General features: G+C 73.1%; 44 protein-coding genes and 1 tRNA gene (2 of these 45 only partly in view). 12 read left to right on the top strand and 33 right to left on the bottom strand.

Annotated features, from left to right (window positions below):
* Both EWV39_RS09480 and EWV39_RS09485 read left to right on the top strand, forming a co-directional pair.
* Positions 1–87, top strand: partial view of a FecCD family ABC transporter permease gene (locus EWV39_RS09480; RefSeq protein ID WP_129658938.1) — the end only. 951 nt of this gene lie to the left of the window's left edge; only the last 87 of its 1,038 coding nucleotides appear in the window; the start codon falls outside the window, past its left edge; its stop codon occupies positions 85–87.
* Complete coding sequence (locus tag EWV39_RS09485) at positions 81–899, top strand: ABC transporter ATP-binding protein (RefSeq protein WP_193554697.1); 819 nt, start codon at positions 81–83, stop codon at positions 897–899. Before EWV39_RS09480 ends, EWV39_RS09485 begins: the two co-directional genes overlap by 7 nt.
* A gap of 118 nt (positions 900–1,017) precedes the next feature.
* Here the strand turns inward: EWV39_RS09485 and EWV39_RS09490 are convergent, their stop codons facing one another.
* The 5 genes from EWV39_RS09490 to EWV39_RS09510 all read right to left on the bottom strand — a co-directional run bounded on the left by EWV39_RS09490 (position 1,018) and on the right by EWV39_RS09510 (position 6,642).
* Complete coding sequence (locus EWV39_RS09490; RefSeq protein WP_420329959.1) at positions 1,018–1,737, bottom strand: ABC transporter ATP-binding protein; 720 nt, start codon at positions 1,735–1,737, stop codon at positions 1,018–1,020.
* A gap of 75 nt (positions 1,738–1,812) precedes the next feature.
* Positions 1,813–2,676 (bottom strand): ABC transporter permease, encoded by an 864-nt coding sequence (locus tag EWV39_RS09495; RefSeq protein ID WP_129658940.1) that lies wholly within the window; start codon positions 2,674–2,676, stop codon positions 1,813–1,815.
* Positions 2,673–4,670: a glycosyltransferase gene (locus EWV39_RS09500; protein ID WP_129659303.1), complete on the bottom strand. Its 1,998-nt coding sequence runs from the start codon at positions 4,668–4,670 to the stop codon at positions 2,673–2,675. The genes EWV39_RS09495 and EWV39_RS09500 overlap by 4 nt, the downstream gene beginning before the upstream one ends.
* A gap of 32 nt (positions 4,671–4,702) precedes the next feature.
* Positions 4,703–5,890 (bottom strand): UDP-galactopyranose mutase, encoded by a 1,188-nt coding sequence (glf, locus tag EWV39_RS09505; protein ID WP_129658941.1) that lies wholly within the window; start codon positions 5,888–5,890, stop codon positions 4,703–4,705.
* A 227-nt stretch (positions 5,891–6,117) separates the two neighbouring features.
* Positions 6,118–6,642 (bottom strand): hypothetical protein, encoded by a 525-nt coding sequence (locus EWV39_RS09510; RefSeq protein WP_129658943.1) that lies wholly within the window; start codon positions 6,640–6,642, stop codon positions 6,118–6,120.
* Between the two features lie 329 nt (positions 6,643–6,971).
* On the opposite strand from EWV39_RS09510, the gene EWV39_RS09515 reads away from it, so the two are divergent.
* Entirely contained in the window at positions 6,972–7,220 is a 249-nt protein-coding gene (locus EWV39_RS09515) for a WhiB family transcriptional regulator (protein WP_129658945.1), read from the top strand.
* A gap of 138 nt (positions 7,221–7,358) precedes the next feature.
* On the opposite strand, the gene EWV39_RS09520 is transcribed toward EWV39_RS09515, so the two are convergent.
* Positions 7,359–8,933, bottom strand: a complete 1,575-nt coding sequence (locus tag EWV39_RS09520; RefSeq protein ID WP_129658947.1) for a sensor histidine kinase — start codon at positions 8,931–8,933, stop codon at positions 7,359–7,361.
* Between the two features lie 308 nt (positions 8,934–9,241).
* Here EWV39_RS09520 and EWV39_RS09525 point away from each other — a divergent pair, with 308 nt between their 5' ends.
* The gene (locus tag EWV39_RS09525) at positions 9,242–9,844 is read left to right on the top strand and encodes an Rv3235 family protein (protein WP_129658949.1); all 603 of its coding nucleotides are present in this window, start codon (positions 9,242–9,244) and stop codon (positions 9,842–9,844) included.
* Positions 9,845–10,019: 175 nt separating this feature from the next.
* Here the strand turns inward: EWV39_RS09525 and secA are convergent, their stop codons facing one another.
* The 10 genes from secA to EWV39_RS09575 form a co-directional block, all read right to left on the bottom strand.
* Positions 10,020–12,821, bottom strand: coding sequence for a preprotein translocase subunit SecA (gene secA, locus EWV39_RS09530; RefSeq protein WP_129658950.1), 2,802 nt, complete (start codon positions 12,819–12,821; stop codon positions 10,020–10,022).
* A gap of 259 nt (positions 12,822–13,080) precedes the next feature.
* Complete coding sequence (gene hpf, locus EWV39_RS09535; RefSeq protein ID WP_129658952.1) at positions 13,081–13,767, bottom strand: ribosome hibernation-promoting factor, HPF/YfiA family; 687 nt, start codon at positions 13,765–13,767, stop codon at positions 13,081–13,083.
* Positions 13,768–13,782: 15 nt separating this feature from the next.
* On the bottom strand, positions 13,783–14,799 hold the full coding sequence (locus tag EWV39_RS09540) for a ComF family protein (protein WP_129658954.1): 1,017 nt from the start codon (positions 14,797–14,799) through the stop codon (positions 13,783–13,785).
* A gap of 154 nt (positions 14,800–14,953) precedes the next feature.
* Positions 14,954–16,669, bottom strand: a complete 1,716-nt coding sequence (locus tag EWV39_RS09545; RefSeq protein WP_129658956.1) for an LpqB family beta-propeller domain-containing protein — start codon at positions 16,667–16,669, stop codon at positions 14,954–14,956.
* Positions 16,666–18,357 carry an MtrAB system histidine kinase MtrB gene (gene mtrB / locus EWV39_RS09550; RefSeq protein ID WP_129658957.1) on the bottom strand — a complete coding sequence of 564 codons (1,692 nt, stop codon included), beginning with the start codon at positions 18,355–18,357 and terminating at the stop codon, positions 16,666–16,668. The genes EWV39_RS09545 and mtrB overlap by 4 nt, the downstream gene beginning before the upstream one ends.
* 6 nt (positions 18,358–18,363) lie before the next feature.
* Positions 18,364–19,053, bottom strand: a complete 690-nt coding sequence (gene mtrA / locus EWV39_RS09555; RefSeq protein ID WP_129658959.1) for an MtrAB system response regulator MtrA — start codon at positions 19,051–19,053, stop codon at positions 18,364–18,366.
* 150 nt (positions 19,054–19,203) lie between these two features.
* The gene (locus tag EWV39_RS09560; protein ID WP_129658961.1) at positions 19,204–20,220 is read right to left on the bottom strand and encodes a hypothetical protein; all 1,017 of its coding nucleotides are present in this window, start codon (positions 20,218–20,220) and stop codon (positions 19,204–19,206) included.
* Positions 20,213–20,629 carry a chorismate mutase gene (locus tag EWV39_RS09565; RefSeq protein WP_129658963.1) on the bottom strand — a complete coding sequence of 139 codons (417 nt, stop codon included), beginning with the start codon at positions 20,627–20,629 and terminating at the stop codon, positions 20,213–20,215. The genes EWV39_RS09560 and EWV39_RS09565 overlap by 8 nt, the downstream gene beginning before the upstream one ends.
* 44 nt (positions 20,630–20,673) lie before the next feature.
* Entirely contained in the window at positions 20,674–21,861 is a 1,188-nt protein-coding gene (mnmA, locus tag EWV39_RS09570; RefSeq protein WP_129658965.1) for a tRNA 2-thiouridine(34) synthase MnmA, read from the bottom strand.
* Between the two features lie 171 nt (positions 21,862–22,032).
* Positions 22,033–23,241, bottom strand: coding sequence for a cysteine desulfurase family protein (locus EWV39_RS09575; protein WP_272947838.1), 1,209 nt, complete (start codon positions 23,239–23,241; stop codon positions 22,033–22,035).
* 212 nt (positions 23,242–23,453) lie between these two features.
* On the opposite strand from EWV39_RS09575, the gene EWV39_RS09580 reads away from it, so the two are divergent.
* Positions 23,454–23,918: a tRNA (cytidine(34)-2'-O)-methyltransferase gene (locus EWV39_RS09580; protein WP_129658967.1), complete on the top strand. Its 465-nt coding sequence runs from the start codon at positions 23,454–23,456 to the stop codon at positions 23,916–23,918.
* 82 nt (positions 23,919–24,000) lie between these two features.
* Here the strand turns inward: EWV39_RS09580 and EWV39_RS09585 are convergent, their stop codons facing one another.
* Positions 24,001–25,572 (bottom strand): S1C family serine protease, encoded by a 1,572-nt coding sequence (locus EWV39_RS09585; protein WP_129658969.1) that lies wholly within the window; start codon positions 25,570–25,572, stop codon positions 24,001–24,003.
* A gap of 227 nt (positions 25,573–25,799) precedes the next feature.
* On the opposite strand from EWV39_RS09585, the gene EWV39_RS09590 reads away from it, so the two are divergent.
* The 3 genes from EWV39_RS09590 to EWV39_RS09600 all read left to right on the top strand — a co-directional run bounded on the left by EWV39_RS09590 (position 25,800) and on the right by EWV39_RS09600 (position 28,742).
* Positions 25,800–27,374, top strand: a complete 1,575-nt coding sequence (locus tag EWV39_RS09590; protein ID WP_129658971.1) for a coiled-coil domain-containing protein — start codon at positions 25,800–25,802, stop codon at positions 27,372–27,374.
* A gap of 124 nt (positions 27,375–27,498) precedes the next feature.
* The gene (locus EWV39_RS09595; protein ID WP_129658973.1) at positions 27,499–28,215 is read left to right on the top strand and encodes a PspA/IM30 family protein; all 717 of its coding nucleotides are present in this window, start codon (positions 27,499–27,501) and stop codon (positions 28,213–28,215) included.
* 128 nt (positions 28,216–28,343) lie between these two features.
* Entirely contained in the window at positions 28,344–28,742 is a 399-nt protein-coding gene (locus EWV39_RS09600; protein ID WP_238148217.1) for an ArsR/SmtB family transcription factor, read from the top strand.
* Between the two features lie 308 nt (positions 28,743–29,050).
* Here EWV39_RS09600 and EWV39_RS09605 read toward each other — a convergent pair.
* The 3 genes from EWV39_RS09605 to EWV39_RS09615 form a co-directional block, all read right to left on the bottom strand.
* Positions 29,051–29,124: transfer RNA gene (locus EWV39_RS09605), tRNA-Met, on the bottom strand.
* 342 nt (positions 29,125–29,466) lie between these two features.
* Positions 29,467–32,514 carry a UPF0182 family membrane protein gene (locus tag EWV39_RS09610; RefSeq protein ID WP_129658975.1) on the bottom strand — a complete coding sequence of 1,016 codons (3,048 nt, stop codon included), beginning with the start codon at positions 32,512–32,514 and terminating at the stop codon, positions 29,467–29,469.
* Positions 32,515–32,683: 169 nt separating this feature from the next.
* The gene (locus EWV39_RS09615) at positions 32,684–33,778 is read right to left on the bottom strand and encodes a YlbL family protein (RefSeq protein ID WP_129658977.1); all 1,095 of its coding nucleotides are present in this window, start codon (positions 33,776–33,778) and stop codon (positions 32,684–32,686) included.
* A gap of 197 nt (positions 33,779–33,975) precedes the next feature.
* Here EWV39_RS09615 and EWV39_RS09620 point away from each other — a divergent pair, with 197 nt between their 5' ends.
* A complete protein-coding gene (locus EWV39_RS09620) occupies positions 33,976–35,355 on the top strand; it encodes a zinc-dependent metalloprotease (RefSeq protein ID WP_129658979.1) in 1,380 nt (459 codons plus the stop codon).
* Here EWV39_RS09620 and EWV39_RS09625 read toward each other — a convergent pair.
* Positions 35,298–35,915 (bottom strand): M48 metallopeptidase family protein, encoded by a 618-nt coding sequence (locus tag EWV39_RS09625; RefSeq protein WP_129658980.1) that lies wholly within the window; start codon positions 35,913–35,915, stop codon positions 35,298–35,300. The two genes, EWV39_RS09620 and EWV39_RS09625, sit on opposite strands and share 58 nt — an antisense overlap.
* A 222-nt stretch (positions 35,916–36,137) precedes the next feature.
* Between EWV39_RS09625 and EWV39_RS09630 the strand changes: the two genes are divergently transcribed.
* The gene (locus EWV39_RS09630; protein WP_129658982.1) at positions 36,138–36,848 is read left to right on the top strand and encodes a hypothetical protein; all 711 of its coding nucleotides are present in this window, start codon (positions 36,138–36,140) and stop codon (positions 36,846–36,848) included.
* 39 nt (positions 36,849–36,887) lie between these two features.
* On the opposite strand, the gene EWV39_RS09635 is transcribed toward EWV39_RS09630, so the two are convergent.
* Positions 36,888–38,660 carry an ATP-dependent helicase gene (locus EWV39_RS09635; protein WP_129658984.1) on the bottom strand — a complete coding sequence of 591 codons (1,773 nt, stop codon included), beginning with the start codon at positions 38,658–38,660 and terminating at the stop codon, positions 36,888–36,890.
* Positions 38,661–38,665: 5 nt separating this feature from the next.
* Positions 38,666–39,700 (bottom strand): NAD(+) diphosphatase, encoded by a 1,035-nt coding sequence (nudC, locus tag EWV39_RS09640; protein WP_129658986.1) that lies wholly within the window; start codon positions 39,698–39,700, stop codon positions 38,666–38,668.
* 106 nt (positions 39,701–39,806) lie between these two features.
* On the opposite strand from nudC, the gene EWV39_RS09645 reads away from it, so the two are divergent.
* Positions 39,807–40,694: a phosphotransferase gene (locus EWV39_RS09645; protein WP_165313256.1), complete on the top strand. Its 888-nt coding sequence runs from the start codon at positions 39,807–39,809 to the stop codon at positions 40,692–40,694.
* Here EWV39_RS09645 and EWV39_RS14135 read toward each other — a convergent pair.
* Both EWV39_RS14135 and EWV39_RS09655 read right to left on the bottom strand, forming a co-directional pair.
* On the bottom strand, positions 40,689–44,492 hold the full coding sequence (locus EWV39_RS14135) for an ATP-dependent DNA helicase (RefSeq protein WP_238148220.1): 3,804 nt from the start codon (positions 44,490–44,492) through the stop codon (positions 40,689–40,691). The two genes, EWV39_RS09645 and EWV39_RS14135, sit on opposite strands and share 6 nt — an antisense overlap.
* Complete coding sequence (locus EWV39_RS09655; protein WP_129658992.1) at positions 44,489–47,794, bottom strand: ATP-dependent helicase; 3,306 nt, start codon at positions 47,792–47,794, stop codon at positions 44,489–44,491. The genes EWV39_RS14135 and EWV39_RS09655 overlap by 4 nt, the downstream gene beginning before the upstream one ends.
* Before the next feature lie 90 nt (positions 47,795–47,884).
* Here EWV39_RS09655 and EWV39_RS09660 point away from each other — a divergent pair, with 90 nt between their 5' ends.
* On the top strand, positions 47,885–48,592 hold the full coding sequence (locus EWV39_RS09660) for a 3'-5' exonuclease (protein ID WP_129658994.1): 708 nt from the start codon (positions 47,885–47,887) through the stop codon (positions 48,590–48,592).
* Between the two features lie 72 nt (positions 48,593–48,664).
* Here the strand turns inward: EWV39_RS09660 and hemL are convergent, their stop codons facing one another.
* From hemL to hemE, 8 genes are all read right to left on the bottom strand, one after another.
* The gene (gene hemL / locus EWV39_RS09665; protein ID WP_129658997.1) at positions 48,665–50,002 is read right to left on the bottom strand and encodes a glutamate-1-semialdehyde 2,1-aminomutase; all 1,338 of its coding nucleotides are present in this window, start codon (positions 50,000–50,002) and stop codon (positions 48,665–48,667) included.
* A 73-nt stretch (positions 50,003–50,075) separates the two neighbouring features.
* On the bottom strand, positions 50,076–51,110 hold the full coding sequence (hemB, locus tag EWV39_RS09670) for a porphobilinogen synthase (RefSeq protein ID WP_202864913.1): 1,035 nt from the start codon (positions 51,108–51,110) through the stop codon (positions 50,076–50,078).
* Positions 51,111–51,112: 2 nt separating this feature from the next.
* Positions 51,113–52,036: a uroporphyrinogen-III synthase gene (locus EWV39_RS09675; RefSeq protein WP_129659000.1), complete on the bottom strand. Its 924-nt coding sequence runs from the start codon at positions 52,034–52,036 to the stop codon at positions 51,113–51,115.
* A complete protein-coding gene (hemC, locus tag EWV39_RS09680; RefSeq protein WP_129659002.1) occupies positions 52,036–53,010 on the bottom strand; it encodes a hydroxymethylbilane synthase in 975 nt (324 codons plus the stop codon). The genes EWV39_RS09675 and hemC overlap by 1 nt, the downstream gene beginning before the upstream one ends.
* Entirely contained in the window at positions 53,007–54,305 is a 1,299-nt protein-coding gene (locus tag EWV39_RS09685) for a ferrochelatase (RefSeq protein ID WP_129659004.1), read from the bottom strand. Before EWV39_RS09685 ends, hemC begins: the two co-directional genes overlap by 4 nt.
* The gene (gene hemQ, locus EWV39_RS09690) at positions 54,302–55,018 is read right to left on the bottom strand and encodes a hydrogen peroxide-dependent heme synthase (protein ID WP_129659006.1); all 717 of its coding nucleotides are present in this window, start codon (positions 55,016–55,018) and stop codon (positions 54,302–54,304) included. Before hemQ ends, EWV39_RS09685 begins: the two co-directional genes overlap by 4 nt.
* Positions 55,019–55,137: 119 nt before the next feature.
* Entirely contained in the window at positions 55,138–56,688 is a 1,551-nt protein-coding gene (gene hemG / locus EWV39_RS09695) for a protoporphyrinogen oxidase (RefSeq protein ID WP_129659008.1), read from the bottom strand.
* Positions 56,672–57,671, bottom strand: partial view of a uroporphyrinogen decarboxylase gene (gene hemE / locus EWV39_RS09700; protein WP_129659011.1) — the 3' portion only. The gene runs 131 nt beyond the window's last position; only the last 1,000 of its 1,131 coding nucleotides appear in the window; its start codon lies off the right edge, out of view; the stop codon is at positions 56,672–56,674. Before hemE ends, hemG begins: the two co-directional genes overlap by 17 nt.

The raw sequence follows: 57,671 nt of genomic DNA on the forward strand, positions 1-57,671 counted from the left end.
GGGGTGCCGGTGGGGACGGTCACCACCGTCCTGGGCGGCGTATACCTGGTGACACTCCTGATCCGAGAGGCGAGGAAGACATGGTGAACGAGATGCGGGGCACGACGACGGCCCCCGCCCACTACACGCTCGAGGACCTCCGGCTCGGCTACGGCGAGCGCCCCGTGATCGAGGGGCTGAGCACGCAGATCCCGGCCGGCTCCTTCACCGCGGTGATCGGAGCCAACGGCTGCGGCAAGTCCACCCTGCTGCGCGGGCTGGCCCGGCTGCTGAAGCCCTCCGCCGGCAGGGTCCTGCTGGACGGCGAGCCCCTGGAGGAGATGGCGCCGAAGCAGGTCGCCCGCCGGGTCGGCCTGCTCCCGCAGTCAGCCAGCGCCCCGGACGGCATCGCCGTGCGGGAGCTGGTGGGGCGCGGGCGCTTCCCCCACCAGAACGCCTGGCACATGAACAGCCGGGAGGACGAGGAGGCCATCGAGGCGGCGCTGCGCCGCACCTCGACCCTGGAGCTGGCCGGGCGCCGGGTCTCCGAGCTGTCCGGCGGGCAGCGGCAGCGGGTCTGGGCCGCGATGCTCCTGGCCCAGCAGACCCGGATCCTGCTGCTGGACGAGCCGACCACCTTCCTGGACATGGCCCACCAGATCGACTTCCTGGACCTCTTCGCAGAGCTCAACGCCGCCGGGGCCACCGTGGTCGCGGTGCTCCACGACCTCAACCAGGCGGCCCGCTACGCCGACCGCCTGATCGCCCTGCGGGAGGGCACCATCGTGGCGGAGGGCTCCCCGCGCGAGGTCATCACCCCGGAGAACCTGCGGGAGATCTTCGGGCTGCGGGCCGTGGTCGTGGAGGATCCCGAGACCGGCGGCCCGCTCGTGGTGCCCGCCGCCTCCCGCCCCCGCTGAGCCGCGCAAGGCCCCTCGACCCGGAGGATCCGCTCCCCCCGGGGGGGGCGAAGGACCCCACGCACGGAAGAGGCCCTCCTCCCGCGTACGGGAGGAGGGCCTCTGCCATCCGGCGGGCTCAGCCGCGCAGGCGGGTCACCGCGTCGCGGATGTCGCCGTCCTGCACCACGCGGCCCCTCTCCAGCACGACGCCGCGCTCGCACAGCTTCGCGACCATGTCCAGGTCGTGGCTGACCACCACCAGGGTCTTGCCCCGGTCGGAGAGCTCCTTGATCTTGCGGATGCACTTCTTCTGGAAGGGCTCGTCGCCCACCGCGAGGATCTCGTCCACCAGGAAGATCTCCGGATCCGTGTGCACCGCGACCGCGAAGGCCAGGCGGAGGTACATGCCGGAGGAGTAGAACTTCACCTCGGTGTCGATGAACTGCTCGATCTCCGAGAAGTCGACGATCGACTGGAAGTTGGCGTCGATCTCCTCCTTGGTCATCCCGAGGATCGCGCCGTTCAGGTACACGTTGTCCCGGCCGGTCAGGTCCGGGTGGAAGCCAGCGCCGACCTCGATCAGGCCCGCGATCCGGCCGCGGGTCTTGATGTCGCCGCCGTCGGGGTGCATGACCCCGGAGATGAGCTTGAGCAGCGTCGACTTCCCGGAGCCGTTGAGGCCCAGCAGCGCGACCCGCTCCCCCTCCCGGATCTGGAGGTCGACGCCGTCGAGCGCGTTGAACTTCTCGGACAGGTCCCCCTTGCGGCCCTTGATGAGCCACACGAAGGCCTCCTTCATGGACCGGGTGTGCCGCAGGACGAAGCGCTTGGCCACTTCCTGGATGCGGATCACCACGGGCTCGGTCGACGGCACGTAGGGCCGCGGTTCCCCGCCGAGTTCGGGGTCGTCGTCAATCCACGACACAGGTCATCAGAGCTCCTGGGCGAAACTGCCCTCGAATTTTTTGAACAGCAGGTCGCCGACGAAGAGGAACAGCAGCGCGAGGACGATCGCCACCGGCACCCACAGCGTCAGCAGGTTCGGCGGGACGTGCCACTCCATGCCGGTCGTGGGCGCCCAGAAGGCGTAGTGGAACAGCTCGACGGCGACCGTGATGGGGTTGCACAGGTACAGGTGCAGCCCCCACTCCGGGACGGCGCCGGCCACCCGCTCCCACGGGTACATGACCGGGGAGAGCCAGGTCGCGACCATCACCAGCAGGTCCACGATGTTCTCCGCGTCGCGGAAGAACACGTTGGCCACGCCGAAGATCAGCCCCAGCCCGAAGGAGAAGATGACCATGATCATCATCCCCACCACGGCCGCGGCCAGCTGCATCGGCCCCGGATGCCATCCGACGACGAAGCAGGCGATCAGCAGGACCAGCAGCTGCGGGAGGAAGTGCACCAGGGCGACCCAGATGGTCGAGACCGAGAACAGCTCCCTCGGCAGGTAGATCTTCTTGATCAGCGCCCCGTTGCCCACCATGCAGCGGGCTCCGTTGCCGAAGGCCTCGCCGAAGAAGTTCAGCAGGATGATCCCCGAGAACAGGTAGACGGCGTAGTTCTCCAGCCCCTTGTTCAGCTCCAGGAAGACGCCCAGGGCGATGTAGAAGACGATGAACTGCACGCCTGGCTTGACGTAGGACCACAGGATGCCGAGGACGGATCCCCGGTATCGGACCTGCAGGTCCTTGTCGACGAGCAGCCGCAGGAGGTATCGGTTCTTCAGGGCGTCCACCAGGCCCCGACCGCGGCCGGGGCTCTGGAACGCGCGTTCGCTGATATCGGTCATCGCGTGAGTTGTGAGTCCGTATGCTTCTCGAAGGTCTTCTGCCACGCCTCGAAGGACGTGATCCGCTCGGCGGCCTCGCGGTACTGCTCGCGCAGCTTCGGCCAGTCCCTGAGGATCCGCGCGTGCAGGCGGGTCGCCTCCACGAGCTTGTTCCGCAGCTGGTCCGGCTCGCGCTGGTACCAGGAGACCGCGGTCCCCTCGGCGTTGGAGACCAGCGCCGAGTCGAACTGGGACATCCGCCACCAGCGGTTGTCCTGGTGGGCGATGTGCGCCTGCGGGTGGTCCTTCAGCGCGGGGTCCACCGGGCGGACCAGCTGCTTCGTCACGGTCTTCAGGGCCCACGGCACCAGGGTCCGGTACGAGGGCGCGCTGAATCCGCGGCCGTTGCGCGGAGGCTTGTCCATGCGCGGCTCGGGGAAGGACTCGATGTCCTCGGCGAACTGCGCGTCCGGGTACTGCTTCATCAGGGCCCGGATCTCCGGCAGCCGCTGGGGCTGGATCTCGTGCAGCTGGTCCGGTCCGGCCAGCACGTCGCGCAGGGCCATGATGCGCCCCGCCTCGGTGAAGTACTGCATCGAGATCAGGTGCTTGACGTCCGCGTAGGAGGACTCGCGCAGGAGCCTGCCGCCGCGGTCGTACGGTGAGTGCAGCAGCGCCGCGATGATGCGGTTGCGGATGTGGAAGTAGGCCTGCCAGCCCACCAGGTCGTCCTTGTCGATCCAGGAGACGTGCCACACGGCCGCGCCCGGCAGGGAGACCGTGTGGTAGCCGGCGCGCTTGGCGCGCAGCCCGTACTCGGCGTCGTCCCACTTGATGAACACGGGCAGGGAGAGCCCGATGTCCTTGATGACCTTGGTGGGGATGAGGTCCATCCACCAGCCGTTGTAGTCCACGTCCACGCGGCGGTGCAGCCAGGGGGTGCTGCGCAGGTTCGACTTCAGGAAGTCGTGGCCCAGCACCTGCTCCTGGTGCGGCTGGTCCGGCTGGAAGCGGTAGGTGTTGACGATCTCGCCGAAGGTGTGCAGCACCGAGCGGTTGTAGAGGTCGAACATGTGCCCGCCCACGATGGTGGGCTTGCGGCACATGTCGGCGAAGGTCAGCAGCCGGATGATGGACTCCGGCTCGACGACGACGTCGTCGTCCAGCAGCAGGGCGTAGTCGCTGCCGTTCTCCACGGCCTCGTACATGCCGCGGGCGAAGCCGCCCGAGCCGCCCAGGTTGGACTGGTTGATGATCCGCAGCTTGCCGTCCAGGCGGGCCGCGACCTCCTCGAAGTCCTCCTCGTCCTGGACCTTCTTGGTCCCCTGGTCGACGATGAGGATCTCCTGCAGGTGCTCCAGCACCTCGGGGTTCTCGGCGAAGGAGCGCAGGTTGTTCAGGCAGAAGTCCGGCTTGTTCAGCGTCGTGATCTCCAGCGTGATGCGGCCGGGCTCGCGCCCGTCGTCCGCGCCCTGCCACTCGGCCTGCTCGAGGACGAGCGACTCCGTGCCGGCCACCAGCTCGAACCAGTACCAGCCGCCGTCGCCGAAGGGCTTCAGCGGCAGGTCGAAGGCCGTGCTCTGCTTCCCGGAGACCTGGCGGGAGTCCACCCGCTGCAGGGAGCCGCGGGGGTTGGACTTGTAGACGATCACCGTGCCGGAACCGTGCGTCTGGATCGAGAGGCGGACCTCCTCGAGGGTGGTCCAGCGCTTCCAGTAGGAGGCCGCGAACGCGTTGAAGTAGGTCGCGAAGGAGAGCCGGGAGCCGGCGCGGATCAGCGTCGAGCGCCGACCGATGAAGTCCTCGGCGTGCGCGTCGGAGGATCCGGAGGCCGACGACGCCGCCGCACCCTGGGAGGACTCGCCGCGCTTCTCGCTCGTCAGCGAGTCGTTGCTGCCCAGCGACCCGTTCATGGTCGACAGCTGCACGCCGGTGGCCAGGCCGGAGTCGACGTAGAGCGGGATCGTGTCCATCTGCTGGGCGGAGGGGAAGATGACCCGCTGGAGGGTCTTCATCGGCTGCTCGGCCGTGGTGTCCTGGTCATTGCTCACGCGTCGACTCCTCCGCTCACGAGCTTCTGACTGCCCTCGAAGTGCGGGCGCAGCTTGTTGTCGAACATCGTCAGGGCGGACCCGATGGCCATGTGCATGTCGAGGTACTTGTAGGTGCCGAGGCGGCCGCCGAACAGGACCGACTCCTCGCCCCGGGCGAGGTCGCGGTACTTCAGCAGCTTGGAGCGGTCGACCTCGGTGTTCACCGGGTAGTAGGGCTCGTCGCCCTTCTCGGCGAAGCGGGAGAACTCGCGCATGATCACGGTCGCGTCCTTGGTGTAGTCCCGCTCCGGGTGGAAGTGGCGGAACTCGTGGATGCGGGTGAAGGGGACGTCCTCGTCCGGGTAGTTCATCACCGAGCAGCCCTGGAAGTCCTCGACCGGCAGGACCTCCTCCTCGAGGTCGATCGTGCGCCAGGAGAGGTCGCCCTCGGCGAAGTCGAAGTAGCGATCCACGGGGCCGGTGTAGACCACCGGGACCTGGCCCAGCACGTTGGAGCGGGAGAGCTCGTGATCCCCGTCGAAGAAGTCGGTGTCCAAGCGGACCTCGATGTTCGGGTGGTCCGCCATGCGCTCGAGCCACGCGGTGTAGCCGTCCACGGGCAGGCCCTCGTGGGCGTCGTTGAAGTAGCGGTTGTCGTAGGTGTAGCGCACCGGGAGGCGGCTGATGATGGAGGCGGGCAGGTCCTTGGGATCCGTCTGCCACTGCTTGCCGGTGTAGTGCTTGATGAACGCCTCGTACAGGGGGCGGCCGATGAGCTGGATGCCCTTGTCGTTGAGGTTCTCCGGATCGGTCCCGGCGAGCTCGCCGGCCTGCTCCTGGATCAGGGCCTTCGCCTCGGCCGGGCCGTAGGCGGAGCGGAAGAACTGGTTGATCGTGCCGAGGTTGATCGGCATCGGGAAGACCTCGTCCTGATGGCGAGTGTAGACCCGGTGGACGTAGTTGGTGAAGGCGGTGAAGCGGTTGACGTACTCCCACACGCGCTCGTTGGAGGTGTGGAACAGGTGGGCGCCGTAGCGGTGCACCTCGATGCCCGTGCGCTCCTCCTTCTCGCTGTACGCGTTGCCGCCGATGTGCGAGCGCCGGTCGATCAGAGCGACCTTGAGCCCCAGCTCGGTGGCAGCCCGTTCGGCGATGGTCAGCCCGAAGAGGCCAGATCCGACGACCACTAGATCCGCGTTCACGCAAACTCCTGATGTTGTTGGGCCCGGCCGCGGCTCGCGCGGCCGGACGGTGCTACCCCGGGGCCGACGCCGTCGCCGTCCCGGGCCTTCTGTTCGAGAATCCTAGTAGACATGGCCTGACCGAAACCTGAATGCGGCGCGCGACGCACCGGCGGAGGCGATCCTCGAGACCCCAACCTACCCCATGGCTTCCGGGGTCGGGGCTTCCGGCGGGCCCGCCGCCGGCCTCACTCCGCCGGGCGGCGGGCCTCGCGCAGCAGGTGGGTCTGCACGGGGCGGCTGAAGAGGATCAGGGCGACGAGCACCCCGTAGAGGATCGGCAGGATCGCGATCAGCCATCCCCATACGGGCGCCGACTGCACGGAGATGACGATGAGGAAGACCTGGGCCAGCACGATCAGCGCCCGGGGCCACATCCGCCCGCGGTAGGCGGAGCGGGCCGCCAGCCCCAGCCAGAGGCCGAATCCGATGTAGATGAGGGCCATCAGCAGGATCGCCCCGAGGGGCATGGTCCGCTCCAGGAAGAAGCTCTCGGCGATCTGCACCAGCCCCAGGAGCATCAGCCCGAGCGCCTCGAGACCGACGAGGACGCTGAGGAGGGTCACCGCCCGCGGGGGCCTCGGGCTCGGGCCGGGGGTCTGCGGGATCGATTCCGCATCCAGCGGATCCTCCGCGCCACCGCCGGCGGGGATCCGCTCGTCGGGGCTCCGGTCATCAGGGCTCTGGCCGTCGGGGGTCGCGGAAGAGGTCATGATGAACATTCTAGGGATGAACCGCAAGTCGCCGAAGTCAGCGTCCGGTGGCCTCCAGAGGCGCATTCGAGGTTCTCGGGGTCCCCGCAGAGGGCCCGCCTGTGTCGGGAGCCCCGTGATGTCAAGGAAGTGGGCGTGTGATAAGAAACAACCACCATATCGATGCTCCCCCGTGCGGAAACCCTTGTTCACGGGTTGTTTACATGGGAACCTAATAAAAGTTCACAAGGAGGCCCCCGCACTGTTCCCTGGGGGCTTTTTGCTTGTCCCCCGCGATCGCAGCGCATTGACGCTGGCGGGGTTCCACATCACACGAGGAGCGTGCAACGATGGATTGGCGCAGTCGCGCAGCCTGTCTCGAAAAGGATCCCGAACTCTTCTTCCCGGTCGGCAACACCGGCCCGGCTCTGCTGCAGATCGAAGAGGCCAAGACCGTGTGCCGCAGCTGCACCGTCATGGAGACCTGCCTGCAGTGGGCGCTCGAGACCGGGCAGGACTCCGGTGTCTGGGGCGGCATGAGCGAGGACGAGCGGCGCGCGATGAAGCGCCGCGCGGCCCGCGCCCGCCGCGCCTCCTGACAGCGCTCGCCCACCACGGCTCCCGAGGCCCGACGGTCCCCACCGGCCCGTCCGAGCCCGGCCCGCATTCCACGAAGGCCGCCACCGCGTGTGGCGGCCTTCGTGCGTCCCGGGCTCGGCCCGCGGCGTCCCCGGGACTCATCCTGAGGCCTCATCGGGGATGAAGGCCCGGATGACCACCTCGGTCCCGCCGCCGGCGCGGGGCTGCCATCGGATCGAGCCCTTGAGCTCGCTCGCCACCAGGGTCCGCACGATCTGCATGCCCAGTCCCTCCCCCTCCGAGGGCGGCCGGTAGGCCGAGACGCCGGACTCCTCGATGTAGTAGTCCCCCATCCCGACGCCGTCGTCGGAGATCGTGACCACCAACATCGGCTCGCCCTGCTCGGACTCGGTGCGGCGCCCGTCCAGCCCGACCGTCCCCGAGGACCCGTCGAGCCCGTGCTCGACGGCGTTGGCGACGATCTCGTTGACGATGAGCGCCAGCGGCGTCGCGAGCTCGCTGGGCAGCTGCCCGAAGTGCCCCGTCAGCTCGGTGCTGACCGCCTGGCCGGGCGAGGCCACCTCCGCCGCCAGGTGGAACTGACGGCCGATGAGGTCGTCGAAGTCGACGTTCTGGGTCAGCCCCTGCGAGAGCGCCTCGTGGACCATCGCGATGGTCGCCACCCGCCGCATCGCCTGCTCGAGCCCCTCCTTGGCCTCCTGGGAGGTCATCCTGCGGGCCTGCAGCCTCAGCAGCGCCGAGACGGTCTGCAGGTTGTTCTTCACGCGGTGGTGGATCTCGCGGATCGTCGCGTCCTTGGTCATCAGCTCGAGCTCCCGGCGCCGCAGCTCGGTCACGTCCCGGCACAGCAGGATCGCGCCGAAGCGCTCCTCCCCCCGGCGGGTCTGGCGACGGAGCGGGATCGCCCGGAAGGTCACGCTGGCCCGGCTCGTGCCGATCTCGCTGCGCCACGGCATCCGTCCGGTGAGCACGAGCGGGAGGGTCTCGTCGGCCTTCTCCGTGGAGGGCAGCAGGTCGCGGGTCAGCTCCGCGAGGTACTGCCCGGTCAGCGAGTCCGTGAAGCCCAGGCGGCGGTAGACCGAGACGGCGTTGGGGCTGGCGAAGGTCACGCGTCCCTCCGCGTCCAGCCGGATCACGCCGTCGCTGACCCGGGGGTTGCCGCGCGAGGTCCCCGCCGGCGCGGAGAAGTCCGGCCAGGCCCCGCGCGCGACCATGCTCAGCAGCTCGCGCGCCGTCTCCCGGAAGACCGTGTCGAGCCGCCCCTGCATCCGGGCCGAGAGGATGCCGTTGTGCACGGTCAGCAGGGCGAGGGTGCGGCCGTTGCGCACCAGGGGGTAGACGACGACGCGCATGCTCGACTCGCTGTTCCAGTCCACCCGGTCCAGCGGGCGGACCGTCTGCTCGAACCAGCACTCCCGCGCGCCCGCCGCGACCGCGGAGGTCATCGGCTGGCCCACCATGTCCCGGTGGAACACGGTCTGGGCGGTGGAGGGGCGGACGTGCGCCAGGCCCACGAAGCCCGTGCCCTCGGCCGGGCCGCCCTGGGACCGGTCCCCCAGCTCCGCCGCCACGAACTCCTCGGGGAACCAGAGCACCAGGTCCCCCTGGGCGAGGTCGGAGACCAGCTGCCAGTCGCCGACCAGCAGGTGCAGCCATTCCGAGTCTCCGGGACCGAACTCCCCGGTCTTGAGCAGAGGGTCGGCGAGCGTCATGGGGCTCCTCGGGGGTCGGCGTCGGGTGCTGCTCCCATCCTATGACGCCGCCCGCGCCCGCGCCGGGTGACTGATCGCCGCACGATCTGACCGGCTGTGGCGCCGCAATGCTTTACCGCCCCGGTTCCCCGCGGGTATGCATGGTCTCGTACCGACCGCCAGGCCGGTGCGCTGGGGGATCGCGCACCGCGGCGGCCGGAGGGACGGCGCAGGGGATCCGAGGCCGCGCCCTCCCGCCTCCCGTCCGCTCCCCTCGGGGCCGCACGCCGCAAGGGCTCGACGTCGAGCCGAAGGAGGAGCACCAGAGTATGAGCACCGTTCCCGAAGACCCCCGCGTCCGCCTCAGGAGGGGGACCGTCCTGTCCATCGAGAGCATCCCCGCCGCGCCCGGCACGCATCCGGCCGGCCCGCCGCCCTACTACCGGTGGCGACGCCGCAGCACCGATCCCGAGGAGCAGCTGCGGAGGGTCCACGCCATCGCCGCGACCATGGGGGTCGCGCTGGTGGAGGTGGTGACGGGCGGGCGCTCGGCGGACCAGCTGGCCCGTTGGGTGCATCCGAGGGCGCTGGCGCGCCTGCGTCTGCGGGCGGGGATCGAGGGGGCCCGCGAGGGGGCCCGCGCCGGACGGCCCCCGGGGACGCCGGCGACCGGGAGAGGGCCCGGGCGGCGGGACCTCGGCGCCCCGGGGCCGGGCCGGAGCGGAGCAGGCGTTCCGGGTCCGGCCTCGCCTGCGCCGGGACGGTTCGGCCCCCGCGACGCCCGGCTGCGACGGGTCCGGGCGATCCTCGTCGCGCCCGACGAGTACGAGGCCAGCGTCGCCGTCGACGACGGAGAGCGCACGCGGGCTATCGCGCTGCGCATCCACAAGCCGCGCGGTCAATGGCAGGTCGTGGAGGCCGAGATCGGGTGAGCCCGGCGGGCCGGGCGCCGGGCCGGCCCGCCGCGTCGGCCGCACTCCCCCGGGTGTGCGGGACGACAGCTAGGCGGCACGACGCCGCGGAGCGGGCCCGGGAGCCGCAGAGCGCCCCGCCCCGCCGCCGGCCTCAGGGGCGGCTGCGGGGCGGGGCGCTCTGCGGCGGGCGGGATCAGCGCTTGCGCGAGCCCTTCTGGGCGGCACGCTTGGCCTTGCGGTTGGCCGGGGCGGGGGCGCCCTTCCGCTCCCCGGCGTCGGCCTTCGTCTTCGTCGCGACGGCGGACCGGGCGGTCTCCTCCCCCGCGGCGGAGGACGCCGGGGCGGCCGCGTCCCGGTCTCCCCCGGCCGCCCCGGCGTCGGGCTCCTCCCCCTCGGAGACCTCGACGCGGCTCTGCTCTCCCCCGTCCTCGCTGGGCGAGGTGTACCGGAGGAAGGAGGGCTGCGCGGGGACCTTGAGGGCCTGCGAGGACATCTGCGTGCGCTGCTTGGACAGGTCCAGCTTGAACAGGTAGGAGACCGTCTCCTCGCGGATCGTGTCCATCATCGACTGGAACATCGCGTAGCCCTCGCGCTGGTACTCGATCAGCGGGTCGCGCTGGGCCATCGCGCGCAGGCCGATGCCCTCCTTGAGGTAGTCCATCTCGTAGAGGTGCTCGGGCCAGTGGCGGCCGATCACGGAGAGGATCACGCGGCGCTCGATGTTGCGCATCGCCTCGGAGCCGACCTCCTCCTCGCGCGCCTCGTAGACCAGCCGCGCGTCGGAGAGGATCTCCTCGGTGATCTTCTCCTGGGTCAGCTTCGAGGCGCCGCCGGCGGACTCCTCGAGGTCCTCGATCGAGACGCTGACCGGGTAGATCGTCTCCAGGACGCTCCACAGCTTGGGCAGGTCCCAGTCCTCGGCGTGGCCCTGGCTCGTCTTGTCCGCGATCGCGGAGGTGATGACCTCGGTGATGAACCGCTGGATGTGCTCGGCGATCTCGTCGCCCTCCAGGATCTTCGCCCGGTCGGCGTACATCGCCTCGCGCTGGCGGTTCAGGACGTCGTCGTACTTGAGGATGTTCTTGCGCTGCTCCGCGTTGCGCGACTCGACCTGGTTCTGGGCCGAGGCGATCACGCGGGTCACGATGCGGTGCTCCAGGGCGGCGTCGTCGGGGGCGCCGGCCATCAGCCGGGCCGCGGCGGCGCCGTTGAACAGGCGCATCAGGTCGTCGGAGAGCGAGAGGTAGAAGCGCGACTCGCCCGGGTCCCCCTGGCGGCCGGAGCGGCCGCGCAACTGGTTGTCGATGCGGCGGGACTCGTGCCGCTCGGTGCCCAGCACGTAGAGGCCGCCGAGCTCGGTGACCTCCTCGTGGGCCTTCCTGGTGGCCTCCTCCTCGGCCTTGAGGACCTCGGGCCAGCGGGCCTCGTACTCCTCGGGGCGCTCTGCCGGGTCCAGCCCCAGCTCGCGCATCCGCTCGACGGCGTTGAACTCGGCGTTGCCGCCGAGCATGATGTCGGTGCCGCGGCCGGCCATGTTGGTCGCGACCGTCACGGCGCCCCTGCGGCCGGCCTGGGCGATGATCGCCGCCTCCCGGGCGTGGTTCTTGGCGTTCAGGACCTCGTGCCTGACCCCGGCCTTGGCCAGGAGCTTCGAGAGGTACTCGCTCTTCTCCACGCTCGTGGTGCCGACCAGCACCGGCTGGCCCTTCTCGTAGCGCTGGGCGATGTCCTTGACGACGGCGGCGAACTTCGCGACCTCGTTCTTGTAGACCAGGTCGGGCTTGTCCATGCGCTGCATCGGCTTGTTCGGGTCGATGACGGCGATGCCGAGGTCGTAGGTGTTGACGAACTCCGCGGCCTCGGTCTCGGCGGTGCCTGTCATGCCCGAGAGCTTGTCGTAGAGGCGGAAGTAGTTCTGCAGGGTCACGGTGGCCATGGTCTGGTTCTCGGCCTTGACCTCCACGCCCTCCTTGGCCTCGATCGACTGGTGGACGCCCTCGTTGTAACGGCGGCCGGGAAGGATGCGGCCGGTGTGCTCGTCGACGATGAGCACCTCGCCCTTGAGCACCACGTAGTCCTTGTTGGCGGTGAACAGCTCCTTGGCCTTGATCGAGTTGTTGAGGAACCCGATCAGCGGGGTGTTCGCCGACTCGTACAGGTTGTCGATCCCCAGGTGGTCCTCGACCTTCTCGATGCCCGGCTCGAGCACCCCCACGGTCTTCTTCTTCTCGTCGACCTCGTAGTCGGTCTCCCGTTCCAGGCTCTTGGCGATCCGGGCGAACTCGCCGTACCAGCGGTTGGCCTGGCCCGAGGCCGGCCCGGAGATGATCAGGGGGGTCCTGGCCTCGTCGATGAGGATCGAGTCCACCTCGTCCACGATCGCGAAGTGGTGGCCGCGCTGCACCCGGTCGTCCACCGACCAGGCCATGTTGTCGCGCAGGTAGTCGAAGCCGAACTCGTTGTTGGTCCCGTAGGTGATGTCCGCCTCGTACTGCTTGCGGCGCACCTCGGGAGTCTGCTGGGAGACGATCACGCCCGCCTCCATGCCGAGGAAGCGGTAGACGCGGCCCATCAGGTTGGCCTGGTACTCGGCGAGGTAGTCGTTGACGGTCACCACGTGGACGCCCTTGCCGGTGAGCGCGTTGAGGTAGGCGGGCGCGGTCGCGACCAGGGTCTTGCCCTCGCCGGTCTTCATCTCGGCGATGTTGCCCAGGTGCAGGGCGGCGCCGCCCATGAGCTGGACGTCGTAGTGCCGCTGGCCCAGCGTGCGGGCGGAGGCCTCGCGCACCACCGCGAAGGCCTCGGGCAGGAGCACGTCGAGGCTCTCGCCGTCGGCGAGACGCTGCTTGAAGACGTCCGTCTCGGCGCGCAGCTCGGCGTCGGAGTACTGCTTGAAGTCCTCCTCGAGCGAGTTGATCGCCTCGGCGTAGACCCTCAACCGCTTGAGCAGCCTCTTGTCCCCGGTGCGGAGGATCTTTTCCAGGAAAGATGCCACGAGCGCTAACTCCTAGTGATTCACGAGATTCGGTGGTGGCCCGCGGACGGCGGGTCGAGGCGCTGACTCGACACGGTCTCGCCCAACAGGACATTCTACGTGACTCTAACGGCACCGCCTGGGCGTTCGCTAGAGACTCACCCCGCATCAGGGACCGGAGACTCGTCACGTGGCGGAGCGCACGGGCAGGGCCCGCCCCGCGGTGCGGGACGGGCCCTGCCCGACCGCCGGCGCCTTCCGGCCCCGGCGGCGATCCGGCTTAGAGCGCCTTGTAGACGCGGGTCTCGCTGCGGCCCTCGGCGGGCGCGTCGTCGCCGAGGGTGATGACGCCGTAGCTCCAGCCCTTGCGCCGGTAGACCGCCGCCGGGCGGTCGACCTCCACGTCGACGAAGAGGTAGAAGTCGTGGCCGACGAGCTCCATGCGGTCCACCGCCTGGTCCACCGTGAGCTTCTCGGTGGGGAAGGTCTTGCGGCGGATCTCCACCGGGGTGATCTGGGCGGAGAGCGGGTACTCGTCGTCGAAGGCCGCCTCCTCGACGGGGACGTCCTGGTGGGATCCCTCCACGATCCCGTTCTGCTCGGCGTCCAGCTCGCTCACCACCGGCAGGGCGCCGGTGGCCTCGGACACGGAGAGGGGACGGTGGTTGCCGCGGTGGATCTTGCGGCGGTCGCGGGCCCGGCGCAGCCGCTCCAGCAGCTTGCCGTACGCGTCGTCGAAGACCGCGAACTTGTCCGGGCCGCTCGCCTCGGCGCGCAGGACGGGGCCGGGGCTGTTGACGGTGATCTCCACCGTGATCGCGTTGGGGCCGCTGCCCACCTTGGTGATCTTGACCTCGATCACATCGACGCGGTCGTTCAGCTTCTCGAACTTCTCGACCTTCTCCTCGATGTAATCCCGCATCCGATCGGGCACCTTGATGTTTCGACCGTAGACGTTGAGTTCCACGATGACCTCACCTCGCTAGTGGGTGGGTGCGGCTACCGACCCCGGTCTTCGACCTCCGCGTCGATAACCAGCACGGGGAGAGGGTCTGACCGTCTCCTTACCCCCACGGTAGTGGACCGGCCCGCTTTCGTCATCGTCGTGTCCCGGCGACACACCGGGCGGCGCACCGTGTTCACTCACAGCATGGCGGGGCTCCTGCGGCGCTCCCGCCGGGGGCCGGACGGTGGCGAGGACCGCCGCCCCGGCGACCTCCCCTCCCCAGGCCTCCAACGCGCGGAGGGCCTCGCACAGGGTGGCGCCGGTGGTCAGCACGTCGTCGACGATCAGCAGGCGCGGGGCCGCCTCCCGGCCCGAGGGGCGGGGCACCGGCGCCCACCGGCCCACCGACAGGGAGCCGCGGATCCGCTGGGATCGCTGCCGCGCCCCGAGGGCCTTCTGAGCGCGTCCCGCCGCCGGGCGGAGGGCGGCGGGCAGCAGCTCCCAGGGGTCGCGGCGCCGACGCAGCAGGGGCACGACCCTCACCCGGGCCCCGGAGCGCACGCCGCGCAGCGCGCGGCGGGCCAGCAGCTCGGCCGGGACGAATCCCCGGCGCCGGAACGCCGCGGCGGAGGAGGGCACCGGCACCAGCCAGACGGGGCCGGGGGCGCTCAGCGCCGGGCTCTCCCCGAGGGCGCGGGCCAGGGCCGCGGCCAGCACCGGGACGACGTCGAGCCGCTGCCCCTCCTTGAAGGCCAGGACGAGGCGGGCGACCTCGTGCCGGTAGACCCCCGCCGCCACGCAGGAGAGACCCTCCGGCCAGCGCGGGGCCGCGGATCCCGCCGCGAGGGGCCGGGCGCTCGCGCGGTGGAAGAGCCGGCGGCAGGTCCAGCACACGGCCGCGCCGCCGGCCCCGCAGGAGGCGCAGGTCTGGGGCAGGAGGAGCTCCGCCGCGGCGGCGAGGGCCGCCCAGCACGCCGCCGCGACCCGGTCCGCGCGCCGCGCGGCTCCCGCCATGCCGCGCCCGCTCCCCGTCCGTGCCCGATCTGCGTCCATGCCGCCATCCTCCCCCGCGGCCGCGCGGCGAGGCTCCCGCGCCGAGGATCTGTGGAGGGGTCGGAGCGGGGTCCCGGGCGGAGGCCGCCTGGGGACGTCGTGTCCCTGGCGGGGCGGCCGCCCGGACCGCTCGCGGACGCCCCCGCCCGCTCCCTCAGCCGGAGAACGCGAGGTCCCGGACGTCGGTGCTGACCCGCGTCCAGGAGGTGCCGCCGAGCTCGAAGACGCCGCTCTCGGTCTGCGCGTACACCGCCTCCTGCCCGTTGCCGGCCGAGAGGTGCTCGATCCCCGAGAGCCCGTTGAGGCCGGTGATCTCGCCGGAGAGCGAGACGATCTGGACCGAGTCCCCGCCGGTGTCGGCCACGACCATCGAGGAGTCCGAGATCCAGTGCGCCTCGGTGGCCTGGATGTCGGTGCCCACCCGCAGCGGCTCGCCGAGGCGCTGCGGGGCGCCCGCGTCGTCGCGCTCGATGCCGGCGACCCACACCCGCGCCGCGTCCGCCTCCCCGGTCACCACCAGGGCCCGGGTCCCGTCGCGGGAGACCTGCAGGGACTGGATGCTCTGGCCGGCGAGCCAGGCGGCGCCGACCCGATCGGGCTCCGCCCCCGGGCCGGCGCCGAGCGCGTCGGGGCTGAGCGCGAGCACCTCGCCCGCCGAGGTCCCGGCCCACGTCCAGCCGCGGCGGTCGACGCCGGGGGCGCTCAGCTCGGCGTCGAACTCCGCGTCGTACGTCTGCCCGTCGGTGGTGCGCACGCCGAGCCTGCGGCGGTCCCGGTCCAGGTAAGCGTAGGTGTCCCGTCCCGCGTTCATCGCCGGCAGCGCCGGCTCGAAGGCCGGGGGATCGATCCCGGAGATCGTCGTGTTCCGGCCGTCCAGGTAGCTCACCAGGGCGCCGTCGAGCACGCCGACCTGCTGCTCGGGGACCGAGGGGTCCACCGAGGGCGGCGTGTAGTCGTCGATCCGGCCGTCCTCGACCCGCCGGTCGTCGACCGAGACCGTGATGTCCGTGACCGCGCTGACCGACTGCAGGGTCTGCTCGAACTGGGAGTACATGCGCTCGATCCCGGTTTGGTCCATCTCGGAGAGCTGGTCGCCGGACAGGGCGATCTCGGCGGTCTCCCCGCTCAGGGGCACCGAGGAGCGCTGCAGCGTCGTCCCCTCCGGCACGGCCGTGCTCACCGCGCTCTCGAGGTACGGCGCCGGCCCGCGCAGCAGGACGCTGATGAGCGAGGTGACGACGGCGGGCCGGCTCGCGAACCAGCGGACGTCCGGCACCGCGTAGCTGAAGGTCGGATCGTAGAAGTACAGCGAGTAGCTCTGGAACAGCTGCTCGAACTCGGTGCGCGAGAGCATGGTCCCGTGGGGGACCGCGGAGATCCGCCACTGGCCGTCGACCCGCTCGAACTCGACGTCCATGGACTGCTCGTCGGGCTCCTGGTACGACGTCGCGATGCCCCGGTCGTCGATCGAGGTGCCGACGCTGATCTCCAGCGTCGCCTGCTCCTCGGAGTCGCCGGGCTCGATGCTCACCTCGTCCCGGTAGACCCAGGTGTGCTCCTCGGGGCTCCAGGTGGAGGCCAGCTCGGGGGTCAGGTACTCGCGCGCCACCGAGTAGTCGTCCTCGACGCCGGTGCCGGCCGCGATGAACCCGCGCAGCAGCTCCTGCGGCTCCGCGCCGTCCGCCGGCGCCTCGGGGGAGTAGCGCGGCTCCGGGCTCTCGGTGCCCGTGCCGTCCTCGGCGTAGTGGTACACCGGGCCGTCGGTGGGGATCTGGCCGCAGCCGGTCAGCGCCACGAGCGCGGCGCAGCCGGCCGCCGCCGCCCTGAGCCAGGCCCGGCGGGTCCTCGTGCGGGGCTCGCGTGCGCTCATGGTCCGCCCTCCTCGTCCTCGTCCGGTCCTTCCCCGGCGGCGTCCGGCCCGATCCGGGGCATCGACGCCGGCGTGTCCGGCACGCCCTCCGGCGGCAGCCCGAGCGGGGAGTCCCCCGAGCTGCGCCCCTGCTCGCGGGGCAGGGTCAGCCGGAAGCAGGCCCCGTGCCCGGGCTCGCCCCACGCGTCCAGGCGCCCGGAGTGCAGCCGGACGTCCTCGGCGGCGATGGACAGGCCGAGGCCCGTCCCGCCGAGCGTGCGCTTGCGCGAGGGGTCCGCGCGCCAGAACCGGTCGAAGACCTGCCGGGACTCCTCCGCCGTCATGCCGACGCCGTGGTCCCTGACGGCGACCGCGACGTCGGTCTCGTTGCTGCCGATGTAGACGTCGATCGGGCGCCCCTCCGAGTGCTCGATCGCGTTGACCAGCAGGTTCCGCAGCACCCGGTCGATCCGCCGCGGGTCCATCTGCACCGTGCACCGCTCCCCCGCCTCGTGGGTCCTGATCTCGAGGCCGCGCTTGTCCAGGTGGGGCCGGACCGCCTCGATCGCGTCCTCGACGAAGTCCGCGACGTCGACCGTGCTGAGGTTCAGCGTCGCCGAGCCGGCGTCGAAGCGGGAGATCTCCAGCAGGTCGGCGAGCATCGACTCGAACCGGTCCACCTGGTGGTACATCAGCTCGGTCGAGCGCTGGAAGGAGGTGTCCATCTTCTCGCGGCCGCTGTAGAGCAGCTCGGCCGCCATCTTGACCGTGGTCAGCGGGGTGCGCAGCTCGTGGGAGACGTCGGAGACGAAGCGCTGCTGCATCTTGGACAGCGTCTCCAGCTGGACGATCTGCCGCTGGATGCTGTCGGCCATGTCGTTGAAGGAGGAGCCCAGCACGGCGGCCTCGTTCTCCCCGCGGACGACGACGCGCTCGTCGAGGTCCCCGCCCGCCAGCCGGACGGCGGTGCGCGCCGTCTGGGAGATCGGCCGGATCACGCTGCGGGTCACCCACCACACGATGGTGGCCACGAAGATCAGCAGGATCACGAAGCCCACCGTGATCACGAACTGGATGTAGTTGAGCGTCTCCTGCGAGGAGGAGAAGTCGTAGACCAGGTACAGGCCGAACTCGCTGCCCTGGTTCAGGTGCACCTTGGAGCCGACGATCACCACCGGGACCGGCTCCCCGGTCCCGTCCACCGGCATCGACGAGGACTGCCAGTAGACGCCGTCCTGCGCCGCGACCTCCGCCTGGAGGTCACGCGGCACCGAGGCCGCGGTCATCCGCTGGTTCTGGCTCTGCGGGCCCACATATCCCTGCCCGCCCTGGTAGGAGACGGGGATCAGGATCCACTCGCGCTTGGCGTCGGCGCCGTGGGTCTCGAGGATCGTCAGCGTCTCGCGGACCAGGGCCTGGACCTCGGTCTGGTCCGAGGCCACGGCGTTGTCGAAGATCCGCTGGACGTCCTGGAAGCCGCTCGAGGACTCCTCAAGCGCCTGCTCCTGCCGCTCGCGGAAGAGGCTGTTGGCGATCTGCGTGGACAGGAAGTTCCCCGCCACGAGGAAGCCCACCAGGGACAGGGCGGTGGCCACGACCACCGCCGAGAACTGCAGGGACCGCCGCCACGTCTCGCGCAGGGCGCGGAAGGCCGCGGGGACGACGCCCAGGGCGTTGCGCACCGCCCCGCGCGATCTGTGCGTGACCATCGGGCCTCAGCGCCGGACCAGGTGCGCGTTGGCCTTGTAGCCGACTCCGCGGACGGTCTGGATCAGCTGCGGCTTCTCGGGGTCCTTCTCGATCTTGGCGCGCAGGCGCTGGACGTGGACGTTGACCAGGCGGCGGTCGGCGTCGGTGTCGTATCCCCAGATGCGCTGCAGCAGCGTGTCGCGGGAGAGCACCTGCCCCGGCTCCTGGGCGAGGTTGACCAGCAGGTCGTACTCGAGCGGCGTGAGGCGCACGGGCTCGCCGTCCCGCGTCACGGCGCGGCCGGCGAGGTCCACGTGCAGGTCCCCGATCTCGAGCCGCTCGGCCGGGCGGGAGTCCCCGGTGCGCAGCCGGGTCCTGATGCGGGCCAGCAGCTCGGCCGGCTTGAAGGGCTTGGCGATGTAGTCGTCCGCCCCCGCCTCCAGGCCCCTGACCACGTCCTCCGTGTCGGACTTGGCGGTCAGCATGATCACCGGGACGTCGGAGCTCTCGCGGATGCGCTCGCACACCTCGATGCCGTTGATGCCGGGGAGCATGAGGTCCAGCAGCACCAGATCCGGGTCGTAGCTGTCGAAGGCGGCCAGGGCGCGGTCCCCCGTCTCGCAGAACGTGGGCTCGAAGCCCTCGTTGGACAGGACGATCCCCACCATCTCGGCCAGGGCCTCGTCGTCGTCCACCACCAGAATGCGCGCTTTCACTCGCCCTCCCCTCCGGGTCCTCCCGCCGCAGCCGGCCGGGCCCGCGGGGGCGCCGGGCGAGCGTGCGCAGGTCGTCTCGTACGATTCTCTTCCAGTCAAGAGTACGCGAAAAGCGGGCCCGACGCGGCGGGACGGGCCGGGCCCGGCGCGCTACTCGCGGGACAGCTCGTGCAGCCCCTCGGCGATTGCGGCGCTGCGGGCGAGCACGCTCGTCGCCCGGGCCGGGGAGATGCCGGTGAGCGGGCCCTCCTCCTCGATCCGCAGCCGGTCCAGGGCCTCCGGCCCGAGGCCCAGGTCCCGCCACAGCCGCCAGAGGCGGCGGACGGCGGGCACCGCGGAAGCACCGTCGCGCACCGGCGTCGTGCCCAGCCAGATCATCTTCCCGCGCTCGACGTCGGCGGCCAGCGGCTCCCAGGCGGCGGTGGCATCCCCCGGATCGCGCACCGCGACGCCGTCGAACTCCCGGCTCAGCTCCGGATTCGGCGCCGCGCCGCCGGTGTCCAGGATCGACCCGACGCCCAGCGCCCGGCTTGCCTCCGCGATCCGGGCCAGGGCCGAGCGCGCCTCGCCCCGGGGCAGCGCGCGCAGGGTGCGATACCCGCTGGAGGTGGGGATCCGAGCCTCCAGGGCCGCCGCGGCGTCGGGCTCGCACCAGCGGATCAGGAGGTCCTCGCCGTCCAGGGCCTCGCGCAGCCGGGCCACCGTGCCCGCCAGCCCCGCCTCGAGCGAGGCCGCGAGGTCCCGCCGGGCGCCGTGATCGCTCAGCACCGACTCGCCGTTGGCCAGGCGCAGGGCGGCGGCCAGGCTCACCGGCCCGGTGAGGGAGAGCACCAGCCCGCCGCGGTGCGCGGGGCCCTCCTCCCCGACGACGTCGGCCAGCACGTTGACGTCGCTGGCGAGCATCGAGGCCGCGGCCCGGGACTCGACCGAGGGGACCTCGCGCAGCCGCCAGCCGAAGGCCTGGCCGTCGGCGTGCAGCCCCTCCAGGCCCGCGATCGTGCGCGCCAGCCGGGTCGAGGCGTATCCGCGCCCGAGCTCGGGCAGCGCCCCGAGGTGCGGATGCCCCAGTTCGCCGCGCACCGCCAGCAGGCTCTCGCGCAAGTCCGAGCCGGGCAGCTCTCCCCGGGTGCCGGCCAGGGCCCGGTCCCGCTCCTGCACCTCAGGCACCGTTCTCGGGCGCCTCGGTCCGGTGGTCCTCGGCGATGCGCTCGTGGTGGCGGATGACCTCGCTGATGATGAAGTTCAGGATCTTCTCCGCGAACTCGGGATCCAGGTGCGCCGCCTCGGCCAGGCCGCGCAGGCGCTGGATCTGGGCGGCCTCCCGGCCGGCGTCGCCCGGGGGGAGGTCGTGCTGGGCCTTGAGGTACCCCACGCGCTGGGTCGCCCTGAAGCGCTCGGCGAGCATGTGCACGAGGGCGGCGTCGATGTTGTCGATGGTCTGCCTGATGCTCAGCAGCTCCTCGAAGATCGAGGGGTCGACGTCGCTCAGGGAGGTCGCGCGCGCGTCGAAGTCGCTGTGGGCGGTGGACTCGGCGCCGGGGCTCCGGGACTGGTTCGCGTGGGGATGTTCCGTCATGATGGGCCCAGTCTACCGATCCGCCCGCCGCGCCCGCGCAGGCCTCACACGCTGATGTCGGGGCGGTCCAGGGAGTACGCGCGGTGGATGGTCGCCTGCCCCAGCACGCGGGTCCCCTGGTAGATGACCAGGGTCTGGCCGGGGGCGACGCCGCTCAGGGACTCCCGCAGCCGGACCACCAGCTCGCGCGCCGGCTCGCCGTCGACCTCGCCTCGCACCAGCCGGGCGGTCGCGGGGACCGGGTCGGCGTGGGCCCTGACCTGAGCCATCACGTCGAAGGGCTCGGAGGGCTCGGCGTCGGCGGTCCCGGCGGCCTCCTCAGCGGCGTAGAAGCCCCGCGCCTGCTCCACGGGCTCCCCCGCCCAGGTCTCGCGGATGCCGCGGATCTCGTCCACGGCCAGCAGCTCCCGTGGTCCCACCACGACCTCGTTGCTCTTGGGCCGGATCTCCAGGACGAAGCGGGGCTTGCCGTCCGCCGCGGGGCGGCCGATGGACAGGCCCTTGCGCTGGCCGACCGTGAAGGCGCGGGCGCCCCGGTGGGTGCCGAGCACCTCACCCTCGGTGTCGCGGATCTCGCCCTCCTCCAGCTCGATCCGCTCCTCGAGCCAGCCGCGCGTGTCGCCGTCGGGGATGAAGCAGATGTCGTGCGAGTCCGGCTTCTTGGCGATCGAGAAGCCGCGCTCGGCCGCCTCGGCGCGGACCTCGGCCTTGGTGGGCGTCTCGGCCAGGGGGAACAGGGAGTGCCGCAGCTGCTCGTGGGTCAGGACCCCGAGGACGTAGGACTGGTCCTTGGCCCAGTCGGCCGCGCGGTGCAGCTCGCGGTTGCCCGCGGCGTCCTCGGTCACCTTCGCGTAGTGGCCGGTGCACACGGCGTCGAACCCCAGCGCCACCGCCTTCTCCAGCAGCGCCGCGAACTTGATCTTCTCGTTGCAGCGCATGCAGGGGTTGGGGGTGCGACCGTTGGCGTACTCCTCGACGAAGTTGTCCACCACGTCCTCCTTGAAGCGCTCCGAGAAGTCCCAGACGTAGAAGGGGATGCCGAGGGCGTCGCACACGCGGCGGGCGTCCGAGGAGTCCTCGATCGTGCAGCAGCCGCGGGATCCGGTGCGCAGGGTGCCGGGCATCCGGGAGAGCGCGAGGTGCACGCCGACGACGTCGTGTCCGGCGTCGACCGCCCGTGCCGCGGCGACCGCCGAGTCGACGCCGCCGCTCATCGCTGCCAGAACTCTCATGTGCACCCCTGTTGGTCGTCTCGCGTCCGCCGGCCGGGCCGGGCGCGCTGGCCCGGCGGCCAGCCCGCGACTCTACAACGCCCCCGGCGGGCGCACAATTCCCCGGCTCACATCGACAAGGGGCGGAGCCCGGTGCCGCGGAGGGCCGCGAAGCCGTGGGCCGCCGGTCCCTCAGGCCCAGCGACCGCTGGGCGCGTGGTCGGCCATCCCCGCGCTGCGGGCCTGCGCGTAGGCCGCCGGGATGACCTCGAGCAGCCGCTCCACGTCCTCGGCCGTGCTCGCGTGCCCGAGGGTGAAGCGCTGGGCCCCGCGGGCCTCGGCCTCCCCCACGCCCATCGCCAGCAGCACCTCGGAGGGGCGCGGCACCCCGGCGTTGCAGGCGGATCCGGTGGAGCTCTCGACGCCGGCCATGTCCAGAAGGAACAGCAGCGAGTCCCCCTCGCAGCCGGGGAAGGTGAAGTGGGCGTTGCCGGGCAGCCGGTGCTCGCGCCCGAGCTCGGCCGGTCCCCGCAGCACGGCCTCGGGCACGGCGCGGGCCATCCCCTCGACCAGCCGGTCCCGCAGCCCCGCGATGCGCTCGGACTCCGCCGCCAGGCCCTCGGCGGCCTCCCGGGCCGCGGCGCCGAAGCCCGCGATCGCCGGGGCGTCCACGGTCCCGGAGCGGACGTCGCGCTCCTGGCCACCGCCGTGGACGAGCGCCTCGAGCGGGGCGGTCCGCGTCGCCACCAGGGCGCCGACCCCCATGGGCGCGCCGATCTTGTGCCCCGAGACGGCCATCGTGGTGGCCCCCGAGCCGTGGAAGTCCAGCGGGAGGGCGCCGAAGGACTGGACGGCGTCGGTGTGGAAGGGGACCCCCGCCGCGGCCGCGACCTCCGCGAGCCGGGCGATCGGCTGCACGGCGCCCACCTCGTTGTTGGCCCACATGACCGAGACCAGCGCGACGTCGTCGGCTCCCCCGGCCAGCAGCCGCTCCAGGTCCGCGGGGTCCGTCCGCCCGTCCGTGTCCACCGGCAGCCGCTCGATCCGCGCGCCCTGCCGGCGGGCCAGCCACTCGGCGCAGTCCGCCACGGCGTGGTGCTCGATCCCGGAGACGACGACGCGCGGGCGGCTGGATCCCCCGGCGTTGCGTCCCCAGTACAGCCCCTTGATCGCGAGGTTGTCCGCCTCCGTCCCGCCGGAGGTGAAGATCACCTCGGCCGGATCCGCCGAGAGCGCCGCCGCGACCCGCTCCCGGGCCTCCTCGACGACGCTGCGCGCGGAGCGCCCCGCCGAGTGCAGGGAGGAGGGGTTGCCGCCGCGGCGCAGCTGCTCCGTCATCGCCTCGAGGGCGTCGGGGCTCACCGGCGTCGTCGCCGCATGGTCGAGATACACGCGCTGCACCGCGGTCCTCCTCCTGGTCGTCTCCTGCTCCTCCGGCGGCCCGCCCGGCCGCCGCGTCCAGTCTAATTCCGCCAGCCGGTCTGGTTCCGCCGCCCGGTCTGATTCCGCTGCCCGCCGGGGCCCTGCCGTCTGGTCCCGCCGTACGGGGCCGGGCCGCCCGGGCAGAGCGCTCCGGCAGGCCCGTCCCCTCCGGAGGGCCTAGACTGGCTCGGGTGTTCCATCTGCTGTTCTACACCCCCGAAATCCCCGGCAACACCGGCAACGCGATCCGACTCGCGGCCGTGACCGGAGCCCACCTGCACCTGGTCGAGCCGCTCGGCTTCGACTTCGCCGACGCGAACCTGCGCCGGGCGGGGCTGGACTACCACGACCTCGCCGTCGTCACGGTCCACCCGAGCCTCGAGGCCGCCTGGGAGGCCCTGGGGCCCGCCCGCGTCCTGGCCTTCAGCACCACCGGCACCACCGGATACGCCGAGGTGGAGTACCGCGAGGGCGACGTGCTGATGTTCGGCCCCGAGTCCGTGGGGCTGCCCGAGGAGGTCCAGGCCGACCCGCACGTGAGCAGGCGGCTCCGGATCCCGATGCTGCCCGGCCGCCGCTCCCTGAACCTCGCCAACTCGGCCTCGATCGCGCTCTACGAGGCCTGGCGGCAGAACGGCTTCGGCGGGGTCCGCTGAGACGCGGGCGGCCGGCCCCCTCGCCGGGAGGGGCGTTTCCCTCACGGGGACGGGCGCGCAGGACGCGGCCGGCCCTGCCCCGCTACTGCCCGGAGTCCTCTGAGTCACCGATCGTCACGTCCGCGGTCCGCTCCGAGCCGCCGCGCTGGTAGGAGATCGAGATCTCGTCGCCCGGCGAGTGCTCGCGGATCGTGGCCGTCATGGACTCGGCGTCGGTGACGCGGCGGCCGTCCACCTCGGTCACGACGTCGCCCGCCTTCAGGCCCGCCGAGGAGGCCGGCGACCCGCCCACCACGGAGCGCACCTCGGCCCCGTCGCTGAAGGACTGGCTCTGGCTGTCGTTGGCCGGGTGCGAGGACACCGTGGCGCCCAGGTAGCCGTGGCTGGCCGAGCCGTCCTCGATCAGCTCCTGCGCCACGCGCTGGGCGTAGTCGATGGGGATCGCGAAGCCGACGCCGATGTTCCCCTCGGCCGAGGAGGTCCCCGAGTCGGAGCCGGAGCCCGCCGAGGCGATCGCCACGTTGATGCCGATGACCTCGCCGTCGGCGTCCACGAGCGCGCCGCCGGAGTTGCCCGGGTTGATCGCCGCGTCGGTCTGCATGACGTTGAGCGCGATGGTCGACTCGCCCTGCGAGCCCCGGGTGCCGCCGTCCTGGTCCGGGAACTCGAAGCGGAACGGCGAGGAGCCCTCCGAGCCCTGGGAGGAGTCCGTGGAGTCCCCCTCGGGCGCGGCCGAGGAGGCCACCGAGATGGTCCGCGAGAGGTTGGAGACGATTCCGTCCGTGACCGTGCCCGAGAGCCCGAGCGGTGCGCCGATCGCGACGGCGATGTCGCCCACGTTCAGCGCCGAGGAGTCGCCCATGGTGGCCGGGGTGAGGTTCAGGCCCGAGGGGTCGACCTTGATGACGGCCAGGTCCGACGTCGGGTCCGTGCCGACGATCTGCGCCGTGCGGGCCGTCCCGTCGGAGAGCTGGACCTCGATGGAGGGGCTGCTCGTGGAGCCGTCCAGGGTCACCACGTGGGTGTTGGTGAGAATATGCCCCTGGCCGTCCAGGACGACGCCGGAGCCGCTGCCGCTCTCGCTGGACCCCGCCACAGAGATCGTGACCGTCGAGGGCGAGGCCTTCTCGGCCGCCGCGGTCACCGCGTTCACGGAATCGGTGTTGTTGACGATAGTCGTGGCGGAGTTGGTCCCCTGCGACGTCGTCTGGGAGGCGGGCTGGGACATCAGCGCCGACGTGCCGACCGCGGCACCGCCGCCCACCAGGGCCGCCAGCACCATGCCAGTGATCAACGTCCCGGCGCCGAAGCGGCGGCGGGAGCCCTCGGGGCGGGCGCCGCCGTAGGGCTCGCCGGGGGCCGGCGCGTAGCCCGGGGCGGCCTCGTAGGACTGCTCCGGGCCCTGACCGGGGGGCTGGGCCGGTCCCTGTCCATAGGGCTGGTCCGGCCTCTGGCCGTAGGGCTGGTCCGGACCCCGGCCGTACGTCCGCTCCGCTCCTGGGCGGGGCGCCTGCCCCGCACCGCGGGGGTCGGCGGGCCGGCCCTCGGCGGCGCTCGGCTCGCGGCCGGGCGCCGGCTCGGGGCCCTGGCCGCGGCCGGGCTCACGGCCCGGCTCGCCGGACCAGGGGTGATCGCTTCTGGGATGCTCGCTCATCGCAGGCCTTCTTCCACCATGTTTCTGCCGTCGGTCCCATCCTCGCCGGGAGGGCTGTGGCGATGTTGGGTGTTTTCTGGAAGCCGGCTGATGCTCGGCCCCCAAGCTCCTGCGACCGCCTCCCCGGCACCGTCCCGCCCGACTCCCGATTGCCTACACTGTCAGTAGATGCACAAGTTCATTGTGCACCGAGGGGAGCGCCCCGGCGCCTGAAGCGAGGAGACATCGTGTCATCAGCACTGTCGATCGGCCCCGCAGCGGTCGTGGCCGCCTCCGGCGGGAGCGTCCTGATGCTGGCGGGGGCGCTGCTGCTGGGCGGCGTGGTCCTGCTCGGCGGGGGCGCGCTGTGGCTGCTCCAGCGGCGTCGGGCGCCGTGGCGCCGGAGGGAGCGGGGCTCCTCCCCCGCCGCCTCGCCCCGTCCCGGTGCGGCCCCGCCCGCCGGATCAGCCGCCCCGGAGCCCCTCGAGAGCCTGCGCGAGCGGGCCGGATCGCTCCTGGTGAGCACCGACGACGCCATCGCGCACAGCGAGCAGGAGCTCGCCTTCGCCCAGGCCCAGTACGGGCAGGAGCAGACCGGGCCCTTCCGCGAGGCGATCGACCGGGCCTCCGGGCACCTGCGGCACAGCTTCCAGCTCCAGCGTCAGCTCGAGGACGAGATCCCGGACACCGAGGACGACCGTCGCGCGTGGCTCACCGAGATCGTGCGCGGCTGCGAGGAGGCCCAGCGCTCGCTGCGCGCCCAGGAGCGCGGCTTCGCCGAGCTGCGCCGCCTGGAGCTCGACGCCGGCCGGGCGGTCGAGCGCCTCGCCGAGGCCATCGAGGCCGCCCGCCAGCGCCTGCCCGAGGCCGAGCGGGAGCTGGACCGGCTGCGCTCGCGGTACGCGGAGTCGGCGGTCGAGACGGTCGTGGAGAACGTCTCCGAGGCCCGGGAGCGCCTCGGGTTCGCGGAGCGGGCCGCGGGCGAGGCGCACGAGGCCCTGGCTGCCGCGGACACCTCGGAGGCGGTGCTGGACGTGCGCGCCGGTGAGGAGGCCGTGGGCCAGGTGGACGGCCTGGTCCGGGCCATCGCCAGGACCAGCGCCGAGATGGAGGCCGCGACGCGCTCGCTGGAGGAGGCCCTCTCCCGCGCCCGGGCCGACCTCGCGGAGGCGCACGGGCTGCTGGAGCGGGGAGGCTTCGGCGACCTCGCCGGGGCCGCGGCCGGCGTCGAGAGCGTGGTGGAGGGCATCGAGCGCGAGCGCGCGGCGGGGCCGAGCGACCCGCTGGCCCACGCCCGCCGCCTGGCCGAGGCCCGCGCCGAGCTGGACCGCGGGCTGCGCAGCGTGCGCGACCAGAACCAGCAGGACCGGGCCGCCCGCGAGACGCTGGCCCACACGCTCGTCTCCGCGCAGGCCCGGCTCTCCTCGGCCTCCGACTTCCTCTGGTCCCGCCGCGGCGCCGTCCGCGCGGAGGCCCGGACCCGCCTGCACGAGGCCGAGCGGCACCTGGAGACGGCGCAGCGGCTGCGCGCGAGCGACCCCTCGGAGGCGCTCACCCACGCCAACGAGGCGATCCGGCTGGCCGAGGACGCCCAGCGGATGGCGATGGGAGACACCCGCGAGTTCTCCTCCGAGCGGGACCGGCACGACGGCGGGGGGATGGACTCGGCGGCCCTCGGCGGCATCCTGCTGGGGACGCTGCTCAGCGGGGGCGGCCGGGGGCGCCGCATCGGCGGCTCCTTCGGCGGGGGCTTCGGCGGCGGCCGCGGTGATCCGCCGGGCGGCTACGGCGGGTTCGGCGGCGGCATCGCCGGCCCGCACTGAGCACCCCGCCCCGAGGCGGGCGGACGCCCGGACCCGGGCTCCGTCTCCCGCCGCGGGAGCGGATCTGAGACGATGAACACAGCAGCGGGGCGACCGCCACCGCGCATCGGCAAGAGAGGCAACCATGGTTAAGCAGTCCATCTTCGGGCGCATCGCCCAGCTCGCGAAGGCCAACATCAACTCCATGATCGACGCCGCGGAGGACCCGCAGAAGATGCTCGATCAGATGGTCCGCGACTACAAGAACAACATCGTGGAGGCCGAGCAGGCGGTGGCCCAGACCATCGGGAACCTCCGCATGCTCGAGGAGGACCACGCCGAGGACGCCCGGGAGGCGGAGGAATGGGGCCAGAAGGCCCTGGCGGCCTCCCAGAACGCCGACAGGCTCCGCGGCGAGGGCGACGCCGCCGACGCGGACAAGTTCGACAACCTCGCCAAGGTCGCCCTCCAGCGGCAGCTGGCGGCGGAGAAGGAGGCCCGCGACGCCGAGCCCCAGATCGCCTCCCAGACCGAGACGGTGGAGAAGCTCAAGGACGGCCTGAACCGGATGCGGTCCAAGCTGGACGAGCTCGCCCGCAAGCGCGACGAGCTCAACGCCCGCCAGCGCTCCGCCAGCGCGCAGAACCAGGTCAACGACGCGCTGAAGGCCTTTGACGTCATGGACCCCACCAGCGAGGTCACTCGGTTCGAGGAGAAGGTGCGGCGCGAGGAGGCGCGCGTGCGCGGGGCCGAGGAGCTCGCGTCGTCGTCCCTGGACGCGCAGTTCGAGGCGCTCGAGGACCTGACCCAGCAGTCCGAGGTCGACGCCCGGCTCGCCGCCCTGAAGCGCCAGCAGTCCTGAGCGCCCTCCTCCGAGCGGCGGCCGGGCCCGGCAAGGGGCCCGGCCGCCGCTTTTCCGCCCGGCAGGCCCTCCTTCCCGGCGCCCTCACCGCCTCACACCCTGCCCGCATCCCTCGTGAAAGGACCCTCGTGCCCGTACCCGACGACGCCGTGGACCTCGACAGCTACCGAGACGTCTGCCACCTCTTCGCGGCCCTCTCCTCCCCCGCCCGCGCCGCCACGATCCACCTGCTGAGCCAGGGCGAGAAGACTGTGGGCGAGCTCCACGAGCTGCTCGGCATCTCCCAGCCCCTGCTCTCGCAGCACCTGCGGAGCCTGCGCGAGGCCAGGCTCGTGATCGGGAGGAGGGAGGGCCGGTCCATCCACTACCGCCTCGCCGACGAGCACGTGGCCCACGTCTTCCTCGACGCGCTGACCCACTCCCGGCACGAGGAGGGCACGGGGGCCTTCCGGGGAGGAGACAGGGGTGGAGAAGGGCTGAGAGAGCCCATGAGGGCCGTGAAGACCCGCCAGGACGGTGGAGGCTGACCCGGCTGGCCTCGCGGCCAACCTCGGCCGGCCTCGCGGCGGCGGTCCGCTACCGAGGCCGTAACCGCGGCCGTGGCCGGGTTTGGCCTTGGCGGGGTCCGCTCCAGGGTCGGGCGGCGCCTCGGCGGAACAGAGGCGGTGTCGGAGGGGCGGTCAGCGCCCCCACCCGTACTGCTGGCCTGAGACCCGCACTGCTGGCCTGGGCTCGGGGCGGGGCCGGAACGCCGTCGTGCATCGCTGAGCCCCGGGCAGGCGAAAGGCCCCCATCCCGAAGGATGGGGGCCTTTCCGTCTGCCGTGAGACTCTCGTTGCGGGGGCAAGATTTGAACTTGCGACCTCCGGGTTATGAGCCCGGCGAGCTACCGAACTGCTCCACCCCGCGGCGACTCATATAACTATACGATCCCTCCCCCAACCCTGCAAGTCGAAAGGGCCATAAGTGGTCCATCTCACGAAAAGGAGTCGGAGACGCCGCGGATCGGCCCTTATTCCGGCCCGACAGCGGGCCGGGCCCGGCGGCCATCCCGCTCCGACAGCCGCTCCAGATGGTTCGAAGGCCTGACCCGGACGGATCGAGGGCCTGACTCGTCTGGGCCGAGCACCCGCCACGGACCGCACCCGACGGCCCCGGATCATTCCCGGACGACCCCCAGAACGGCCGGAGGCCCGGCGGCGGGATCTCCGGATCCTGCCGCCGGGCCTCCGGCGTTCTTCGGGCAGTGGGCTACTCGCTGGGCGAGGGCGAGGGGCTCGCGGACTCCTCCGAGACCCCGTCCGCCTCCAGCGCCCGGTCCAGCGCCTGCGACAGGCGGTCCTGAGCCTCGCCGTAGGCGGCCCAGTCACCGTCCTGCATCGCCTGGTCGGCGTCCTGCAGGGCCTGGTTGGCATCCTGCAGGGCCCCGTCGAGGCCGCCGCTGCCGCCGCCGCTCTCGGGCGACGCACCGTCGCCCTCGGCGCCGGTCCCGCCCTGGCTGTCCGCCTCGGCGGCGTCGACGCCGGCGTCGGCCGCGGTGTTCGCCCCGGAGTCTCCGCCGAAGACCTCGTCCAGCGCCTCCTCCAGCGTCGGTGCGAAGCCGACCTGCTCGCCGAAGCCGACCAGCACGCGCCGCAGCGTCGGGTAGGACGCATCGCCGCTGGACTGGACGTAGACCGGCTGGACGTAGAGGATGCCGTCGCCGACCGGGAGGGTCAGCAGGTTGCCGTTGACGACCTCGGAGGCGCCCTGGCGCAGCAGGTTCAGCTCCGTGGAGACGTCGGTGTCCGAGTTGAACAGGTTCTGCGCCTGGCCCGGGCCGGGCACCACGGAGGAGCGCGGCAGCTCGAGCAGGTCCAGCTTGCCGTAGTCCTCGGCCTTGACGCCGTCCTCGCCGGTGCCCGCGTCGCCGTTGGCGGCGAGGAAGCCGTACATGACGTTCCGGGAGTTGCCGTCCGACTGCTGCGGGATGAAGGAGCTGGTCAGCGAGAAGGCCGCCTGGTCCTCCCCCGGCATCTGCAGCGACTGGTAGTACGGCGGCAGGTCGGTCGCGGCGTCCTGGGTGGGATCGTTGGGGATCTCCCAGACGTCGTCGTTGGCGTAGAAGCTGTTGGCGTCGGTCACGTGGTACCGGTTCAGCAGCTCGCGCTGGACCTTGAACAGGTCCTCCGGGTAGCGCACGTGGTCCATCAGCTCGGAGCTCATCTCCGAGTACGGCTTCACCGTGTCCGGGAAGACCTTCTGCCAGGCCTTGAGGACCGGATCCTCGTCATCCCAGGCGTAGAGCTCCACGGAGCCGTCGTAGGCGTTGACGGTGGCCTTGACGGAGTTGCGGATGTAGTTGACCTGCTCGTTGGGCAGCGCCTGGGTCACCCCCGCCTGCGTCTGGCTGTCGGTGGTGGCGTCGCCGAGCTCGGTGGGGGTCGAGTACGGGTAGTCCTGCGACGTCGTGTAGGCGTCCACGATCCACTTGACCTGGCCGTCCACGATCGCCGGGTACGGGTTGCCGTCCACCGTGAGGTAGGGGGCGACCTGCTCGACGCGGGTGGTGGGGTCGCGGTCGTAGAGGATCTGCGACTCCGGCCGCACAGCCTCGGAGAGCAGCAGGTCCGAGGACTGGTACTTGATGGCGTAGGCCAGGCGGTTGAACCAGTTGCCGACCGCGGGGCCGCCCTCGCCGGAGAAGGTGGTGCTGGCGTCGCTCGACTCGTCGTCGTCGGTGGTCTGCGGGCGGTCCAGCTCGAGGTCGTCGTCCTCCTCCGAGCCGCCGACGATCGAGTACTCCGGGGAGGTCTCGCCGAAGTAGATCCGCGGCTGGTAGTCCTGGGAGATCTCGCCCGTGGCGGTGATGCCCGACTGCATGAACCGCGGGCTGCCGTCGGCCTCGACCTGGTTGCCGTATGCCGCGATGACGCCGAACCCGTGGGTGTAGACCACGTGCTGGTTGTACCAGCCCTGGTTCTGGTTGGGATTGAGCTCGCGCGCCGAGATGACGGTGTCCCTGGTCTGGCCGTCGATGTCGTAGCGGTCCACCGAGAGGGTCTCGCCGAACTGGTAGTACGGGCGGAACTGCTGCAGCTGAGCGAAGGCGCTGGAGACCACGTTGGGGTCGAGCAGGCGGATGTTGGAGATCGACGGCGTGTCCCCGCCGAGGGCCCCCTCGCCGGCCTCGACCGTGGCATCGTAGTCCTGCATCTCCATGCCGGCCAGGCCGTAGGCGTCCCGCGTCATGTCGATGTTGCGCTGGATGTACTCGTTCTCCAGGGTCTGCTCGGTCGGGTTGACCTGGAAGCGCTGGACGATCCACGGGTAGAGGCCGCCGGCCACCAGCGAGATCACCAGCAGCATCGCGGTGCCGATCAGCGGGATGCGCCAGCGCCCGGCCACCGTGGAGTAGAGGAACATCACCGCGACCAGCAGGGCGGCGACGGCGAGGATCGCGTTGGTGGGGATGACGGCGTTGACGTCGGTGTAGAGGGCGCCGCTCCACTCGCCGGAGTTGGACTGCAGCGTCGCGTAGCGGCCCAGCCAGAAGTTCACGGCGAGCGCGATCAGCAGCACCGCGGCGATGACGCCCAGGTGCAGCTTGAAGGCCTTGGTGGTCCTGATCCCGCGCTCCTGGACGACCACGCCGCCGTAGAGGTAGTGCATGATCAGCCCGGCGATGCCGGAGAAGATCAGGGCGGTGATGAGGAAGCCGAGCACCATCCGCAGGAACGGCAGGGTGAACATGTAGAAGCCCATGTCCAGGCCGAACTCGGGGTCGGTCTGCCCGAACGGCTCCTGGAACAGGAAGAGCATGATCGTGTCCCACTGGGTCAGGATCGTGGAGGCCGAGAACAGGCCGATGACCACCGGGATCGCGATCATGAGGAGCCGGCGCATCGGCTCGAGGGCCTGCTGGTAGCGCTCCATGTTCTGGTTGAAGACCGCCTGCAGGTCCGCCATGGGATCCTGCCCGCCGCTCTCGCGCGGGGCCCGCGGCTTCGGCGCCGGCCGGTCCGCCGGGCGGGAGGACCACGCGATCCGGAGGCTGGCGTAGATGAGGCCGGCCATCACCAGGCCCGCGACGACGAAGGCCGCGATCTTGATGAGGTTCTCGCGCACGTAGACGCTCAGGAAGCCGAGCTGGTCGTACCACAAGACGTTGGTGTAGACCTGCGTGGCGAAGACGAAGGCGATGATCAGGGCGATGACGATGACCGCCGTCGTGATCAGGGGCCGGCGGCTCACGGCGCGACCGCCGGTGCCGCCTGAGCTGCCTCTGGATGGACGGGAAGCTGATGATCCTGTGGTCACGGTTTCCTCAAGGAGCGATAACGGAAAAGGTCCCACCGGGCGGCGTGCGAGAAGGCGACGCACCGGCCACAGCCGTCGGCCGCTGCCCGGCGCACAGGCTGTGGGTTAACATTCTGCCTGGTTTGCCGCGCGAACGTGGAATCACGGCGGTCGCGGCGGGTCGCCCGGATCAGGCCGCCGAGCCGTTCTCGCAGTGGGGGAACGACGCCGGGTCCTCCCCCGCGCCGATGCGCTGGACCGCGTCGGCGGCCTCGTCCAGGTCGTGGACCTCGACAACCGAGAGGCCGTCCGGGACGTGCCCCGAGACCTCGTCGCAGTTCTCGGAGGGCGCAATGAAGACCGAGGCCCCGGCGTCGCGGGCCCCGATCAGCTTCTGCCGGATCCCGCCGATGGAGCCGACCTTGCCCTCGGCGTCGATGGTGCCGGTGCCCGCGAAGTGCTCGCCGCCGGTCATGCTGCCCTCGGTCAGCTCGTCGACGATCCCCAGGGCGAACATGGTGCCGGCGCTGGGGCCGCCCACCTGCTCGAGCCCGTAGGTGACGTCGAAGGGGAAGTCGAAGTCCCGCTGCAGGTACAGGCCCAGCAGGTAGCGCCCGGAGGAGCCGTCCCGCTGCGGGGTGACCTCGGAGGTCCGCTCCTGCCCGTCGGGGGTCCGGTAGGTCAGGGAGACCGGGGCCCCGCCGCCCTGCTGGAGGGCCTCGCCGAGCTGGTCCAGGCCCTCGATGGGGCGGCCGTCCAGGGCGAGCAGGACGTCGTCCTCCCCCAGGTCCGACGCCGCGGCGTCGGGGGCCGCGCCGGTGACCCGGAGCGTCTCGGTGTAGTCGAGCCCGAGGTGGCTGGCGGCGGCGGCCTGGGCGGCGCTCTGCGAGTCGGTCATCTCCGCCGCGTTCTGGGAGCTCACGTCCTCCGTGGTCAGCTCCGGGGAGTAGACGGCGTCGGAGGGGAAGGCGGTGGAGCCGGGGTCGAGCCAGGCCCCCAGCACGGACAGGGCGCTCGTGGGGCCGTTGGGGCCGCCGGAGACGAAGACCGTGGTCAGGTCCAGGTTCCCCTCGGTCGGGTAGGTCTGCATCCCCTCGATGCCGATCAGCTGCTTCCCCTCGTAGTCGCCGATCGTGTTGAAGGTCGGGCCGGCGGAGTCGGTCACGAAGGACGGCGGGAGGACGGCGCCTGCGGCGAGCAGGAGGAAGGTCGCGATGCCGGCGGCGGCGCCCAGGCCCGGACGCCGACGCCGTCCCCTCAGGGTGTGCGTGCGGCGCTGGGGCATGGCCGGTCCTTCCGTCGATCCGTGGGCATCCACGCCATGCTAGCGCACGGCTCCCCTCGGAGAATCTGTGCCAACAGCTGAAAAAACGGGCCTCCGCGTGCCGCGCGGCCCCGCGGTGCTCTTTAATGGTGGGTAGATGTAAGGACGTCAGCCCGCCGGAGCCGCCGGCCCCGGCCCGACGAGGACCGCGAGGAATCATGACTTCGAACAACCCGAACGGCAACCACGACGACCACGGGGAGAACCCCTTCGAGGAGATCATGCGCAAGCTCTCCTCGGGGCAGGGTCTGAACCCCGAGGATCTGCAGGGCATGGGGATGCCCATGGACCCGGCCATGATGTCGGGGCTCTTCGCCCAGATCCAGTCGATGATGTCGGGGATGAACTCCGATGGCTCCGTCAACTGGGACCAGGCGCGCCAGCACGCTCGCCAGCTCGCCAGCAGCGGCTCGGACCCCGCCGTGTCCTCCCGGCAGAAGTCCGCGGTCAAGGACGCGATGCAGCTCGCGCAGCTGTGGCTGGACCCCGTGACCGACTTCGACCGGCCCCCCTTCGCCGAGGAGGCCTGGTCGAGGGCGGAGTGGGTCGAGAACAGCTTCGCCACGGTGCGGCAGATCTCCGAGCCCGTGGCGCTCTCGGTCACCGAGGCCATGGGCGAGGCCCTGAACAAGCAGATGCCGGAGGAGCTAAAGTCGATGCTCGGCCAGGGCGCCTCCATGCTCACCGGGATGAGCGGCATGATGTTCGCGATGCAGCTCGGCCAGGCGCTGGGCGGGCTCTCGCAGGAGGTGGTCTCCTCGACCGACATCGGCATCCCGCTGGCGCCGGACCGCAGCGCGCTGCTGCCGCGCAACATCGCCGAGTTCGGCGAGGGACTGGACCTGCCGCCCCAGGAGATCATGCTCTTCCTCGCCGTCCGCGAGGCCGCGCACATCCGGCTCTACCACTCCAGCCCGTGGCTGCGGGAGAACATCATGGAGCTGATCGAGCGGTACTCCCGCGGGATCCACGTGGACATGGACCGCATCGAGGAGGCGAGCCGGGACATCGACCCCTCCAACCCCGAGTCGATGCGCCAGGCGCTGAGCGGGGACCTCTTCCAGCCCCAGCTGACGGAGGACCAGGAGGTCACCCTCGCCCGGCTCGAGACGCTGCTGGCCCTGGTCGAGGGCTGGGTGGACCACGTCAGCACCGAGGCCACGAAGAACCTGCCGAGCGGCCCCGCGCTGACCGAGACCCTGCGGCGCCGGCGCGCCGGGGGCGGGCCGGCGGAGAAGACCTTCGGCTCCCTCATCGGCCTCGAGCTCAGGCCGCGCCGGCTGCGGGAGGCCTCGCAGTTCTGGAGCAGCTACGCCGAGCAGCACGGCGTCGAGCAGCGCGACGCCCTGTGGGGGGCCCCGGAGAACCTTCCGACGGGCGAGGACCTCGACGAGCCCGAGCGCTTCGGCGAGAGCCGCGGGCTGCTGAACGCGAGCGACGAGGAGATGGACGCCGCCCTGGAGAAGCTGCTCTCCGGAGGCTACGAGGAGGGCGAGGACGAGGGCCCGCAGGATCCCGAGGGGCCCAAGGCCTCCTGATCCGGCTCCGCGCCGGGGCCCAGGCCGCTCTGGTGCAGCATCCCCTCGAGGAAGGCCCGCGCCCGCTCCATCTGCGGGTAGCGGGCCTCCAGTCGTCTGAAGCGGGCGTTGTGCGAGGCCTCGAGGAGGTGGCACAGCTCGTGGTGGATCACGTAGTCGAGCACGTACTCCGGCACGCCCCGCAGGCGGTGCGAGATGCGGATGCTGCCGCGCGCCGGCGTCGTGGAGCCCCAGCGCGTGTTCTGGTTGGTGACCCACCGGATGGAGCGGGGGCGGACCTGGGGGCCCAGGTGGGCCTGCGCCACCGCCCGGGCCCGGGCCGCGAGCGCGGCGTCGTCCGGTGCGCCGCCGTCCGGACCCGAGCGCCGCAGCCGGGGCAGCAGGCGGTCCAGGTGCTCCAGGGCCTCGGCCCGGGAGACGGAGGCGGGGACCATCAGGAGGATCCCCTCTCCCTCGCGCCGCGCGCTCACGGTCTTGCGCCGGCGGGCCGAGCGGCGGATCTCGACGGCGGGACGGGCTGCGGTGGCGGCGAGGCGTTCCCGCTCCGGCAATGAGGGCATAGGAGCATCCTATGCTTCCCGCCGGGCGCTGCGCCGAGCGGGCCCGGCGATGTGGGCGGCCGGGGCGGTGCGCGGCCGGCTGGGCGGCGCGCAGCCGGGCAGGAAGCGGTGCGGCGCGCGGCCGGGCGGGAGGCAGTGCTGCGCCGGAGGCCGGGCCGTGGCGGAGGCAGCGGCTGTGGAGAAGCTCGGTCCCGGCCGCCGGCCGCGTGCGATGGTGGGGGCATGAGCTCCTCCTCCCCTCCCGGGGCCCGGCCGCCGGCGCCGGGCCGGGTCCTGCTGATCGGCCTGGACGGCCCGGTGCTCGGGCTGCTCTGCGCGCTGGCGGAGGGTCCGGGGCCGCTGCCGCACGTGCTGGAGCGGCGCTGCATCGGGCGGCGCGACGTCGTCGCCGGCCACTACCCCGCGCGGCTGCTGGGGAGGCCGCGCCTCGCCCACGCCTTCGCCCGCCTGGCCGGCCGCCATCCCCACGTGCTGCCGGAGTCCGGCAGCCGTCCCGAGGACCCGCTGCTGGAGGAGGCCCTCGGCAGGTTCCGCGCGGGCGCGCCGGGACCCCACGTGGCCGAGGGGCTCGTGGCCCGCTTCGACCTCGTGGTGCAGACCCTCGCGCCATGGCACCGGTACGAGTGGGATCCTCCGCTGGTGCCGGGAACGCCGGCGCTGCAGTTGCTCCTGGCGGAGGACGGCTCCCTGCGGTGCCTCGGGCCGGGCCCGTGGGAGGAGCGCTGGTGCCTTTCCTGCCTGGTGCGCGCGGCGGCGGGCGAGCCGGCCGCGGATCTCCCCGAGGTACTGGGGAGGATACGAGAGGCGCTCGGAGCCTCCGGGGCGGGGGCGAGCCGGCCGGGGACGCTGGGAACGCCCGCGGAGACCGCGCCGTGGGCACGGGCCGGCGGCTGCCTCTGCCGCCTCGGGGCGAGGGACGGCCTCGGCCCCTGACCCGCCGCTTCCGGACGCGCCGGAACGCGCCGGACGCCGCTAGGCCAGGTGCGCCGCCTTCGGGGCCAGGTCCTTGAGAAAGCGGGAGCGGCGCCGGTTGGAGCGCCCGCCCGGCGTCCTGGAGAGCGACCATGACAGCGAGAGCCGCTCGCGCGCGCGGGTGATGCCGACGTAGAGGAGCCGCCGCTCCTCGTCGATCTCGTCCCCCGTCTCGGCGAAGCCGATGGGCATCAGGCCGTCGCTCAGCCCGCACAGGAAGACCGCGTCCCACTCCAGGCCCTTGGCCGAGTGCAGAGAGGCCAGGGTCACCCCGTCCATCACCGGGGCGTCCTGGTGGGCGACGCGCCGGGCCAGGTCCTCCACCAGCATCGGCACCGTGAACTCGCCCTCGTGCGCCGCGGCCAGCCGGTCGGTCAGCGAGACCAGCGCGGCCAGCGACTCCCACTTGGCGCGCACCGCCCCGCCGCTGGCCGGCGGCCTGTCCCGGTAGCCGAGCGATGCCAGGCAGTCCCGCACGATCTTCGTGGCGGGCTCCTCGCTCGCGGCCCGGGCGGCCGAGCGGATCTGCAGGATGCCCTGCTTGACCTCGGGCCGGTTGAAGAACTTCTCCGTGCCGCGGATCTGGAAGCCGACGCCGGCGTCGGCCAGCGCCTGCTCGATCGCCTGCGACTGGCCGTTGGTGCGGAACAGCACCGCGATCTCCGAGGCGGGCACTCCCTCGCGCTGGATGAGCTCCTTGACGTCCTCGGCGATCCCGGCGGCCTCCTGCTCGTCGTCGGCGTACTCGAACCACTCGGGCTCGGGGCCGGAGGAACGCTGGGCGCGCAGCTCCAGCGGCGGGGCCCAGGCGCCCGGCGTCGAGTCCCGGGCGGGCCTCCGGTCCGCCAGCAGCCGGTTGGCGAGCCCCACCACCTGCGGCGTCGAGCGGTAGTCCCGCACGAGCCGGACGACCTTGCCCTCCGGGTGCTTGGCCGGGAAGTCCAGCAGGTGGCGCGAGGTCGCGCCGGTGAACGAGTAGATCGTCTGCGAGGCGTCGCCGACCACGCACAGCTCCTCCCGCTTCCCGAGCCAGCAGCGCAGCAGCCGCTCCTGCAGCGGGGAGACGTCCTGGTACTCGTCGACCACGAAGTGGCGGTACTGCTGGCGGACTGCGGCCGCGACGGCGTCGTCCTCCTCGAGGATCGCGACGGTGGCCAGCAGCACGTCCTCGAAGTCGATCGCGTTGCGCTCGGTCTTGAGGTCCTCGTAGCCGCGCATGACCCGAGCGAGGCTCTGCGGGGTGAACCCGGCGGGGAGGTCCCGGTGGGCCAGGTGCTCCTCGACCGTGTCGGGGGTCAGCATCGAGACCTTGGACCACTCGATCTCCGCGGCCAGGTCCCGGATCACGGCTCGGTCGGTGCTGAAGCGCAGCCGGGAGGCCGCCTCGGAGATGAGCTGCGCCTTGTGGGACAGCAGCTGGGGCGGGGTCCCGCCCACGGCCTGGGGCCAGAAGTACTGCAGCTGGCGCAGGGCGGCCGCGTGGAAGGTGCGCGCCTGCACGCCCGGCGCGCCGAGCATCCGCAGCCGGTTGCGCATCTCGTTCGCGGCGCGGGCGGTGAAGGTCAGCGCGAGCACCCGCTGCGGCACGTACGCGCCGGAGGCGATCCCGTAGGCGATGCGGTGGGTGATGGCCCGGGTCTTGCCGGTGCCGGCGCCGGCCAGCACGCAGACCGGTCCGCTGATGCTCGTGGCGACCTCGCGCTGCTCCGGGTCCAGCCCCTCGAGGACCTGGTCCGGGCTCGGCGGCGCCGCGCCCTCGACGGCGGTGTCCATGGGGTTCAGAATGACCGTCCTCCCTCCGGCTCGGGCTCGGGCAGGGGGCCGCCGTACCAGTCGGCGATGAGGTGGTGGGCGATCGAGACCGCTCCGGGCAGGATCAGGCGGCCCGCGAGCACCTCGGACTCCAGCTCCTCGCGGGTGAACCAGCGGACGTGTGCGATCTCCTGGCCGTCGGGGCGGGCGGCCTCCCGCTCGACGGCGCGGGCCCTGAACCCGAGCATCAGCGAGCGCGGGAAGGGCCACGGCTGCGAGCCGCGGTACTCCACGCGGTCCACCTCGACCCCCGACTCCTCCCAGATCTCCCGGGCCGCGGCAGCCTCGAGGGACTCGCCGGCCTCGACGAAGCCCGCGAAGGTCGAGAACCTGCCCTCCGGCCAGCGGGTGGAGTGGCCCAGCAGGAGGCGCTCGACGCCGGCGTCGTCGGTGTGGACGACGGCGGCGATGATGGCGGGGTCGGTGCGGGGGAAGATCTCGCGGTCCTCCGCCTGGCACACCCGGGCCCAGCCGCCGTGCGCGATCCTGGTGGCCGAGCCGCAGCTCGGGCAGTGCGGGCCCTCGGCGTGCCAGGTGGCCAGGGCCACCGCGATGGTCGCCCAGGTGGCCTCCTCGGCGTCGAGCCGCGGGGCGACCTCCCGCAGGCCCTCCCACGTCTCGTCCGCGCACTCCGGCCGGTCCCCCGGCCACGGGTCCCCGGCCTCCATCTGCTCCGGCAGGGTCTCGGGCCGGAAGTCCAGGACCACCGGGGCGCCGTCGGAGGAGGTGCCCAGGTGGGCCAGCTCCTGCTCGCCGCGGCGCGCGGGGTCCTCCCCGGTCAGCTCCTCGGACCCGCGCCAGGCCAGCCGGGCCGAGCCCTCCGCGGCGCGCACGGGCATGCTCCCGTCCCGCAGCGGCAGGACGCGCACGCGCGGATCCCGCAGCGCGGCGCCGATCGGATCGGTGGTCTCCCGCTCCGCGCCGCTCCTGCTCACGGGATAGGTGCCCAACAGCACCGTGCCCAGCGGGGAGGAGGGGAAGACGTCTCGGGTGGGTCTCATGTTGCTCAGCCGGCTTTCATGTGTCTCTAGTAGTCTGAAGGACGTGACTTTAACACCGTTAACGTTAGCCGCTTTGGCCTCGGCGGGAGTGCCGGGGCTCTTCCCTGTGGCCGCGTACCCCTACGAGCCGGACAACCCCGAGTACAGCAGCGCGCTCGTGGTCGATTCGGCGCATCAACGGTGGATCGTCCGGGCCCCGGAGAACATCGAGGCCAGCGTGCGGCTCGAGACGGAGCACGTGATCCTGCACTCCTTCTCCCCCGCCCTGCGGGCCCGGCTCCCCTTCCAGCTTCCCACCGTCGTCGGCTCGGCCGACCGCGAGGGCCTCAAGTCCTTCGTGTACCCGCAGATCGCCGGGGAGATCGTGGACATCGAGGAGCTGGTGCGCCGCTCCCGGATCGTCTCCCCCGAGCGGGAGCCGCTGGCGACCCAGATCGGCACCGCGCTGGCGACGATCCACACCCTCCCGGTGGAGCTCGTGCAGGAGGCGGACCTGCCCGTCTACACCTGGGACCAGTGCCGCCAGCGGATGCTGGCCGAGCTCGACCACGCCGCCGGGACCGGCAAGATCCCCTCCGAGCTGCTGCGCCGCTGGGAGGGCTGGCTCGAGGACGAGTCGATGTGGCGGTTCAACCCCGCGGTGATCCACGGGGACCTCTCCGAGGAGAACATCGTGCTCGACGGCGACCGGGTCGCCGCGATCCGCGGCTGGCAGGACATGCAGGTCGCCGATCCCGCCAGCGACTTCGCCTGGCTCATGAGCTGTCCCGACCAGGACCTCGCCGACTCCATCCTCGAGGTCTACTCGATGCAGCTGCCCCAGGCGCCGGATCCTCACCTGCTGCGCCGCTCGTACCTGCACGCCGAGTTCGCGCTCGCGCAGTGGCTGGTCCGCGCGGTCGAGCAGGACGACCGCGCGACCGTCAGCGAGGCCGTGGCGATGCTTCAGACCCTCGCCGAGGACCTGCGGGAATCGGGCGCCCTGGGCTCATAGCAGCCCCAGCAGCGCGGTCAGCTCCTCCTCGTCGGCGATCCGCGGCGGCCTGACCGTGCGGTTCTCGGCCACGTAGTGGAAGCAGGCGGCGACGTCGTCCAGCGGCACGTCCATCAGGCGCGCGAAGCCGAGCCGGTAGACCGCGAGCTGCACCGCGCGATGCCGCAGACGGGCGCCGATGGGCACGCGCCCGGTCTTCCAGTCGACCAGCTCCCATTCCGGGGCGCCGGCCGCGGCCGCGGTGTCGCGGAACACGGCGTCGATCCGGCCGCGCACGGTGAAGCCCGCGACCGGGGTCTCGAGGGGGAACTCGACCGCCCACGGCTGGCGCTGATACCACGGGCTGGCCCTGAAGGCCTCCTGCAGGCGGGCCAGCTCGGGCTCCTCCCCCTCGTCCGCGTCCTCCAGGACCTCCCCGAGGTCCAGCATGGCGGGGCTGCCGAAGTGCTCCTCGACCCATTCGTGGAAGCGGGTGCCGGCGCGCGCCTGCGGGGCCGGACGCCGCGGCATCGGCCGGCGCAGTCCCGCCCTGACCTGCTCGGGGTCCTCCGCGAGCCCCACCAGCAGGGAGGCGCTGACGTGGGTGGGCGGGGCGGGGGCCGAAGGCGCGGCGGCCCGCTCGCGGCGCAGCCCCAGCAGCAGCTCCGTCTCTTCGGCCCAGGCGCGGGCCTCCGCCTCGGACTCGGGCTCGACGGCCGCCGTCTCCTCCTGGCCCGGCTCCTCCCCAGCCCGCGACGACGCCTCGCCCGGGGCATCCCCGGCCCGCACCGCCGCGAGCTCCTCCTCGACCAGCCGCGCCGCCGCCTCGACCTCGGCGCGCCGACTGAGCGCCGGCCCCGGGTCCAGGATCGAGCGGCCGGCGTCGGGCTCGAAGGCCAGGGCGTCCAGGGGCGCCTCCTCCTCCCACTCACTCACGTGCGGGCGGGTCAGCGGGTCGAAGGGCCAGAGCGCCGCCAGCACGGTCCCCGCCTGGGGGTTCCCCGCGCCGTCCTCGGGCGCGGGCTCCTCGTGCACGACCTCGACGGCCAATCCCCTTCCCGGGGCCCCCTCGAGGATCTCCCGCAGGAACGGCGAGGCCTGCCGGGGACGGGCCGCCGCGCCGGTCCAGCGGCTGCTGCCCAGCATGAGCCGGCTCCTGGCCCGGGTCAGGGCCACGTAGGCGAGGCGCCGCTCCTCCGCGACGGCGCGCAGGTCGTTGTGCTCCACGAACTCCGCCCAGCGCTCCTGGAGCTCTCCGGTGCTTCCGACCTCGGTGTCCCAGGCCGGCAGGTGGGCGGCGTCCCCCCGCAGGGGCCAGGGCAGCGCGCCGGGCTGCTTGATCCACTCGTCGCGCTGGTCGGTCGGGAAGGTCCCGGCGTTCATCCCGTGCAGGTACACCTCGTCCCACTCCAGTCCCTTGGAGCCGTGGATCGTCAGCAGCTGGACGGCCGAGCGGCCCCCCGCCTCGGCCGGGGCGGCCAGCCCGCCTTCCTCCGCGAGCGCGGCCTCCAGCCAGGCGAGGAAGGCGGTGACCCCGGTGGCGGAGGAGGTCACGGTGTAGCGGTGCTCCCGCGTCTCCGGGATCACCAGGCCCGCCGGAGTCCCCTCGGCCGCTACGGAGAAGCCGGCCCCGGCGCCGACGTCGAGGCTCGCCGCCACGCGCGGGGCGCTCGCGCAGTACTCGGCCGCCGCCTGGTAGAAGGCGTCCAGGTTAGCCCGCGCCGTGTGGACGTCCCGGCCCGGCTTGGAGGCGAGCTCCACGTCCAGCAGGGTCACCCGCTCGATGTGGTACAGCAGCGAGGTCAGGTCCTCGCCGAGGTAGCCGCGCAGCTCGTCCAGCTCCGCGGCCAGCCGCTCCAGCCGCTCCCGCGCCGCCTCGCTCAGGCCGCGTCCCTTGGCCGAGACCCAGCCCGGCCGCGGGAGGGTCTCGATGGCCTCGACGAGGCTCGAGCCCTCGCTGGCCTCGCCCCCGCCGGAGCGCAGCAGCTCCTCGAGCCGGCGGGCGGCGGCTCCGTCCGCAGCCTCCGGGGCGGGGGCGTCCTTTCCTGCGTCGGAGGCGGGCGAGGACTCGGAGACCCCGCCACCGTGGGCCCCGCCCCCGGAGGCCTCGCCTCCGAGAGCCCCGTCCCAGTGGCCTTCCGCGGTCTCTCCCCCAGTCGGGGCCTCTCCCGCGAGACCCTCCTCGCCCGGCCCCTCGCCCTCGGGCGTCTCCAGGTCCTCCGCCATCCCGGAAACGATGCTCTGCCGGCGCCGGCGGGCCAGGAACACCGCCCAGTCGTTCAGCGCCATGAGGTCCCGCGGCCCGATCCGCCAGCGGGCCCCGGCCAGCAGGCGCATCAGCGCGTCGGAGCGGGAGGGATCCGAGAGCACCCGCAGGGTCGCGACGACGTCGAGCACCTCCGGCGTCTCCAGCAGCCCGCCGAGCCCCACCAGCTCGTAGGGCAGGCCGGCGCGCTCGCACTCCAGGCGCACCGTCTCCAGCTGGCGCCGAGCCCGGCACAGCACGGCCGCGCTCGCGTGCTCCTCGCCCGCGGCGTCGCGGTCCGTCCGGCTCCGCAGGATCCTCTCGACGATCGCCTCCGCCTCCTGCGTCTCCGTCTCCCAGGTGCCCACCAGCACCCGGCCGTCCTCGGGCTCGGGCCGCTCGACGAGGTCCGGGACGCCGATGGCCGGCGCCGAGCGCGCCCAGGGCAGCGGCTCCGCCAGCGGATGCGCCACGAGGTTGGCCGCACCCAGGATCCGGCTGCCGTTGCGCCAGGCCACCGTGAGGTAGCCGGGGCGGGGGTCGGGGCTCGGGAAGTACTCGTAGAAGTCGAAGAGCTGCCCCTCCGAGGCACCGCGGAACCCGTAGATCGACTGCTTGGGGTCCCCCACCGCCATGACGCTGTGCCCGCCGCCGAAGAGCTGGGAGAACAGGACCATCTGGGCGTGCGAGGTGTCCTGGAACTCGTCCAGCAGCACGACGCGGTAGAGCTGCCGCTGCTCCCGTCCCACGGCGGGGACGGTGCGGGCCAGGGTCGCGGCGTCGGCCAGCAGGTCGCCGAAGTCCATCACCTGCATCGCCTTCTTGACCCGCTGGTAGCGCTCGGTGAGCTGCGCGACCAGCATCTTGTTCTCCAGCCGGGGCAGCGCCTCGTTGCGCGCCCTCTCCTCCTTCTTGAGCTTCTTCGGGTGCTCGTTGGGCAGGGCGCGCAGGCGCCGCGCGAGCTCCGCGCAGGCCTCGTAGACCTGCCCGGGCTCCCGCAGGTGCTCGGCGCACTCCCCGGAGAGCTGCAGCACGGCGCCGACGAGGGTGGAGGCCGCGGGGACGCGCTCGGGGACCACCCCGTCCCAGTTCTCCACGATCTGCGCCGCCAGCTGGTAGCACTGCGCCTGACCCAGCTGGGTGACGTCCCGCTCGATCCCGATCCGCAGGCCGTACTCGGCCACGAGCGACTTGGCGTAGGAGTGGTAGGTGCTCACCGTGGGGTCGAGCACGGGGTCCTCCGTGCCCTCCCCCGCCGCGTAGAGGCCGGCCTCGGCCAGCTGCGCGAGCCGGGCGCTCATGCGGTGCCGCAGCTCCCCGGCGGCCTTGGTGGTGAAGGTGACGCCGAGGACCTCCTCGGGCCGCACCAGGCCGTTGACCACCAGCCACACCACGCGGTCCACCATGGTCGCGGTCTTGCCGGAGCCGGCGCCGGCCACGACCAGGCGGGGGCTGAGGCCGGCGCTGATGATCGCCGACTGCTCGGCGGTGGGCAGCGGCCTGCCCAGGGCGCGGGCGATCTCCTCCGGGCTGATCCGGGGCCGGGGGGCCTCGGCGGTCTCTGCGGTGCTCACGGCTGGGTGACCTGCCTTCCTCGGGCGCAGATGGGACAGATGTCGGGCAGGCGGCAGGGGATGCCGTAGCCCCCGGAGCGCTCGGCGTCGTGCCGCGCTTGGAAGCGCTCGTGGGCGATGAGCTCGGCGCAGCGCTGGACCAGCTCGACCGCCCAGGAGTCCTCCTCGCCCAGGGCCGGCTGGGTCTGCGCGGAGTAGCTCTTGACGGCGGTGCCGAGCTGGACCAGGGCCGCGCCGCCGGAGAGCTCGGTGAGCCGCGCGCCGGCCAGCTCCACGGGCTCGGCAGGTTCGGCGGACGCGATGGGGGCGCCCGCCATGTCCGGGCTCGCCGCCGCGGAGCCGGCGGCCTCCGCCTCCTGCGCCATCGCCTCCCCCGCCCCGGCTGCGAGCGCGACCTGGTAGGCGGCCAGCTGCGGATGCTGGGCGACCTCCGCCTTGGTGGGCGCGGACTTGCCGGTCTTGAGGTCGATGACGACGTAGCGGCCGGCGTCGTCGACCTCCAGGCGGTCGACGCGGCCGCTCAGCAGGGTGGCCCGGGCCGGCCCCGGCACCAGCACGCTGAAGGAGCCCTCGACGCCGACCAGCCGCCGCCCCAGCGCCTGCCGGGCGTCCACGGCGTAGGCGGCGAACTTCCGCAGCATCGTCCGGGCGCGCTCGTAGGTCTGAGCGGTCTCCCAGGTCTCGGGCAGGCCCAGGCGGGAGAAGCGCTCCTCGAGCTCGGCGAGCAGCTCGTGGCCGGCGGCCTCGGGCATGTCCTGGGCGATCTCGTGGATGAGGGTGCCCACGGAGCGGGAGAGGTCGGTCGCGGCCTCGCCGCCGGAGGCCGCGACGAACCAGTCCAGCGGCGAGCGGCTGATGGTCTCCAGGCGGGAGGGCGAGACCGGGACCGGCTCCCCGGCGGGCAGGACCGCGGCGTCGTCCGTCAGCGGGGCGAGGCCCCACCAGTCCCCGGGGGCGGCGCCGGGGACCGGGCCGGGACGCGCGGCGTCCCCCTCCCCCGTCCGCTCGGTCCCCATCCGGGCCAGGCAGCGCGCGGCCGCCCGGGCCCGCTCGGGCCGCGCGGAGTCCTGGGCGGCGAGCCGCAGCTCCGCGACCAGCCCGCGCAGCGTCATGGGCCGGCGCACCTCGGTGAGCCCCGCGCCGTCGAGCTGCTCCGGGGCGAGCACGTCGAGGAACTCGCTGGGCTCCTCCTCCGCGTTGGAGACCGCGCTGACCAGCAGCCGCTCCCTGGAGCGGGAGACGGCGGTCGCGAAGGTCCGCAGCTCGTCGTAGCGGGTCTCCCGCAGGCGGGTCCGGTGGGTGACCGAGGCCGCGCGCTCCCAGCCAAGGGTCACGGCGTCGCTGAGCTCGGTGGTGGCCAGCAGACCCCCGCGCAGGGTGGTGTTGGGCCAGGAGCCCTGCTGGACGGAGGCGACGTGGACCCACCCCCACTCGCGGCCGGCGGCCGAGGCGGGGGTCGCGAGGGTGACCGAGGAGCGCGCGGCGGCGGCGGGGGCCAGCGTGTCCATCGGCAGGTCCTGGCTGTCGAGGTACTCGAGGAACTCCCGGGCGCCGGCGCCGGGCTGCTGGTCGACGTAGCGCTCCGCGGCGGCGAACAGCTCCACCATGGCGTCCAGGTCCCGGTCCGCGCGCTCGCCCGCCGGGCCGCCCGCGGCGGAGAGCCGCCCCCACTCCTCGGCGAGCCCGCTGCTCTCCCACAGGGCCCAGAGCACCGTCTCCGCGGTGGATCCCGGCTCCTCCAGGGCGGTGGCGCCCGCCGCGAGGACCCGGCGCACCCGGCGCAGGCTCTCGGTGCCGGGGCCCCTGACCGAGCGGCGATCCGCCGCCGAGGGCTCCCCCGGCTCGGGGGCGAGGGCGGCGAGGATCAGCTCGTCGCTGCCGCGCCGTCCGCCGGCCCGCAGCTCGGCGGCGCGCAGGCTCTGGCGCAGGCGCCGCACCCGGCTGGGGCTCGCGCCGCCCAGGCGGGAGGTCAGCAGGCTCGTGGCCCGCTCGATGCCGGCATCGGCACCCGGCTCGCTTGCGATCCACAGGGCGTCCAGGAACGGCCGGACGGCGGGCTCCTCCCGCAGCGGGGTCTCCGCGACGGGGATGTTCACGGCGATGCCGTCCGACTCCAGGTGGCGCTTGATCCGGGAGAGGGAGGCGCCGTCGCGCACGATGACCGCCATGTCCGCCAGGGAACGGCCGCCGCGCACGTGCTCCTGGAGGAGGCGCTCCGAGATCAGCCGCAGCTCCTGCTGACCCGAGGCCACCAGCGCGACCTCGAGGTCCGCCGGCCGCTCGGCCGCTTCCGGCGAGGGGGCGGGGCGGCGCTCGTGCCGGGCCCGGGCGACGACGGGGATCCGCTCGGCCACCCGGCCGAACGCCTCGCCGAGGGCCGGCGGGAGCCGGTGCTGCACGGTCAGCGCCTCGGTCTCCACGCGGGGGTAGGCGCCGAGCGCCGCGCCGAGGTCGCTCAGCTGCTCCGGCCGGGCGCCGCGGAAGCCCTGGACCACGGTGTCGGTGCACGCGGCGACGACCAGCTCCGGCGGGTTCGCGGAGCCGGCGGGTAGCAGGGCGGAGAGCAGGCGGAGGACGGCCGGGGTCGCCTCCTGGGCGTCGTCGAGCAGCACCAGCCGCAGCCGCTCGTGCTCGGCCTCGACGAACTCGGGGGTGGCCTCGAGGAAGTCCGCGGCCTCGTGGATCAGCGCCGAGGGGTCGTAGGCCTGGGGCATGCGCAGGCGGCGGAGCTGCTCGTACTCGACGCGGAAGTCCGCGGCCGCGATCCACTCGGGGCGGCCCGCGCGCTCCCCCAACTCGCGGACCTGGCCCGCCCCGAGGTCGAACTCGGCGCAGCGGTCCAGGAACTCGCGGATCTCGCGGCGGAAGCTGCGCGTGCCGAGCGCGTCCCCCAGGTCCTCCGGCCAGGCGGGCACGGAGCCCAGGCCCGCGGCGTGGGCCTCGAGCATCTCGCCGATCAGCACGTCCTGCTCCGGGCCCGCCAGCAGGCGCGGCTCGAACCGCAGGCCCGGCAGCAGCGAGGCGGCGTGCGCGCGGCGCAGGACGTCGAAGGCGTAGGAGTGCCAGGCGCGGGCGGGAGGGGTGGAGATCGTGGCCGAGAGGGCAGCCGAGAAGCCCTCGCGCAGCCGGTCCGCCGCCAGCCGCGAGGGGGCGAGCATCAGGATCTCGCCGGCCGGGCGTCCCTCGCCCACGTGGGCGAGCGCGCGGGCGATCAGCTCCTCGGTCTTGCCCGTCCCCGGCGCGCCCAGCACGAGCCGGGCCTCGGCGCGGGAGGGTGCGGGGCGGGGGTTCTCGGCGGTCATGGCACCATCTCACCACAGCCGACCGACAGAATAGGCACGCCCCGGGCGACGACGCGGCGCCCTCGCCCGGGCCGCGGTACGGTGGACCCCATGACGAGTGAAACGGCCGCCGAGGCGCGCCCCTGGACCGAGCTGCCCCGCGCGACCTTCGACCTGGAGACCACGGGACCGAACCCCCTGACGGCGCGCATCGTGACCGCCTCCCTGATCCTGGTGGCGCCCGACGGCGAGGTCCTGCGGCACGGCGAGTGGCTCGCCGACCCGGGCGTCCCGATCCCCGAGGAGGCCACGGCGGTGCACGGCGTGAGCACCGAGCGCGCCCAGGCCGAGGGCGCCCCGGTCAAGCAGGTGGCCTACGAGCTCGCCTCGGCCCTGGGCGGGCTGTTCTCCGACGGCGTGCCGGTCTTCGCCTTCAACGCCTCCTACGACTTCACGGTCCTGGACCGGGAGCTCAAGCGCCACGAGATGCCGCCGCTGAACCCCTACCCGGTCATGGACCCGCTGGTGCTGAACAAGCAGGTGGACAAGTACCACCGCGGCAAGCGCACGCTGGGGGTGCTGACCGAGGAGTACGGCGTCGTGCTGGAGAACGCGCACACCTCCGCGGCGGACTGCCTGGCCACGGAGCGCCTGGCCACCGCGATGACGGCCAAGTTCCCCCAGCTGGCGACGGACTCGGGCGGGCTGCACCGCCGCCAGATCGAGTGGGCGCGGGAGCAGGCGGCGGACCTGCAGCAGTACTTCGACAGGATCGGGCGCCAGGCCAAGATCAACGGGGAGTGGCCGATCCGCTCCTGAGGACGCGGACGCGCCCCGTCCCTCGCGGGGGGACGGGGCGCGTCCGCGTCTCGCCGGGGCGCCCTGACTCGCTCAGCCCTCCGGCGTCGCCTCGGCCGCGGCCCTCGCGGCGGCGGGCAGGGCGCTGACGATCCGGTCCATCGCAGCGTCGTCGTGGGCGGCGGAGAGGAACCAGGCCTCGTAGGGCGAGGGCGCCAGGTACACGCCCGAGGACAGCATCGAGTGGAAGAACGGGCGGTACCGGTAGGACTCCGAGGCCTTGATGTCCTCGTAGCTCCGGACGCCGCGCTCCCCGGTGCCGAAGGCCACCGAGAAGATGTTGCCCGCCGTCTGGATCGAGTGGTCCACGCCCTCCGCGTCCAGCGCGGCCGTGAGCTCGCGCTGCAGCTGCAAGGAGCGGGCGTCCACCGTCCGGTAGACCTCGGGGCCCGCGTGGCGCAGCGTGGCCAGGCCAGCGGCGACCGAGAGCGGATTCCCGGAGAGGGTCCCCGCCTGGTAGACGGGGCCGGTGGGCGCCAGGTGCTCCATGACCTCCCGACGGCCGCCGAGGGCCGCGATGGGCATGCCCCCGCCGATCACCTTGCCGAAGGTGTAGAGGTCCGCGGCCCAGCCGCCCTGCTCGGCCGTGGTCAGGCCCCAGTAGCCGGCGGAGGAGGAGCGGAAGCCGGTGAGGACCTCGTCGACGATCAGCAGCGCCCCGTGCGCGGCGGTGATCTCCCGCAGGCCGCGGTTGAAGTCGGCGTCGGGCGTCACCACGCCCATGTTGCACGGTGCGGACTCGGTGATCACCGCGGCGATCCGGCCCTCGTTCAGGGCGAAGGCCTCGCGGACCGCCTCGAGGTCGTTGTAGGGCACCACGACGGTCTGCGCCGCGGTGGCCTCGGTGACCCCGGCGGAGCCCGGCAGGGCGAGGGTCGCGACGCCGGATCCCGCCTCGGAGAGCAGGGAGTCCACGTGGCCGTGGTAGCAGCCGGCGAACTTGATGATCAGGTCGCGGCCGGTGAACCCGCGGGCCAGCCGGATCGCGGTCATCGTCGCCTCGGTGCCGGTGGAGACCAGGCGGAGCTGGTCGATGACCGGGCCGTCGACGGCCGCCGCGTTCATCCGGTCCACCACCAGCTCGGCGAGCTCGGTCTCCCCCGGCGTCGAGGCGCCGAAGGACAGGCCGCGCTCGACGGCGGCGTGCACGGCCTCGATCACCGGCTCGTAGCGGTGCCCCAGCAGCGCCGGACCCCACGAGCAGACGAGGTCCACGTAGTCGAAGCCGTCGGCGTCAGTCACGTAGGGGCCGTCGGCCTCGACCAGGAAGGGCGGGGTCCCACCCACCGAGTTGAAGGCCCGCACGGGCGAGTTGACGCCGCCGGGGATGACCCGGCGGGAACGGTCGAAGAGTTCCTGGGAAACGGTCACGGTGTGCTCCTCATTCTCTGGTGGTCCGATGTGCTGCGGGGGGTCGGCCCGGAGGCTCCGGCTCTGCCGGGGCTCAGCGGTGCCCCTCGCGCAGCCATTCCGCGACCTCGGTCGCGTAGTAGGTCAGGATCATGTCGGCTCCGGCGCGGCGGATCGAGGTGAGCGACTCCATCACGATCCGCTCGCGGTCCACCCACCCGTTGGCGGCGGCCGCCTCGATCATCGCGTACTCCCCGGAGACCTGGTAGGCGGCGACCGGCACCGGCGAGGCCTCGGCGACCTCGCGCAGGATGTCCAGGTAGGACAGGGCCGGCTTGACCATGACCATGTCCGCGCCCTCCTCGACGTCGAGCCGGGCCTCCAGGAGGGACTCCCGGCGGTTGGCCGGGTCCTGCTGGTAGGTCTTGCGGTCCCCGCTCAGCGAGGAGCCGACGGCGTCGCGGAACGGCCCGAAGAAGGCCGAGGCGTACTTCGCGGAGTACGCCATCACGGAGACGCCGGCGAATCCGGCGGCGTCCAGCGCCTCGCGGATGCCCGCGATCTGCCCGTCCATCATACCGGAGGGGCTCACCACGTGCGCCCCGGCCTCGGCCTGGGAGACGGCCATCTTCCGGTAGAGCGCGACGCTGGCGTCGTTGTCCACCACGGTGCGCCCGTTGGGGTCGGTGGTCAGCGGGCCGCAGTGCCCGTGGTCGGTGAACTCGTCGAGGCAGGTGTCGGCCATGATGACCAGGCGGTCCCCGAACTCCTCGCGGATCGCCCGGATGGCCCGGTTCAGGATCCCCTCGGGGTGCCAGGCCACCGAGCCCTCGGCGTCCTTGTCCTCGTCCCGCGGCACGCCGAACAGGTCGATGCAGCGCACCCCGGCGGCCTCGGCGCGGCGCACCGCGTCCAGGACGCTGCCCAGGGTGTGCTGGTGCTGCCCCGGCATGGAGGCGATCTCCACGGGGGCGTCGATGCCGTCGCGGACGAACAGGACCTGGATGAGGTCCTCCGGGTGCAGCCGGTACTCGGCGACGAGGTCCCGCATCGCGGGGCTGGTGCGCAGCCGGCGGGGGCGCCGGACCAGCTCGGAGGCGGCGTCGGTGCTCTGGTCTCGGATGGTCATGGTCATCCCTTCTCTCGTGTAACGGACGGGTCCGCGGGGCGCCCGGCCTCGGCCAGGACGCGGCGGACGGCGGTCAGCAGGTCTCGCGGCGCGGGGCTCCGGGCGGTGACGGCGCGCAGACCCAGCGAATCGGCGCGCGCCGCGGTGGTCGCCCCGATGCACACCACGGGGGCGGCGATCCTCCCCCGCTCCGCGAGCTCCTCGAGCAGGCGCGGGGAGGTGGCGACGACGACGTCGGGCCCGCGCCCGGCCAGGTGCGCGGCGGTCTCGTCGGGGTCCAGCACGGGGACGGCCGCGCCGGCCGGGGACCGGCGCCCCGGGGCCAGCGGCCGCTCGGACGGGTAGGCGACCATCTCGTAGACGACGGCCTCCTCGACCCTCAGGCCGCGCTCGCGCAGGCCGCGGACCAGCTCGGGGCGGTGAGGCTCGCCGTGCACGCACAAGGCCGACCGGGGGCCGCCCTCCTCCGGCGTCGGCCATTCGGCCAGCAGCCCGGCGGCGTCCTCGCGGGCGGGAGCGGGGGCCGGATCCAGCCCGGCCTCCCGGGCCGCGCGGGCCGTCGCCCGGCCCACGCAGCGGACCTCGGCCCCGGCGAGCGGGCCCGCCGGGGCCTCCCCCAGTACCGCCTCGAGCCCCAGCACGCCGTGCGCGCTGGTGAAGGTCACGACGTCGAACCCTCCGGCCCGCACCGTGCCGGCGACGGCGGCGCACGCGGCCGGGTCCGGCAGCCGGGCCTCGCGCAGGGGCGCCAGGACGACGTCGTGCCCCTCGCCGCGCAGCAGGTCCACCAGCTCTCCGGCGGGCCCGGGCAGCCGGGTCACCAGGACCTCGGCCGGCCGCTCCGCCCGGGCCTCGCCGGGATCGCTCTCCTCGAGGGAGGGGAACCCTGGGCCCGAGGCCGCGGGGAGGTCGTGCCCGGAGGTCATCAGGAGGTCCGGTCGGTGTAGCGGTCGGCGCCGCGCTCCAGGAGGGACTCGGCAACGCGGGTGCCCAGGGCCCGGGAGGCCTCCGGACCGGCGGCCGGAGCCGTCGCCGACTCCCGCAGGACCTCGCCGCCGCGCGGGTCGGCCACCACGGCGTCCAGCGTGAGGGTGCCCTCCTCGAGGCGGGCGAAGGCTCCGATGGGCGCCGCGCAGCCGGCCTCCAGCCGGAGCAGCAGCGCCCGCTCGGCCTGGACGGCGAGCTCGGTGGGCCCGTCCTGCAGCGCGCGGATCGCGGCGAGCACCTCGGCGGGGGTCGAGCGGCTGCGGTACTCGATCGCGAGGCAGCCCTGCCCCGCGGCGGGCAGCACCCGGCGCGGGTCCAGGAACTCGGTCACGACCTCGCTCAGCCCCAGCCGGGCCAGGCCCGCGGCGGCGAGCACGACGGCGTCGAGGTCGCCGTGGGTGCCCCGGCCCACGCCGGTGTCGTCGGCGGCGAAGCGCTCCAGGCCCGCCACCCGGGACAGCCGGGTGCCCACGTTGCCGCGGATGTCCACGACCTGGCAGTCCGGCCGCAGGATCCGCAGCTGGGCCGCCCGGCGCGGGGACCCGGTGCCGATCCGGGATCCGGCGGGCAGCCCGTCCAGGTCCAGCCCGTCCCGGGCCACCAGGACGTCGCGCGGATCCTCCCGCGAGGGGTAGATCAGCGCCAGCGCTCCGTCGAAGAGGTCCTTGGTCGGCAGGTCCTTGAGCGAGTGCACCGCGACGTCCACGGAGCCGCCCAGCAGCTCCTGGCGCAGCGCGGCCGCGAAGACCCCGGTGCCGCCGAGCTGCGCGAGCGAGCCGGAGGTCACGTCGCCGGTGGTGGTGACGACCTTCAGCTCCGCCGGCGCGCCGGCGGCGGCGAGCCGGTCCGCGATGTGCTGGGACTGCGTGGTGGCCAGGGCCGAGCCGCGGGTCCCCACCCGGATGGGCGTCATCGGGCTCCTTCGTAGTCGGCGATCACGGGCTTGGCCGTGCGGGCGCTGGCCGCGAGGCAGCAGTCCGGGTCGCAGCGGTCGAACCAGCCGCGGCCGCCGCAGGCGCTGACGCGGTTCCGCTCCAGCTCGGCCGGGTCCTGGGAGGGGGCGGTCGAGCTGACCCGCTCGGCGATCAGGTCCCGCAGCGAGCGGACGTAGGCCGGGTGGGTGCCCGGCGTCGGCGTCCGCACGGCCTGCAGGCCCAGGCCCTCGCAGGTCTCCATGGCCTCGGTGTCGAGGTCCCACTTGACCTCCATGTGGTCCGAGACGAAGCCCAGCGGGACCATGGCGACGCCGTCCACGGCGCCGCCGAGGCCCTCCAGCGCGTCGTTGACGTCCGGCTCGAGCCAGGGCGTGCTCGGCGAGCCGGAGCGGGACTGGTAGACCAGCTCCCAGTCGCAACCCTCCAGCAGCGAGGGCTCCTCGGCCTCGACGTCGCGCAGGATGGCCCGCGCGGCCTCCAGGTGCTTCTCGACGTAGGCCGAGCCGCCCTCGTAGTCGACCCCGCGCGGTCCGGCCTCGTTCGCCGCCGTGGTGGGCACGGAGTGGGTGCAGAACATGATGCGGATCCGGCCGTTGCCGGCGGCCCTCGACGGCGCGGCCTCGAGCTTGGCCCGCAGCTCGCGCAGGCCCTCGATCAGCCCCTCGGTGAAGGAGGCGATGAAGCCCGGGGCGTCGTAGTGCTGGCGGAGCTTGTCGATCTGCAGCTCGCCCTCCAGGCCGAGCTCCTCCAGCGCGATGCCGTAGTCCTCGCGGTACTGGCGGCAACTGGAGTAGCCCGGGTAGGCGCTGGTGGGCAGCACCAGGAGCTTCCGGTAGCCGTTCTCGTGGGCGTCCTTGACGACGTCGGCCACGTACGGCTCCCAGTTGCGGTTGGCCCACAGCACGGGGATCTGCGGGCCGCTGCGGGCCAGCTCCTCGCGCAGCGCGGCCAGCAGGGCGCGGTTCTGCTCGTTGATGGGGCTCACCCCGCCGTTGGCGCGGTAGTGGGTGGCGACCTCCTCCAGGCGCTCGTCCGGGATGCCGCGGCCGCGGGTGACGTTGCGCAGGAAGGGGATGACGTCGTCCTGGCCCTCGGGCCCGCCGAAGGAGGAGAGGATCACGGCGTCGTACGGCTCCGGGGCCTGGGCGCGCGGGCGGGTCAGGGTCTCCTCGGAGACGAAGCCGGGGGCTGCCTCGAGGCTCGCGGGACCGTTGCTCGCGGTGTTCTCCGGGTCGGTGACGTTCGGGATCGGCGCGGTGCGCAGGGGGCTCAACGCAGCACCTCCGCGACGTCGGCGGCCTCGACGCGGCGGCCGGTGTAGAACGGGGTCTCCTCGCGGATGTGCAGGCGGGCCTCGGTGTTGCGGAAGGTGCGCATCATGTCCACCAGGTCCACCAGCTCGGGCGCCTCCAGGGCCAGCACCCACTCGTAGTCGTTCAGGCCGAAGGTGGCGATGGTGTTGGGCAGGACCTGGGGGTAGTCGCGCCCCTTCATGCCGTGGTTCTTGAGCATCTCGGAGCGGTGCTCGGCATCCATGTAGTACCAGTCCCACGAGCGCACGAAGGGGTAGACGCAGACCCACGCCTCGGGGTCGATCCCCTTGGCGAAGGAGGGCGCGTGCCGGCGGGTGAACTCGGCGTCGCGGTGCACGCCCATGGTGGACCACACGATCTCGGTGCCGGAGAACAGCTCGGTCCGGCGGATCCGGCGCACCGCGGCCTGCAGCTGCTCGGGGCGCTCGCCGTGGATCCACACCATGACGTCGGCGTCGTTGCGCATGCCGGAGACGTCGTAGGTGCCGCGCAGGGTCACGCCCTCGGAGCCGAGCTGCTCGGCGAGCCGCTCGTACTCCGCGACCGCGGACTCGGAGCCGGCTTCCTCGGGACGCTGGCCGCGCCGGGCGAAGACGGTGTAGAGGGCGTAGTAGAGGCGGTCGTCGCCGCTGGCCGCGCGGGGGTCGTTGGCTTCTGGCTGCTGCTGGGTCATGATGTGACTCGTTCCTTTCTTCGGCGCCCGGCTGGTGGCCGGGGACGCTCTTTGTCGGTGGATCCGACCGCTGTGGTGTGTGTGATGCGGGGGGGGGGCGCGGCGGGCCGGGGCGGGGCTCAGCCCTCCCCGGCGGCCTCTGCGCCTCCGGGCGGCGCCTTGGCCTCCAGGTCCAGTCCCGCGATGACCCGGCGGGTGTCCGGGACCAGCGAGGCCAGGCCCGTGCCGGAGACCCAGGCGCCGACCACGGCGAGGCGGTCGACGCCGGCGAGGCTGCTCCGGAAGGTGCGCACCTTGTCCGCGTGGCCCTCCGGGATCCGCGGCATCGCGGCGCGCCAGCGCACGACGTCGGCCCCCACGAGCTGATCCCGGTCCAGGCGCAGGCCCATGATCCGCTCCGCGTCGTGCAGGGCGAGGGTGATCAGCTGCTCGTCCGGCAGCGAGAGCTCGGCGACGCCCTGGTCCCCCGCGCCCGAGTCCCGGCCGTAGGAGAGCCGGAGCACGTGCCGGTCCGGGCCGGCCCGCTCGGCGATCCACTCCCACTTGACCGTGGCGTGCGTGAGGGCCTTGGCGCGGACCTCGCGGACCTTCTCGCTGACCAGGACGCCGGTGCCGCGGGGCGCCTCGCTGAGTCGCGGCTCGTCGAGCACCAGCGTCGCCAGCGCGATCTCCTGGCCGGGACGCACCTGCGGCAGGCGCTCGGCCGGCACGCGGCTGCCCAGCAGCCGCACGGCGGTGGGGCCGTCGGTGGCGATGACGAGCACGTCGGCGCTGATCACCGAGCGCTTCCCCGCGCCGCCGACCTGGCGGCGGATGACCATCCAGCGGCCGTCGGTCTCGTCGCGGTCCACGGCGATGACCTCGCTGTCCGGGAGCAGGCGCGCGCCGCGCCGCTCGAGGTCGGAGACCAGCGCCTCGGAGAGCTGGTTCATCCCGCCGACCAAGCCGCCGACCTGGGTGCCGGCGGGCGCCTGGGCCCGGAGCACCGCGGCGGCCGCGCCGAGCGAGCCGTACTGGCGGATGCCCGCGCGCAGGCCGGGGGCCACGACGTCGACGTCGAGCTGGTCCGGGTGGCTCGAGTGGATCCCCATGGTGACCGGCGCGACCAGGTTCTCCAGGACCTGACGGCCCATCCGGGCCCGGACCAGGGCGCCCAGGGAGCGGGTGTTGAACCCCGTGGAGGAGGGGATGATCCGGTCCAGGGCGGCGCGACGGCGGCCGGCCGGGCTCAGCGCCGCTCCCAGCTCGGGGTCGCGCGGGTTGGCGGGGATGCCGAGGATCCCGGAGGAGGGCATCCGGAGGGGGCCGGAGGGCAGGTGCAGCCACGAGCCGGCCCGGGCCGGGGCCACCTTGGACCCGCCGAGGCCGAGCTCGTCGATGAGCTCCGAGACGGCGGGGTTGCGGGTCGCGAAGGACTCCGCCCCGGAGTCGAGGATCATGCCCCCGACCCGGTGCGCGCCCACCGACCCGCCGAAGTGGTCCTTGGCCTCGGTCAGCACGACCCGCAGGCCCCGCTCGGCGAGGTCCCGGGCCGCCACCAGCCCGGAGATCCCGCCGCCGATCACGACGGCGTTGCGCGCCCGGCGCCGCGCGCCCTGACCCTGCTCGCGCGCTCCCTCGGCGGGCTTGAGGGTCGCGACTGACGTGGGGTTCTCAGCGTCCTGGGTCATTCAGCTCTCTTCCTCCGTGGATGAGGTCGACCAGTCGGGTCAGCACGGCGGGGTCCGTGCCGGCAGGGACGCCGTGCCCGAGGTTCACGATGTGCGAGACGGCCGCCTCCCCCTTCGAGAGTACGTCCACCGCGTGCTCGCGCAGGACATCCCAGCCCGCGTCCAGCAGGGCCGGGTCGATGTTCCCCTGCAGCGGCGTGTCCGGGCCCAGCCGCCGCGCCGCCTCGTCGAGGTCCAGCCGGTAGTCCACGCCCACGACGTCGGCCCCCGCCTCCTTCATCGCCGGCAGCAGCTCGCCCGTGCCGGTGCCGAAGTGGACGCGGGGCACGCCGTAGTGCTCGACCGCCGCGAGCGCCCGGGCCGAGTGCGGCATCACGTAGCGGCGGTAGTCCCGCTCCGGCAGAGAGCCGGCCCAGGAGTCGAAGAGCTGGACGGCGCTCGCCCCGGCCTCGATCTGCGCGGCCAGGAAGCGGCCGGCGGTGCGGGCGGTCCAGTCCGCCAGGGCGTCCCAGGCCTGCGGGTCGCGGTGCATCATGATGCGCGGGGCCAGGTGGTCCCGGGAGGCCCCGCCCTCGACCATGTAGGCCGCGACCGTGAAGGGGGCGCCGGCGAAGCCGATGAGCGGGGTCGAGCCGAGCTGCTCGACGGTCAGCCGCACCGCCTCGCGGATGGGGTCGAAGGCGGCGTCGGGGATCTCCGGCAGCGTCGCGATCTGCTCCGCCGTGCGGTACGGGGCCCCCATCACCGGGCCCTTGCCCGGGACGATGTCCACGTCGAGCCCGGCGACCTTGAGCGGGACCACGATGTCGGAGAAGAAGATCGCGGCGTCGACGCCGTGGCGGCGCACCGGCTGCAGCGTGATCTCGGCCGCCAGCTCGGGCGTGAGGCAGGCCTCCAGCATGCGGGTGCCCTCGCGGGCCTCGCGGTACTCGGGCAGGGAGCGCCCGGCCTGGCGCATGAACCACACGGGGTGGGTCTCCGGA

The sequence above is a fragment of the Rothia halotolerans genome (assembly GCF_004136635.1).
GTDB classification, from domain to species: Bacteria; Actinomycetota; Actinomycetes; order Actinomycetales; family Micrococcaceae; genus Rothia; species Rothia halotolerans.

Bases quoted from the DNA above. Each gene is read 5' to 3' on its own strand.
- hemB (WP_202864913.1), bottom strand. From the start codon at position 51,110: ATGACCATCCGAGACCAGAGCACCGACGCCGCCTCCGAGCTGGTCCGG.
- mtrB (WP_129658957.1), bottom strand. From the start codon at position 18,357: ATGGTCACGCACAGATCGCGCGGGGCGGTGCGCAACGCCCTGGGCGTC.
- EWV39_RS09515 (WP_129658945.1), top strand. From the start codon at position 6,972: ATGGATTGGCGCAGTCGCGCAGCCTGTCTCGAAAAGGATCCCGAACTC.
- EWV39_RS09675 (WP_129659000.1), bottom strand. From the start codon at position 52,036: ATGACCTCCGGGCACGACCTCCCCGCGGCCTCGGGCCCAGGGTTCCCC.
- EWV39_RS09660 (WP_129658994.1), top strand. From the start codon at position 47,885: ATGACGAGTGAAACGGCCGCCGAGGCGCGCCCCTGGACCGAGCTGCCC.
- EWV39_RS09625 (WP_129658980.1), bottom strand. From the start codon at position 35,915: ATGCCCTCATTGCCGGAGCGGGAACGCCTCGCCGCCACCGCAGCCCGT.
- EWV39_RS09500 (WP_129659303.1), bottom strand. From the start codon at position 4,670: ATGAAGACCCTCCAGCGGGTCATCTTCCCCTCCGCCCAGCAGATGGAC.
- hemC (WP_129659002.1), bottom strand. From the start codon at position 53,010: ATGACGCCCATCCGGGTGGGGACCCGCGGCTCGGCCCTGGCCACCACG.
- EWV39_RS09510 (WP_129658943.1), bottom strand. From the start codon at position 6,642: ATGACCTCTTCCGCGACCCCCGACGGCCAGAGCCCTGATGACCGGAGC.
- EWV39_RS09635 (WP_129658984.1), bottom strand. From the start codon at position 38,660: ATGGACACCGCCGTCGAGGGCGCGGCGCCGCCGAGCCCGGACCAGGTC.
- EWV39_RS09520 (WP_129658947.1), bottom strand. From the start codon at position 8,933: ATGACGCTCGCCGACCCTCTGCTCAAGACCGGGGAGTTCGGTCCCGGA.
- hemG (WP_129659008.1), bottom strand. From the start codon at position 56,688: ATGACCCAGGACGCTGAGAACCCCACGTCAGTCGCGACCCTCAAGCCC.
- nudC (WP_129658986.1), bottom strand. From the start codon at position 39,700: ATGAGACCCACCCGAGACGTCTTCCCCTCCTCCCCGCTGGGCACGGTG.
- hemQ (WP_129659006.1), bottom strand. From the start codon at position 55,018: ATGACCCAGCAGCAGCCAGAAGCCAACGACCCCCGCGCGGCCAGCGGC.
- EWV39_RS09655 (WP_129658992.1), bottom strand. From the start codon at position 47,794: ATGACCGCCGAGAACCCCCGCCCCGCACCCTCCCGCGCCGAGGCCCGG.
- EWV39_RS09585 (WP_129658969.1), bottom strand. From the start codon at position 25,572: ATGAGCGAGCATCCCAGAAGCGATCACCCCTGGTCCGGCGAGCCGGGC.
- EWV39_RS09630 (WP_129658982.1), top strand. From the start codon at position 36,138: ATGAGCTCCTCCTCCCCTCCCGGGGCCCGGCCGCCGGCGCCGGGCCGG.
- mnmA (WP_129658965.1), bottom strand. From the start codon at position 21,861: ATGAGAGTTCTGGCAGCGATGAGCGGCGGCGTCGACTCGGCGGTCGCC.
- EWV39_RS09620 (WP_129658979.1), top strand. From the start codon at position 33,976: ATGACTTCGAACAACCCGAACGGCAACCACGACGACCACGGGGAGAAC.
- EWV39_RS09545 (WP_129658956.1), bottom strand. From the start codon at position 16,669: ATGAGCGCACGCGAGCCCCGCACGAGGACCCGCCGGGCCTGGCTCAGG.
- EWV39_RS09565 (WP_129658963.1), bottom strand. From the start codon at position 20,629: ATGACGGAACATCCCCACGCGAACCAGTCCCGGAGCCCCGGCGCCGAG.
- EWV39_RS09485 (WP_193554697.1), top strand. From the start codon at position 81: ATGGTGAACGAGATGCGGGGCACGACGACGGCCCCCGCCCACTACACG.
- EWV39_RS09525 (WP_129658949.1), top strand. From the start codon at position 9,242: ATGAGCACCGTTCCCGAAGACCCCCGCGTCCGCCTCAGGAGGGGGACC.
- EWV39_RS09495 (WP_129658940.1), bottom strand. From the start codon at position 2,676: ATGACCGATATCAGCGAACGCGCGTTCCAGAGCCCCGGCCGCGGTCGG.
- EWV39_RS09540 (WP_129658954.1), bottom strand. From the start codon at position 14,799: ATGGACGCAGATCGGGCACGGACGGGGAGCGGGCGCGGCATGGCGGGA.
- EWV39_RS09615 (WP_129658977.1), bottom strand. From the start codon at position 33,778: ATGCCCCAGCGCCGCACGCACACCCTGAGGGGACGGCGTCGGCGTCCG.
- EWV39_RS09595 (WP_129658973.1), top strand. From the start codon at position 27,499: ATGGTTAAGCAGTCCATCTTCGGGCGCATCGCCCAGCTCGCGAAGGCC.